Genomic DNA, 57,671 nt, shown 5'->3' with positions numbered 1-57,671 from the left:
GGATTCCCGTGTGGATGACAGGCGAAGGACCTACAAGGTGAAGATAGCAGAGGCAATCGGCGCGGCGTTCGGAACGTTCTCGCGCATCCCCGTCCCGAAATCGGCCTGGACCGATTTCGGGTCAACCCATGCGCTTGCCGCGTTTCCCCTGGTGGGCCTTGCGGAAGGCTTCCTCATGACGGCGTGGGGACACGTTGCGAACCTGCTCGGCGTGCCCGCGACCATCGTCGCGGCCGTGCTCGTGGCGCTGCCTGTGGCGGTGACGGGAGGCATCCACCTAGACGGGCTCTGCGACACCTCCGATGCGCTTGCAAGTTGGGCCCCGCGCGAGCGAAAGCTCGAGATCATGCACGACCCGCGGGCGGGCGCCTTTGGGGTCATCGGTGTTGTTGTGTACCTTATTCTGCAGTTTTCCCTGTTCACCGCGCTGCCGCTTACGGCGGGGGCGTTCCTCGCGCTTCTGTGCTCGCTCGTGTTCTCCCGCGCGCTTTCGGGGCTCGCCGTAGAATGCTGGCCTGCCGCGCGGGCGGACGGCATGGCCGCGGGGCTCTCGCCTGCGAAGAAGCGCGCGGAGATCGTCGTGCCGCTTTGCGCTTTCGCTGCTGCTTCGGCTGCAGGGATGGTCGTGTGCGCTCAGGCCGTCGGCGCCCTTATAGCGGTGGCGGGGCTTTTGGTGCTCGCGTGGTACCGCCATGTTGCCCTGTCCCGCTTCGGCGGGGTGACGGGTGATTTGGCCGGATGGTTTCTGCAATGGGCCGAGCTCGCGATGCTTGCCATGCTGGTGGCGGGGGGCATGCTCCTATGATTCTCGTGGTAGGTGGCGCGCATTCGGGGAAGAGGACCTTCGTGCGCGAAAAGCTCGGGTTCGCGGCGGACGATTTCGTCGACGCGGCGCAGCTTGCGGAGGGCGGCGTGCCCGCGGCTTTTGCCGGCCGTGTCGCGTACCGTGCTGAGGAACTCGTACGCGCGCTCGACGCTGACCGGGCGCTCGAGCGGCTGATCGGCTTCGACGTAGTGATTTTGCCCTTGGTCGGCTCGGGGGTCGTCCCCATGCGCGCGGAAGACGCCCAATGGCGCGAGCGCGCGGGGCGCCTGGGATGCGCGCTCGCTGCGCGCGCCGACGTCGTCGTGCGCATGACGTGCGGGATACCCCAGGTCATCAAAGGAAACCTTGACGATGCGCCTCGAGGGACGCAGGGCGCGGGCGCGCCTTTGGAAGTCGTCTTCGTGCGCCATGGTGCCACGGCGGGCACGGAAGACCATCGCTACAGCGGGGCGGGCACCGACGAGCCCCTGTCGATCGCGGGCGAGCGCGCTTTGCGCGACCTCGTGTGCGATCGTGACGTGTTCCGTGTTATCACGAGCGGCATGGCCCGCACCGACCAGACGGCGCGCATCCTCTTCCCGAACGCGGAGCTTATGCCGTGCCCCGGTCTGCGCGAGATGGATTTCGGTGACTTCGAGGGGCGAAGCGCTGCCGAGCTTAAAGAGGATGTGCGCTACCGCGCCTGGGTAGACTCCTGGTGCGAGACGCGCTGCCCGCATGGCGAGGGCAAGAGCGATTTCACCCGCCGCGTCGTCGCGGCGTTTCGGGAGGCGTGCGAATCTGAGCGCGCCCAGGGGAGTGGGCGCGCCGTCTTCGTCGTTCACGCGGGTACCGTGAAAGCGCTGCTCTCCGAGCTAGCTGTCCCGAAAATGGGATATTTCGACGTGCATACCGAGCCGGGCGGCGCATGGGCCGCCACCTGGGATGGGCGCTGCCTTCGCGACGTTCGCCCCGCTTCGGGGGGCGATGCCCGGTGATGACGATTCTTGCCGTCGCCGCCGGGTTCGCGGCCGACCTTGCCTTCGGCGACCCGCGCTGGCTTCCCCATCCCGTCGTCGCCATGGGGCGCGCGATCACGCGGGCCGAATGCCGCCTGCGGCGCGCATTCCCGCAAACGTCTGCGGGCACGCGCGTCGCAGGGCTTGTGCTCGCCGTGGCGCTTCCGCTTGCGTGTGGGCTATTGACCTGGGGAATCCTGCATCTTTGCGGCATGGTTCACCCCGGCTTGCGCTTTGTGGCCGAGGCATGGGCGAGCTATCAGATTCTCGCGGCATGCGAGCTGCGCCGCCAGAGCCTGGCCGTGGCCCGCGCGTTCTCGAAGGGCGGCCTTGTCGCGGCGCGCGAAGCCGTCGGACTCATCGTGGGACGCGACACGTCTGTTCTCGACGAGCAGGGCGTTGCGCGCGCCGCCGTGGAAACGGTGGCGGAGAACGCGAGCGACGGCGTCATCGCGCCGCTTTTCTACCTTATGATCGGGGGTGCGCCCTTGGGCATGGCGTACAAGGCGGTGAACACGCTCGACAGCATGGTGGGCTACAAAAACGAGCGCTACATCGACTTCGGCTGCGCCTCGGCGCGCCTCGACGATGCGGTTAACTGGATTCCCTCGCGCTTATCGGCCCTGCTCATGATCGCCGTGTGCCCGATCGTCGGGCTCGACGCGCGCGGGGCGGCGCGCATCTGGCGCCGCGACAGGCGTCGCCATGCGAGCCCGAACGCGGCGCAGACCGAGTCAGCGTGTGCAGGCGCGCTCGGGCTGCGCCTGGCAGGACCCGCGGTGTATTTCGGCAAGCTCGTTGAGAAACCGACGATAGGCGACGCGTCCCGCGAAATCGAGTGGGGCGACATCGCCCGGGCGACAAGGCTCATGCTCGCCGCGTCCGTATGCGCGCTCGTCGTCTTCGGCGCCGCACGCGCGGCGGTCGTGCTCGCCGTGGGGGCGATGGCATGAGGGAAGACCACACTGCGTCCCGGACTGCCGTGGGAATCCTTCGCGCCCGTACGCATGGGGGCAGCGCGCAATCGCTCGGCATCGCTTGCGAAGGGGGCGCCTCCGACCTCATTGACTTCTCGGTGAACGTGAATCCGGCAGGCCCCTCGCCGCGCGCCGTCGCCGCAGCTTGCAAGGCGCTTTCTCGAATCGACGCCTACCCCGATAGGGAAAGCCTCGCCCTCGTTCGCGCCCTAGCGCGCGCCCAGGGCATTCCCGAAGATACTATCGTCTGCGGCGCGGGCGCGTCCGACATCATCTGGCGGCTCGCCGCGGCGGTGCGCCCGAAACGCATCGTCGTGTGTGCGCCGACGTTCTCTGAATATGCGGAGGCGGCATCGTACTACGGCGCATGCGTGCAGGAGTTCCCGCTCTCCGAAGCGGACGACTTCGACGTGCCCGCCTCCTTCGCCCGCGCGATCGAGGGGCCGGGAGACGTGGCATACCTCTGCAATCCGAACAACCCGACGGGGCGCCTCGTCGACCCCCGCGTGATCGATGCCGCGGCATGCCGCTGCGAGCAGGTGGGCGCGCTGCTCGTCCTGGACGAGTGCTTCCTCGGATTTGCGCCCGACGCCCGCGAAAGGAGCGTGGCCGCACGCGCCGCGTGTTCGCGCCATGCGGCCGTGCTCTCCGCGTTTACCAAGCTCTACGGAATGGCGGGGTTGCGGTTGGGATATCTGATCAGCGGAAACGCCCAACTCATCGAGGGGATTCGCCGGGCGGGGCAGGCGTGGCCCGTCTCCTCGGTCGCGGAGGCCGCGGGCATCGCCGCCCTGGAAGACGTCGAATACGTCTCGCGCACGCGCGATGTATTGGCGGACGAGCGAGCGTGGCTTTCCCACGAGCTCTCCTCACTCGGGCTATCCGTCGTGCCGTCGGATGCGAACTTCCTTTTAGTCCGCACGCCGGCGAAAGACATCCCCGAGCGTCTGTATAAACAGGGGGTTTTGGTCCGCACGTGCGACTCGTTTTCGGTACTGTCCCGTTTCTGGTGCCGCGTCGCGGTGCGCACGCGCAAGGAGAACGCCCGGCTTGCGATGGCGTTCAGCCGCGCGCTTCGGGCGGAAGGCGCATCGGGCGAAGACGTACCCGACGAACGGGGCGGCGCTTCTTGCAGCGGCGCTATGGCGGGCGCGGATGGCCGAGGCTCGGCGAAGGAGGTCGATACCCGTGGATAGGGCGAAGCCCATCATGATCCAGGGCACCATGTCGAACGCGGGGAAGAGCCTGCTTGCGGCGGGGCTGTGCCGTGTGCTTTCGCAGGACGGCCTGCGCGTGGCTCCCTTCAAGAGCCAGAATATGGCGCTCAACAGCGGTGTCACGGCCGACGGGCTCGAGATGGGGCGCGCCCAGATCATGCAGGCCGAGGCGTGCGGCATCGCGCCCGACGTGCGCATGAACCCCATCCTGCTCAAGCCCGAAAGCGATCACCGAAGCCAGCTCATCGTGGCCGGCGAGGCGCAGGGAGCCTTCGCCGCGAGGGACTACTTCGCGCGAAAGAAGGCGCTCATGCCGCAGATTTTGGAGGCGTTCGATTCGCTCGCGGAGGAAAACGACGTCATCGTCATCGAGGGCGCCGGCAGCCCCGTCGAAATCAACCTTGCCGAAAACGACATCGTCAACATGGGGCTCGCGCGCGCCGTGTCCTCCCCCGTGCTGCTCGCGGGCGACATCGACCCAGGCGGGGTGTTTGCCCAGCTCTACGGCACGGTCGCGCTCCTTGCGCCCGAGGATCGCGCGCTTTTGCGGGGGCTTGTGGTAAACAAGTTCCGCGGCGATGTGGAAATCCTGCGCCCGGGTTTGGCTCCGCTCGAGAAGATGTGCGGGGTTCCCGTCGTGGGGGTCGTGCCGTATCTTACGCTCGACCTGGACGACGAGGACTCGCTCGCGCCGCGCCTAACTGCCCGCGAGGCGCGCGGCGTCATCGACGTCGCCGTCGTGCGCCTTCCGCATCTGTCGAACTTCACCGACTTCGACCCGCTTTCGCGCGTGCCCGGCGTGGGCGTGCGCTACGTTTTCTCTACGACCGATCTGGGCCGACCCGACCTGGTGGTGCTCCCCGGCTCGAAGGCCACGCTCGACGACGCGCGCTGGCTTGCGGCTAGCGGCATCGGAGCCTGTGTACGCGCGCTTTCGGGCGCGGGCACGCCGGTGCTCGGCATATGCGGAGGCTACCAGCTTTTGGGAGACGAGCTTTCCGACCCGCATGGCAGGGAAGGCGCTGGCACCGCGCGCGGGCTCGGGCTCATCCCTGCAAGTACGGTGTTCAAGGAGGAAAAGCGCCTCGCCCAGTCGGAGCTGCGCATCACGGGCGCCCAAGGCGCGTTCTCGGTGTGGAACGGCATGACGGCGCGCGGGTACGAGATTCACGACGGCGTAACGACCGTCTTCTGCGCCCCTGCGGGCACGATTGGCGGCAAACCAGAAGGCGCGGCCTGCGGAAACGTGTTCGGAACCTATCTCCACGGCCTGTTCGACGAACCGGGGGTGGCGCTCGCCCTCGCACGCTCGCTCGCGCGCATGCGCGGCCTGCCCGAGAGCGTCGTGGGTGCTGAGGGCGCGGTGTCCGCGGCCGATCACCGTGCGCGCGAGTTCGACCGCCTGGCCGACTCCGTGCGCGGGGCGCTCGACATGGAGTATGTCTACCGCATTATCGAGGAGGGCGTATGATCCACGTGTATCATGGCGACGGCAAAGGCAAGACCACGGCGGCGATGGGCCTCGCCCTTCGCATGCTCGCCGCAGGCCGCCGCGTCGTCGTCGTGCAGTTCCTGAAAGACGGCGAAAGCGGGGAGGTGCGCCTGCTCGCCGAGCATTTCGGCGTGCCCGTGTTCGCGGGGAAGGCGTCGGACAAGTTTACCTGGTCCATGACGTCGGAAGAACTTGCCGCGACGCGCGAGCTGCACGATGGGAACCTCGCTTCCGCGCTCGCCGAGCTCGAGGGCGCGCAGGAGGGGCTGCTCGTGCTCGACGAGGCGCTCGACGCGCTTTCGAAGGGGCTTGTCGACGAGGCGCTCGTGGACCGCGCGCTCGATATGTCCGCGCGCGGCGTCGAAGTAGCGCTCACCGGGCGCGCGCCTTCCCGCAAGATCGTGGAGAAGGCCGACTACATAACCGAGATGCGGTGCGAGAAACACCCCTACGAGCAGGGGATATGTGCAAGGGAAGGAGTGGAGTACTAGATGGATTCCAAGGAGATGGCGCCCGGCGACATCGAGCGGCGCAGCTTCGAGATCATCACCGAAGAGCTCGGCGGCCGCACGTTCCCGCCGCTCGAAGAGCCCGTCGTGAAGCGCGTCATCCACACCACTGCTGACTTCTCGTACGCCGATTCCCTCGTGTTCACCCATGACGCCGCGCACTGTGCGCTCGACGCACTGCGCGCAGGGGCCACGGTGCTCACCGACACGAACATGGCGCTCGCAGGCATAAGCAAGCCCGCGCTCGCTAAGATCGGCTGCCAGGCCGTGTGCTACATGGCCGACCCTGATGTCGCCGCGGCTGCGCGCGCCGCGGGCACGACTCGCGCCGTTGCGAGCATGGACAAAGCTTGCGGCATCGAGGGTCCGCTCATCGTGGCCGTCGGCAACGCCCCCACGGCACTTCTGCGCCTCGCCGAGCTCATGGACGCGGGGAAGATCGCGCCCGCGCTCGTCATTGGGGTGCCGGTCGGGTTTGTGAACGTGGTCGAGGCGAAAGAGGAGCTACTCGCGCGACGCGTGCCGGCCATCGTCGCGAGGGGTCGCAAGGGCGGCTCGACCGTGGCGGCCGCCATTATGAACGCGCTGCTCTACCAGATCACGCGCCCAGGCGGTCCGAAGTGACGGCGCCCGTATCCGCGCCGGCGCTGCGCATCTTCGCCGGCACCACCGAGGGCCGCCTTCTGTGCGAATGGGCGAGCGAGGCGGGCATCCCCGCCCGTGCCTACGCGGCAACCGAGTACGGAGGTGAGCTTTTGGGCGAGCTTCCGGGCATCGAGGTGCATGCGAGCAGGCTCGACGAGGCCGACATGGAGCGCGAGCTTTCCGGCGCGCACATCGTCGTCGACGCCACGCACCCCTTCGCTACGCTCGCAAGCGGCAACATCCGGGCCGCTTCGCTCGCCGTGGGTGCACGATGCCTGCGCCTTGCGCGCCCGGCTGAGGCGATACCCAAAGGCGTCGTGTCGGTCGCGTCGATCGCCTGCGCGGCGCGCTTTCTCTCCGAGAACCCGGGTCGCGCGCTTCTCACGACGGGGAGCAAGGAGCTTGCTCCCTACACGCGCGTCGCCGATTTCGCGGAGCGCTTCTTCGTGCGTGTGCTCCCGCTGCCCGGTGCTATAACGAAGTGCATCGACGCGGGGTTTTCGCCGTCGCACGTCATCGGCATGCAGGGGCCCTTCACCCGCGAGCTCAACGAGGCGATGCTTCGGCAGGTGGGCGCCCAGTGGCTTGTGACCAAGGACTCGGGAACCGTAGGCGGCACGGCCGAGAAGCTCGCCGCCGCGCGCGACGTGGGAGCGCGCTGCATCGTGGTCACCCGTCCCGCCGAGGGAGGCGGGGCCCTTTCGCTTCGGGAAGTGGAAGACGCGCTCTTACGGGAGTTCGCGCGCTAGGCGCTCACCGCCCCTGCGCGCCCTTCCGCCCGCGAGGAGGATCGCCTTGAGCAAGCTCGACCCGTACAAGCCCGTCATCCGCCAATAGCTCGAGGACGAAGCCCGGAACTGGCGCAAGCAGCCCTTCAATAAGTTGCGGTGAAATAGTGTCTGTTTTTGCTGCTTGATAGCATATTCAGTCCCTAATTCACCGCAACTTGTTGGTGGTGGCTTACTGGTAGCGTAGGCACTCCACCGGGTCGAGTTTTGCCGCGCGGCGAGCGGGGTAGAAGCCAAAGATTACTCCGATGCCGACGGAGACGGCGAAGGCCAGCAGCACCGTGGCGATTGAAAAGCTCGGTGTGATTTGCCCGCTGGCACCGAGCTCGCCGAGAACCCCTGATCCTGCGGCAAACATCGCAAGAGCCCAGGCCAGCAGATAGCCAATCAGGACACCCAGCAGACCGCCGGTGATGCACAATGCCGAAGACTCGGCTAAAAACTGCGCGGTGATATCGCGACGACTGGCGCCCAGGGCACGGCGAATACCGATCTCGCGGATGCGCTCAGTCACGTTGGTGAGCATCATATTCATAATGCCGATACCGCCGACAAGCAGCGAGATGCTGGCGACAGCGCCCATGATGAGTGAGAACGCGCCCATAAAGGAGTTGAGTGCATCGATGGCGCTTTTCATGGATGTCGCCGATACACTGTCGTACCCATCCTCCTCCTCGATGCCCTTCATCGCGCGCACCTTGGACTCGATGGTTTTGCAGAGCTCATCCATGTCCGTGCCCTCGGCGGCAAGTGCCGTCACGCTGGGGAATGAAGGATTCTCGTCGCCAAACAGTCCGGAGATAGTTTCGCGTGGCATATACAGCGTGAGCGAGCCCATGGAGTCGCTGCCGCCATCAATCACGCCTACAATCTGCACCTCGCCGTTGGACACCTTGATGGTTTTCCCCAGCGCATCCTGTTCGTTGCCGTAAAGCTGATCGGCGCCGCCGCGGCTGATGAGCGCCACGCGCGAGCCTGATTGGGATTCGGCCTGGGAATAGGTGCGCCCCGCAACGAGCTTGCTGGCCCCCACGGCGTCGAGCATGTTGCTATCGACACCCTGTGCCATGACGGTATGGCTTTTATCGCCGGTCTTGTACTCGGTATACGCGCTGTCGACAATGCCGATCTGCTCAATCTGCGGCACCAGTTTTTGAAGCTTCTCGATGTCCGACTCGGTGAGTTCTTGCGACGAATAGATTTGCACCATGCGTGCCGCATTGAGGCCCAGACTGTTGACCAGGCTGTTTTGGATGCCGCCGATGAGCGAAGTCATGGCGATAACCGAGGCGATGCCGATGACAATGCCCAGGATGGTGAGCAGGCTTCGCCCCTTGTTGGCCTCGAGCGAGTGAAGGGCTTCCTGGATGAGATCGCGGGCGCTCATGCCACCACTCCTTTCGGCGGGTTGGCGGAGGCGGAAAGTATGGGCAGGCTATCTACGGCGCTGCGCAGGGTCCGCGGTGCATGTGGAATATACGCGCCGTCGTGAATGCGACCGTCGCGGATGGTCACGGCACGGTCGGCCTCGGCGGCGATTCCGGGGTCGTGTGTGATAAGAACGATGGTTTTGCCGCGCTTCTGGAGCTTATGGAAGGTCTCCATTACAAGCGCTCCAGTGGCGGAGTCCAGGTTTCCCGTCGGTTCGTCAGCCAAAATGATGGGCGGGTCATTAACGAGGGCGCGCGCGATGGCGACACGCTGCATCTGGCCGCCCGAGAGCTCGGATATGCGGTGGTCCCAGTGGTCGACCGGTAGCGTGACGGCCTGCAGCGCGTGGACGGCGCGCATCTCGCGCTGGCTACGGGGCACATTGGTGTAGGCCAGCGGCAGCATCACGTTTTCGATGACCGTTAGGCGCGGCAGCAGGTTGAAGCTCTGAAAGACAAAGCCAATGCTCAGGGCGCGAACTTCGGTGAGCTCGTCATCATCGAGCTCGGCCACGTTGAGCCCTTGCAGGTAATAGTCGCCCGCCGTCGGCTTATCCAGGCAGCCCAGGATGTTCATGAGCGTTGATTTGCCCGAGCCCGAGGGGCCAGTGATAGCGACGAATTCGCCGGGATTTACCGCCAGGCTCACGTTGTGCAGGATGTGGGCGCAACCTGCCTCGCTCTCAAAGATGCGGTGCACGTTGCGAATGTCGATGACGGGGCGCATTACATACCCTCGTCGGCAGACATGCTGCCCGAATCCGTGCTATAGCCGCCGTCAGCCGTTGCGTCCGCTCCGGTGTCCATGACGAGGGTGTCGCCATCGCGCAGCTTGGTAACCGGCACGTTGGGGTTAATCTCGTTGCCCTGGTCGTCGCGCTTGACCTGTGTCTTGCCGACTACGGCTTCGTTGTCGTTTTGCGTCACGACGGTCACCTTCACGCGGCGGGTCTGCTTGCCCTCGTCATCGGTTGCCACGTTGACATAATAGTGTTCGCCGTCTTCGGTCATGAGCGCCATCGTCGGCACCATCACCACATCGTCGAGCTGCTCGGTCACCACCGAGACCTCGGCCGTCATGCCCGGCTTCAGGCGCGCGTCGGGCGCCTCGATGAGGATGTCGACGTTAAAGGTTACGCTGCTGCTGCCATAGTTGGAGTCGGAGTTTGCCACCGAGGCGATGGCCGTGACCGTTCCCTGGCTCACGATATCCGGAAACGCGGGATACGTGACGTTGGCGTTCTGCCCAACGGCGATCTTGGCGATGTCCTTTTCGCCCACCTGCACGGTCACCTTCATCTTGGATAGGTCGGCGATCTGCATGCACTGCTTGCCGCCGCTCGTATCGCTTTCGCCCATGATCATGCCGCCTGTTACCGTGGCGCCTACCTTGGCGTTGAGCTCCACGATGCTGCCCGAGCTTGGGGCCGTGACCGTACGGCTGGCGGCCTTGGCGTTCGCCTGATCGAGGTTTGCCTGGGCTGATGCGAGGCTACGCTGCGCGGCCGATACGGCGTTCGTGTCCGCTGATGCTGCGGGGGAGCCAGCCGCTGCGGAAGCTCCATCGACGTCCGTCGTTGGGGTGGCCTGCGCGGCGGCTGCGGCTTTCTGCGCGTTGGCGAGGTCTTCTTGAGCGGCTGTAACTGCACGCTGCGCCTCGGCAACGTTGCGATCGAGCTCGTCGTTTTTAATGGTCATAAGCACGTCGCCCTCGTTGACGGATTGGCCTGCCTGCACGTTGATTGAATCGACCGTGCCGTCGACAGAAGGGGAGACCACTGAGGACGAAATGGGTTTGAGCTGGCCTTTCGCCTCGACCGTTGTGGTAAATGTGCCCTCGGTCACCATGTCGGTCACAGGCCCGCTAGCGCCCTGTGGCTGCGCATTGATAACAAGGGTTGCGACAATGGCAATGAGCGCGATGGCGCCCACGACGCCGGCGGCAATACCGCGTCGAATCAGCTTTTTGCGTCGACGTTCGGCACGTTTTGCCTTGAGCTTGGCATATGCCTCTTCATCGGAAATCTCGGCCGCATCGTTCGTGCGTCCGTTCTGCTTGTCGGCATGTACGTGTGTAATCAGAGGAATCGTTTCGGTGGCACCTTCGGGCGTGTTCTCGGTATCATCCGGGCCCGGTGTGATCGTGGGGACATTCGGCATAGCGTCTCCTTTATAGAAAGAACCTCGTTAAGTATATACGCCCACCGGTTGGGGCGGGCGCATGGGACGGTTTCTTTCGGAACTGTTAGATTGGTCGCAGCGGTTCCACGTTGTAGGAATGCGCGCGTTGCACTACGAGTGGACAACCACGCACAGGCCGACTTTGATGCAGTCGTGAAGTGCCTTGGCGTCTGCCAGGCGCAGGTTGATGCAACCGTGGCTGCCGCACCACTTGTACGACTCGGCATTATCGAAGCTCTTGTCGTTTTGCCAGGTGGCGTCGTGGAAGCCGATCATGTTGCCCTCAAACGGCATCCAGTAGCTCACCGGGCTCTCGTATTTGGGCTTACCGGTCTCGGGGTCCTTGGCTCCGATCAGGGTGCTGCCGCCGTCGTTGCTGTTGATCTGCCACACGCCTTCGGGGGTGGCGTCTTCGCCCGGTTTGCCGGAAATAAAGTTGGCCTCCCAAACGATATTACCGTTCTCGTCGTAGTAGCGCGCGTGCTGCTCGGACAGATCGACATCGATGTATGCCTTCCAGTCGGGCTCTCCCTTTGCGGTAAAGGTGTCGGCCTTCTGGGAGTACTTGATCTCGATCTCGCAGGTCTGCTTGTTGTTAATGGCGTCCTCGACCTGCTTGGCGAGCGAGCTGCTGTCGATGGACCAACCAAAGTCGCCGCCTTCGACGGCGCACTGCTTGCCATCGGCGCGCGTCCACCAGCGAGTGGAGCCAACGGTATTAAAGCCATTGGCGAGCTCGGCTGCCCAGCTGCTGATCTGCGACGTATCGAGCGTGGGGTTGGCCGGATCGGCAAAGCTGATCCACTGCAGCACGGAGCTGCCGTCGACCTTTCCGGCATCCTCGCCGTTGAGCTTGAGGGTCACGTTGACGCCCAAGAAGTTGTTGGCGGCATCGCATGCGGCCTGAATCTGATCATCGGTCAGCGTTCCATTGAGCGGCTCATAGGCATCGTTGCCGAGCTTGGAAAGATCTACGGTCTCGGCCAGCGAGGCGAGCTCGAGCTCGGCATATTTAATGACATGCTCGCGGTTGAGTTTTTCGTTGGAGCGCGCCTTCTCGACGGTAAACTTGCCGGCCTGCTCGTCATAGGAGCTATTGGCCTCGAACGTGCTCGAACGTCCTTCGTTAAACTCGTCGATGGCGGCGCCCAGATCCTTCTCAAACTTCTTTTGGTCAAAGGTATCGGAGAGCATGGACAGGTCGACGTCTTGATCAAGATCGACTTCTTTGGTGATAGCGGTTGTTTTGGTCTTGCCGCTTAAGGATTCCACAAGGCGGACCGGCCATACAAAGGCTTCGTTGTGGCTGATGATCTCTTTTGCGGCAGCTTCACCGTCGACGATGGGTTCATCGGACTCGGGCTGATAGGACCAGCTAAAGTCATCGCCTGTCACGGTGAGCTTATAGTGCTTCCATGCCGAGTTGACCTTGGTGGCGGCAGACGAAGCGTTGGAGAACGAGACGTCGACGCCGGCAATGGTGGTGTTGGGGTATGCTAGCTGCGAAAACGCTACGATGCCTACGATATAGACAATGACGATTAGACCCAGGACGACAAAGAGCGTCGTCTTTTTGCCCGACTTATTGTTGCCGGCGGACTTGCGCGCGGGGCCACGATCGCCTCGAGCGTTCGTCGGGGGCTGCTTGGGCGCATTGCCGTTTGCCTGGCGCTGCTGACGTTGTTGACGCTGCTGTCGCTGTTGGTTCGGGCGTTGGGAAGCGTTTGCTGCACTACGCTGCTGACCGTGGCTCGGCGCGATAGGACGCGGCGACTGAACGCCGCCGGTGTGCCTGCTCGGCTGCTGCGGATCGGGAATCAGTTGAGTTCGATCGTTTTGCGACATCGTATGCATATCCTTCGATTTTCGCCTTGCGGTTCATCGTGTTTTTACTGGGCTTGCATTATAGCGATTGCCCTGCTGTTTGTGGTACGGAAACGGTGGCATTCAAAAGAGGTGGGACATTTGTCCCACCTTTGAGTCGTTCTTTGCCGCTATCCGCACACACCGCATTTTGCACAGGCCGAAAGTGCGGCCGGAGCCTGCGCGATGCCGCCCTTTGCCGTCTCGCGCAGCGTGGCCGGCAACGCGTGGCCCACCGAAAGCATGACATGTGCCATCTGGTCAAACGGCACCAAGCTCTTAATGCCTGCGAGGGCGAGTTGTGCCGAGCTAAAGGCCGCTGCCACGCCGATGGCGTTGCGGTTTTGGCAGGGCACCTCCACGAGGCCACCGACGGGGTCACAAACGAGGCCCAGCAGGTTACTCAGCGCGATGGAACTGGCGTCGAGCGCCTGCTCGGGCGTGCCGCCGAGCATCTGCACCAGCGCGGCGGCTGCCATGGCAGCGGCGCTTCCCACCTCGGCTTGGCAGCCGCCCTCGGCGCCGGCAACGCAGGCGCTTGTGGTGAGGTTGAGGCCGATGGCGGCTGCGCAGTAGAGCGCGTCCATGACCTGCTCGTCGTCGAGCTGCAGGCGATCGGCGAGCGCCAGCACGCAGCCGGGCACAACACCCGCGGAGCCTGCCGTGGGGGCGGCGACAATCACGCCCATGGTAGCGGAGCGCTCGAGCACGGCCATGGCGCGGGCAACGGCGTCGGTCTGGACGGCGCCCATCAGGCTTGCACTCAAATCGTTGCGGCTGGTGGCATCGACGAGTTTGGCCTCGCCGCCGATAAGACCGCCGAGCGAACGCTGCGGATTGGCGATGGGGGCCGTGGTCTCCTCGCGCATGACGTCGAGCACGCGGCGCATGGCGGCGACGGCGTGGGCCTCGCCGGTCAGACGCGCCTCGCGAACGGCCATGACGGCGCCGATGCTGAGCCCCAGTTCCTCGCACGCATCGAGCAGCTGCTCGCCGTCGTCGAAGATTTCCTTGGCCGAGACGCCGGGGGAGAGCGACGAGGCAGAACCGGGGAGCTCGATAAACGTTGCGTAATCGACATTGTCGAGCTTGCGCAGCATGGGGACGACGGTGTCGTCGGGCGCGCCGTCGGTCTCAAAGACGGAGTAGGCCTGGCCGCCCACTTCGGTTCGGTAGGTGCGGCAGAAGGCGATGTTCACGTGGGCGTAGGCGAGCAGGTTGGTGAGCGCGGCGAGTACACCGGGGACGTCCTTGTGTGCCACGAAGAGCGTGGAGTACATGCCCGAGATGTCGACGCCGACGCCGTTAATGCGGCTAATGCGCATCTTGCCGCCGCCCAGGCTCTCGCCGCGGACCTGTGCCGTGGCGCCCGTGTCGTCGACCATGTCGATATCGACGGTATTGGGGTGGATGGAGGCGTCGTCGCCCTTGATGTCAAAGTGATATTCGAGGCCCTGCTCGCGTGCGAGGTTGAAGGCCTGCTTGATATTCTCGTCATCGGTGTCGAGGCCCAGGATGCCCGCGACGAGCGCACGGTCGGTGCCGTGGCCGCGGTAGGTGTGGGCGAAGGAGTTCCACAGGCCAAAGGTGACCTTGGTAATGCGGCCTTCTAGCAGGCTGGCGGCAACTTGGGCGCAGCGCAGGGCGCCGGCGGTGTGCGATGAGCTGGGGCCGACCATGACGGGGCCCAAGATCTCGAATGCCGAGGTCGTAGCTAGTGTTTGCGGCTTGCCTGCCATATGCGCTCCTGTTCTATCCCGTCGTCCCGAGGGGCGGGGCATAAGGTCGCCTGCTCGGACAGTCCTGCTCGCACGGAGGCCACATTAAGTGGCCTCCGGCTCGTGCGGAACTCGCGATCGACCTTATGCCCCGCCCCTCGGGACTAAGGATACATGGTTGGAGTTGCTAGATGGCAAAATTCATTAGCTGGGAACTTGTCTTACCATGCTCATCGAGACATCTTAACCACCGTTTATATAAAAAAGAAGTACCGGTTGGGGCCGGTACTTCTTTTGGTGCGTTGTTTTTGGCTGTAGCTATTCGAGTTAGCTTACAGGCCGCAGGCTGATTTGAGTTCTTCGACTCGGTCGGTTTTCTCCCAGGTGAAGTCGGCGTCTTCGCGGCCGAAGTGGCCGTAGGCTGCCGTCTTTTCGTAGATGGGGCGACGCAGGTCTAGGTCGCGGATGATTGCACCCGGGCGCAGGTCGAAGGTCTTCTCTACGGCTTCAACGATCTTATGCTCAGCAACATGTGCGGTACCGAAGGTGTCGACCATGATTGAGAGGGGCTTGGAAACGCCGATGGCGTAGGCAAGTTCGACTTCGCAGCGGTCGGCCAGGCCGGCGGCGACCACGTTCTTGGCGACCCAGCGCGCGGCATACGCGGCGGAGCGGTCGACCTTGGTGCAGTCCTTGCCGCTAAAGGCACCGCCGCCGTGACGGCCGTAGCCACCGTAGGTGTCGACGATAATCTTGCGGCCGGTCAGACCCGTGTCGCCCATGGGGCCGCCCACGACAAAGCGACCGGTGGGGTTCACGTAGATGTCTGCGTTGTCCCACGGCATGTTCTCGGCGGCCATGACCGGGGTGATGACGTGCTCGATCAGATCGGCCTTGATCTTGCCCATGTCCTCGATCTCGGCGGCGTGCTGCGTGGAGATGACGATGGTCGTGACCTCGACGGGCTTGCCTTCCTCGTAGCGCACGGTGACCTGTGTCTTGCCGTCGGGACGCAGATAGGCGAGGGTACCGTCGTGACGTACGGCGGCCAGGCGCTCGGCTAGGCGGCTCGCCAGGTAGTGCGGCATGGGCATGAGGGTCTTGGTCTCGTTGGAGGCATAACCGAACATCATGCCCTGGTCGCCGGCACCGATCAGGTCGATCGGGTCGGTGGTAGCGCCGGTCTGGGTCTCGAAGGACTCGTCGACGCCCTGGGCGATATCGGGCGACTGCTCGTGGATGAGGCTCATAACGCCGCAGGTGTCGCAGTCAAAACCGAATTTGGCACGGTTGTAGCCAATGCGGCGGATAACGCCGCGGGCGATTTCCTGCACGTCGACGTAGGCCTGGGTGCGGATCTCGCCGGCGACGATGACGGTGCCGGTGGTCACGAGGGTCTCGCAAGCGCAGCGGACGTTCTCCACGTTGGCAGGCACGCCGTTGGGGGCGATGTAGCCCTGCTCCTGGAGCTCTATTTCTTTGGCGAGGATTGCGTCGAGGACGGCGTCGCTGATCTGGTCAGCGATCTTATCGGGATGACCTTCGGTCACCGACTCCGACGTAAAAACAAAGGACCCGTGTTGGGGCGGGATGGAACGAAGTTCTTCTGACATGATTGTCCTTTCAAAAACGTGTCCCGGCGACCGTTACCATTCCGCCGGGCTCTCTATGCTAGGGCTCATCATAGCGCGTAAATCAAACATTCACACCCTTTCCGCACCTACTCATTGGGGACAGACTTAAATGACTACCCTTACCTAAATGCCAACAGGTTGCCAAAGACTGGTCATTTAAGTCTGTCCCCAATGAGTGAGTCGGTGCCCTTTGTGCGGAGGTTGCTTTGATGCTTTATACTGGTGCGGTTAGACATCCATCCTGCAATCGAGGAGATTTCCATGGCATCAGACGTTCGCGTCCGCTTTGCACCCTCACCGACGGGCAAGCTGCACATTGGCGGCGCCCGCACCGCTATCTATAACTGGGCTTTCGCCCGTTCTAACGGCGGCACGTTCATCCTGCGCATCGACGACACCGACCCCACCCGCTCTACCGACGAGAACACGCAGATCATCCTGCGCGCCATGCGTTGGCTGGGCCTGGACTGGGACGAGGGTCCCGAGGTGGGCGGCGATTTTGGCCCCTACGCCCAGACCGAGCGCCTGGACCTGTACAAGCAGGCCGCCCAGAAGCTTTGGGACGAGGGCAAGGCCTACCCCTGCTTCTGCACCAAGGAGCAGCTCGACGCCGACCGCAAGGCCGCGCAGGAGCGCAAGGACCCCTTCCAGGGCTATCAGCGCCGTTGCCGCAATCTTGATCCCGAGGAGGTCCGCCGTCGCATCGAGGCCGGCGAGTCCTATGTCCTGCGCATCAAGGTGCCCGAGGACCGCGGAGACGTCGTCATCCACGATGCCGTCCACGGCGAGGTGACCTTTGATGCCAAGGAGCTCGACGACTTTGTCATCTTCCGTTCCGACGGCACGCCCACGTACAACTTCGCGACCGTCGTCGACGACGCCATGATGAAGATCACCCACGTCATCCGCGGCGACGACCACTTGTCCAACACCCCGCGTCAGGTCATGGTCTACGAGGCTCTCGGCGCGCCCGTGCCCACGTTCGCCCACATCTCCATGATCCTGGGCGCCGACGGCAAGAAGCTCTCCAAGCGCCACGGCGCCACCTCGGTGGAGGAGTACCGCGACGCCGGTTACCTGTCCGACGCCTTCGTCAACTACCTGGCTCTGCTCGGCTGGTCGCTCGACGGCGAGACCACGATCATCCCGCGCGATGTCCTGGCCAGCAAGTTCTCGCTCGACCGCATCTCCAAGAACCCCGCGACCTTCGACCCCAAGAAGCTCGATTGGGTCAATGCCGAGTACATCAACGGCATGTCCGATGCTCAGTTTGCCGACGAGATCATGGTCCCCGAGTTGCACGAGGCAGGCCTCATCGAGGGTAATGTCGAGTACGGCGAGGACTGGATCGACGCGCTTGCCGCCATCGTTAAGCCGCGCACCAAGATGCCGTCCGACGCCGTGACCGTCGCCGCTCCCATCTTTGCCACGGCCGAGACGCTCGAGTATGACGAGAAGTCCGTCAACAAGGGCCTGGCCAAGGAGGGCATGGGTGCCATTCTGGACGCCGCCAAGGCCGCGCTCGAGGGTGTTACCGAGTGGACCGCCGCGAACATCGACGCCGCGCTTGAGCCGCTGCCCGAGCAGATGGACCTCAAGAAGCGCGTGGTGTTCCAGGCCGTGCGCGTCGCCGTTTGCGGCAACATGGTGAGCCCTCCGCTGGGCGAGACCATGGCGCTCGTCGGCCGCGACGACTGCCTGGCGCGCATCGACCGCGCCCGCACGATGGCGCTGTAATCGCTGCGCAAACGTATGTATCCGAGCCCCGTTCACCTCGAGCGGGGCTCTTGTTTCTGTAGACGAATGGGATAGGAGGTGCTGGATCCGTGGCCGAGCAACTGTCGCTGTTTGGTTCGCCGGAACCGGAGGAGGTTCCGGTGAAGCCAGTGCCTGCCGCTGCCTCGGCTCAGCCTAAGCCTGCACCTGAGCCCATCGCCGCCTATGCGAGCGTGGTCCTCGACATCCCGACGCGTGCGCTGTCCGAGCCGTTTGCTTATGGCGTTCCGCAGCCACTCGCCAACGATGTCCAGATCGGCTCCACCGTCCTAGTTCATTTTGGCAACCGTGCGGCCGCGGGCTACATCGTCAACATCGCGCCCGAGCTGGCAGACCTGCAAGGTAACGACGCCCTCGACCCCGCGCGCATTAAAGCCATCGAGGCTATCCTCAGCAAACCGCTCTTTACCGCAGAGGCTGCCCGTATCGCACGCTGGATGAGTTACGAGTATGTCGCGACGCTTTCCGAGTGCCTGCGCCTGTTCTTGCCACCGGGCGGAAGCCCGCGCGTGGTCAAGGGCGACGACGGCGTGTGGACCGTAGAGCGCCCCGCCGTCAAGCCCATCCAAAACCGCTGGGTCATGCTCACGCCCGAGGGTTTCGACTACACGCCGCCCAAGACCGCGGTCCGTCAGCGTCAGCTCATCGAGGCACTCCAATGCGGCCCGGTCACGACGCGCGACCTCAACCTGCTCTACAACAGTATGTCGGCGACCATCAAAGCGCTTGAAAAACGCGGCGTCGTGGTGGTGGAGGAGCGCCGTACGTGGCGTGGCTGCAGCGAGCAGACCACGCTGTCCTCGGCAAGCGGTAAGGCGCCGGTCTCCCTTACCAACGGTCAGCAACAGGCACTCGCGCAGATTGAGCGCGCCCGTCTGGACGCCCATGGCGACGTGGTCCTTGTCGACGGCGTCACCGGATCTGGTAAAACCGAGGTCTACCTCTCAGCTATCGAGCGCGTGCTCGCGGCCGGTCGCTCGGCCTGCGTGCTCGTACCCGAGATCTCGTTGACGGCCCAGACCGTCGGCCGCTTCCGCTCGCGCTTTGGCGAGACGGTCGCCGTGTTCCACTCGCGGCTTTCGGCCGGCGAGCGTCTAGACCAGTGGGATATGGTCGCCAGTGGTGCGGCGCGCGTGGTCGTCGGTGCCCGCTCGGCGCTCTTTTGCCCGCTCGGCGATCTAGGCCTCATCATCATCGACGAGGAGCACGAGACCAGCTATAAGCAGGGCTCTAGTCCGCGCTACCACGCGCGCGAGGTTGCGGCCGAGATGGCGCGTCGCTATCGCTGCCCGCTCGTGCTGGGCTCGGCCACGCCTTCTGCTGAGGCCCTCGACCGCTGCCGTCGCGGCACGTATAACGGTGCCACCTGGACGCGCGTCGAGATGCCCGAGCGCCCGGGACACGCCGTGCTGCCTACGGTTCGCATTGCCGACCTGCGCCGCGAGTTCGCACACGGCAGTCGCTCCATGTTCTCTAAACCGCTGATGGAAGGCCTGGAGCGTGTAGTCGAGCGCCGCGAAAAGGCCGTGTTGCTGCACAACCGTCGCGGCTTTGCGCCGTTTCTTATGTGCCGCGAATGCGGCTGCGTGCCCACCTGCAACCACTGCTCCACCGCGCTTACGTATCACGAGCGCACGCACACGCTGCAGTGCCACACCTGCGGATCGTCCTGGCGCGTGCAGCCTTATCCGGCGCCTACCAGCCGTTGCCCAAAATGTGGCAGTCGCTACCTGGCAAAAATGGGTCTGGGCACGCAGCAGATCGAGGACGCACTGCACCAGATGCTGCCCGACGATGTCGCCATCATTCGTATGGACGCCGATTCCACGCGCGGCAAGGACGCACACAAAAAGCTGCTCGAGCAGTTCGATGCCGCCGATTGCGCCGTGTTGCTGGGCACCCAGATGATCGCCAAGGGCCTCGACTTTCCCGAGGTCACGCTCGTGGGCGTGGTCAATGCCGACTTCGCCCTCAAGCTGCCCGATTTTAGAGCAGGGGAGCGCGCCTACGATCTGCTGGAGCAGGTTGCGGGCCGCGCCGGTCGCGGCGATCGCCCCGGCGAGGTCATCATCCAGACCTACCTGCCCGAGGACCCGGTCATTCGCGCCGTCGCCGAGCACGACCGCTCGATCTTTACCGACTACGACCTGGACCAGCGCCGCGACGCGCTGTATCCGCCGTTCGTGCGCCTGGTCAACATCTTGGTATGGTCGACGAACGCGGGTGACGCGCGGGACTACATCGGTCGCATCGCGAAGCTCCTCAAGCGTCGCTGGCATGCCGCCGCTCCCGACTTTTTGCGGGCGGGGAGCGCCGCGCCCCAGGTGCTTGGTCCGGCTTCGTGTGTAATCGAGAGAGCCAAGGACCGTTACCGCTTCCATCTGCTTGTAAAGTCGCCGGTAGGGTACCATGTCTCTGATGATATCGACGCCTGTCTCAAAGAGGCGGGCTCCGTGCGCGGCGTGAGCGTGAGCGTTGACGTCGACGCCTATGATTTGATGTAACAACCCGAAAGGATGGCCATGGAAGCCAACGGAATCGTACTGTCGCCCGACCCTCGTCTGCGCCAGGAGTGCGCCGTCATCGAGGAGATCACCCCGGCGATCGAGGCACTTGCCGAGAAGATGAAGAAGATGATGTTCGACAACGGCGGTTGCGGCTTGGCTGCCCCACAGATTGGCGAGCTCATTCAGCTCGTCACTATCGACTGCGATTACAGCGACAAAAATGATTATGACCCGTACGTGCTCATCAACCCTGTCATTGTTGAGCAGAGCGACCATCTGGTGCCTTTTAGCGAGGGCTGCCTTTCTATCCCTGGCATTAGCTGCGAGATCGAGCGTCCCGATCACGTTGTCGTCGAGGCGTATGACCTGGACGCCAACCTGATTCGCTATGAGGCCACGGGCGATCTGTTCTGCGTGTGTCTGCAGCACGAGATCGATCACCTGCACGGCAACACCATGTTCGAGCGACTGAAGCCGATGCAGAGGATCAAGGCAGTCAAGGAGTACCAGGACGCCCTGGCCCGCGGCGCTCGACCGGGCGAGACGGAGTAGGTCCCACCGTCCCCGGTGCTGAGCGCCCACATATCATCCCGTGCTCAAACATTCTCGCTGCGCTGCGAAACTGCGCGCGGGACGATATGTGGGCGCTCAGCACCGGGGACTGCGTTTTCTTGGCTCGGTTCGCCCGGGTGCCGTTAGGCCAGGGAGGGGCGTCTTCGCTGATAATTGCTTTGCTGGAAGAGCTGCTTTTATTGCGGCTCTTTCTTTGGTTTTGGGTATATTTGTTCTTGTTGAATTGTTATTGCGGATGGGCTGGGTACTTGGCTTTCCGCTGTTATTTGTAGCCGTCTCGGCTTTGGTTGAGGGGAGACGTTCTTTATGCGTATTGTGTTTATGGGTACGCCTGATTTTGCTGTGCCTTCGCTGACTTCGCTTGTTGAGGCTGGGAACGAGATTGCGCTTGTTATTACTCGTCCCGATGCTGTACGTGGGCGTGGTAAGAAGCTTGAGCCTTCTCCTGTTAAGGCCAAGGCGTTGGAGCTGGGACTTCCCGTTATCGAGGCCAATCGTATGACGCCGGAGGTTGTTGAGGCGCTTCAGGCTGCGCAGGCTGATATTTTCTGTGTGGCTGCGTACGGCTGCATTTTGCCTGATGAGGTGCTGCATATGGCGCCGCTTGGCATTGTGAATGTTCATGCTTCGCTGTTGCCTCGTTGGCGTGGCGCTGCTCCCATTCAGCGTGCCATTCTTGCTGGTGATGAGGTTGCCGGCGTTTCCATTATGCGCATTGGGCATGGCGTGGATACGGGCGCTTATTGTGCTCAGGCATCCACGTCTGTTGCCGGTAAGCATGCTGAGGCGCTGACCATGGAGCTTGCTGAGCTTGGTGGTAAGTTGCTTGCCGATACGCTTCCCTCGCTTGCCGATGGCTCGGCTGTTTGGACTGAGCAGGATGAATCGCTCGTCACGCATGCTGCCAAGATTTCCAAGCAGGAGATGCGTCTGGATCCGCAGATGGCGGCGCTCGACTGCGTGCGTCATGTGCTCGCTTCGTCCGATACCGCGCCTGCCCGTTGCGTGATCGCTGGCAAGACGGTTCGCGTGCTCGATGCCGCGCCGGCTGATGTGTCGCTTGGCGAGGGTACTGTTGCCGTCAAGAGCAAGCGTGTTTACCTGGGCCTTTCCGATGGCGCGGTTGAACTGCTTGAGGTTAAGCCCGATGGCAAGCGTGCCATGACTGCTTCTGCCTGGGCTGCCGGCCTGCAGGGTGCCGATCTGACGTGGGGTGTTTTGTCATGAGCAAGCTTTCTCCCGCGCGCAAGCTTGCGCTCGATGTGTTGATGGAGGCCGATCGCCGCGGTATGTATGCGCGCGACGTGCTCTCGTCCCGCGCTTCCGCCAAGGCCATTGACCAGCGCGATTCCGCTTTTGCCGCTCGTTTGGCGCTCGGTGTTGCCGCCACGCAGGGTATTTTGGATGAGTTGCTCGATCAGTTTTTGGATAAGCCCAATAAGGTCGCGCCGCGCGTGCGCATGGCGCTTCGTATCTCGGCCTTCGAGATGCTCTACCTGCATACGCCGGGCCGCGTTGCCGTGAGCCAGGGTGTTGAGCTGGTGCGCAGCGGTGCTAAGTCTGCCGCGGGCCTGGCTAACGCGGTGCTGCACAAGGTTGCGGACAACGTTGAGGACTTTGCCACGGCATCCGACGTGGATGAGTCCGCGCGCCGCCTGGTTCGCTTGTCTCGTTTGATGGGTCTTCCTCGCTGGCTGTGCGCTAGTATTATGGCCTCGTTCGATACGCCCGAGGGCGCGCTCAACTTTGCCGGTAATCTGGCGCCTGCGCCGCTTGCTCTGCACGAGAATGCGTTTGCGACCAAGGCCGACCCGTATATCTCGCAGCTCGTTGCGCCTGTCTTCCCGGGCTGCCATGCTCCGGTCGATGCGCAGGTCACGGTTGCGTCGGGCGTGTTTGAGCGTGCTGCCGCGGTTGCCTCGGACCTCAACGCTCAGCTTATCGCTACTGCGGCGACACGTCCCGGTCGTTGCCTGGAGATTGGCGCCGGTCGCGGTACCAAGACCTATGTGATGATGTGCCAGGCCAAACGTGCCGGGTACGAGCATCAGCATACCGCGCTCGATCTGCACGATCGTAAATGTGACCAGAATCTCGCGCGCCTGCATAAGGCGGGTATAACGGGTGTTCGTACGGTGTCGGGCAATGCCTGCGAGCTCAATGAGGTGCTTACGTCGTTTGATGCCATGCTTGGCGAGCCTGCCCTGTTCGACACGGTGTTTATCGATGCGCCGTGCTCTGGCACCGGCACCATGCGCCGTCATCCCGAGATACCGTGGCGTCTGACCGAAAAGGATGTGACGGTTGAGCTGCCCAAACTGCAGCTGTCGATGCTCAAGGAAGCCGCCGCGCGCGTGGCTGCCGGCGGCGAGCTCATCTATGCGACGTGCTCGGTCTTCGACGAGGAGAACACGCAGGTGGTGGATGCTTTCCTTGCTTCTCCTGAGGGCGCCGGCTTTAGCGTGGCACCGCTTTCCGAGGCACAGATTCTGCAACTCCCTGAGTTCGATCAGGCCAAGAAGCTCGTTTCCGTACGCCAGAACGATCGGGGCCTCTTCCAAAGCGTGCCGGTAAACGCCGATTCCTACGACGGCCACTTCTGCGCCAGACTGGTCCACAAGTAACGACTAAGTTGCGGTGAAATAAGGATTGAATAGCGGCTTCCACCCACCAAAAAGTCCTTATTTCACCGCAACTCACAAGGAAACCTGGGTAGCTTGATTAGCTACCCATAGAGCAAAGAAACAGCCCCGCGATCGGCGTTGATCGCGGGGCTGTTTGGTTTCTAGTGGCTGTGCGGGCAGTTGGCGCAGCAGCCGCTCGTGGCGCTGGTGCTGGAGCCGCCGCTTCGCTGGTCGGTGTTGTAGAAGCCGCTGCCCTCAAACTTGATGCCGCTGGCCGAGAACGTCTTGGCCGCCGGGGCACCGCAGCTCGGACACACGACCTCGGGGTTCTCGGACATGGGATGCTCAACCTCAAACACGTTGCCGCAGCTCGAGCACTTGTAATCGTAGCGCGCCATAATACTTCCTTTTCAGCACAAAGCGGGCAGATCGCTCTGCCCGCATAAATTCAAACAGCTGTAACTGTACCCTATATCGGGGGTTTTATCACGCTTCGCCCCAGAATCTATGGGTGTTGCGCAGGAGCTGTGCAGTTTTGCCCTCGGCGGCTGCAACGTCAGCCTCATCGGCCTGCCAAGTCCAGTTGCCCGTTGCGACACCTGGCACGTTCATGCGCGCATCGTCGCCCAGCCCCAGGATATCCTGCAGCGGCATCATCACCAGGGGGGCGTCGCTTGCCAGCGCGTCGCTCATCAGCTTGGCCGCCACCTCAACACCGCTCGGCTCGTCGCCGCCCGCAAAGGAGCGCGTGCACCAACCGGCGAGCGTCGACGTGTCGTGCGTCGAGGTGTACAGAATCTTGCCCGGCGTGGGATGCACGCCGCAGCGGACGTCGTAATCGCTAAACTCCAGCACGTCCATGCCGGGGAAGCCGCAGGTCGAAGCCATCGCGCGAACGCCGGGCGTCAGGTAGCCCAGGTCCTCGGCGATAAAGTTGAGCGGCCCCAGCTCGTCATAGGCAGTCTGGAACAGATCCTTGCCCGGACCTGCCAGCCAGCGGCCGTCGGCGCAGGCCTTGCCTGCGGGAATGCTAAAGTAGCTGTGGAATCCCAGGAAGTGGTCCAGGCGCACGCGGTCGTAGAGCGAGAACGCGCGACGCAGACGGTCCATCCACCAGCGGTAGCCGTTCTCCTTCATGTGATCCCAGCGGAAGGTGGGGTTGCCCCACACCTGGCCCTCGGGCGCAAAATTGTCGGGCGGCGCGCCAGAAATCTCAATCGCCTTGCCGGTATCGGACAGCCAGAAGTTCTCGGGTTCGCTCCACGCATCTGCCGAATCGTCCGAGACATACATGGGGATATCGCCGATGACCTCGATGCCCTTCTTGTGTGCATAGTTCATGAGCTCGCACCAAGCCAGGTCAAATCGGTACTGCATGTACGCCTGCAGTTCTGCCTCGTCGTGGAAACGCTTGTCATCGATCAGATGCTCGTTGTAGCGCGCGACATCGGCCGGCCAATCGTGACGCGATTCGCCTTCAAAGTACTTCTTGACGGCCATGTAGACGCAGTACTTCTCGAGCCAATCGGCGTTGCGATGCTTAAACGCCGTGTAGAGCGGGTCTGCATCTTCGCCGCCACGGGCCTTCCAAGCCTCAAAGTCGTCCGCAAGTTCCTCTTGGCTCTCGGGCAGCAGGTCAATATTGCCCGCAAAGGCTGAAGGCCCCGCGTAAGGGGAGCGGAAGTAGTCTGTCGGGTTGACAGGCAGGACCTGCCAGTAGCGCATACCCATAGCGGCCAGATGGTCGATAAAGCGACGCGTGGGTGCGCCGATTGTTCCGGGCTTGCCGTCGTCGGTGGGCACCGAGGTGATATGGCACACGACGCCCGCGCCGTGATCGAGCGGTTCCTGCAGGCGCTGCTCGGCATGGTGATAGATGATCGACGAGCCCAGCGGATACAGATCGAGCGTTACCGTACCGTTGTGGATCTCGCACTCGTGACCGCTGATCACGTCGCTTGCACATTCGCCGAGCGCCGGAATCGTCACGCGGTGCGAATTGCGCAGGCTGCGGTTGATGATAACCGTCGCGGACTCGCCATTCTTGCCCGTGCGGTTGTAGGCCAGCACCTCGTCGTTGAGCGCAAAGGCCTTGATCTCGCCGTCGATCATAAATGGCAGTGCACGGCGTACGGCGGAGGCGTTCTTGACAATAGCCAGCGTGTCGAAGTCGTGCAGTTGGTCCTTGGTCGGCAGGGTGCGGCGGTTGCCCGGATCGGTAAGGCCCTCCAGGCCGTATTCGTCGCCGTAGTAGATCGAAGGCACGCCTGGGAAGGTCATCTGCATGAGCGTGGCGAGCCAAAAGCGGCTCTTGGCCAGGCCCATCGAGTTCTCGTCCAGGCGCCACTTGCTGCGCTCGCACTCGGGCAGCTGTGACTCGTCGGGGCCGCCCCCGAGCACCGAGATGATGCGCGGGCGGTCGTGGCTCGATAGCAGGTTGAGCGCGCAGGACAGGGCTTCGCGCGGATAATTCTCGCGCAGGGTCTCGATATCCTCGGCTGCCTCGTAGGCGTTCTTGTAGCCCATCAAAAAGCCGATGACCATGTCGCGGAAGGGGTAATCCATAGCAGAGTCCAGCTCGGAGCCCTGCAGGTAGCGGCGCAGATGTCCATAGCTAATCTTGTTGGAGGCGTCTTCCCAGACTTCGCCGAGCAACAGTGCGTCGGGCTTTTCGGCGAGCACAGCCTTCTTGATCTTGGCCAGGAAGTCGTCGGAAAGCTCGTCGGCGACGTCCAGGCGCCAGCCATGAGCGCCGGCGCGCAGCCATTTGCGGATCACGCCGTCCTTGCCCAGGAGCCTCTCGCGCACCAGCTCGGACTTCTCGTTGATGGCTGGCATGTTGCCCACGCCCCACCAGCAGTCATACGAGCCGTCTTCGTGGAAGGTAAACGCATCGCGCCACGGCGAATCCTCGCTCTGCCAGGCACCCAAACCGGGGTAGTTGCCGTAGCGGTTGAAATAGATCGAGTCGTCGCCCGTGTGGTTGAAGACGCCGTCCAGGATGATGGAGATGCCCAGCTTTTCGGCTGCCTGGCAAAGTTCGGTAAAGTCCTGCTCGGTGCCCAGGATCGGGTCGATCTTGGTGTAGTCGGCCGTGTCGTAGCGGTGGTTGCTCGCAGCTTCAAAGATGGGGTTGAGATAGATGGTCGTAAAGCCCAGCTCGGCGATGCGGGGCAGGTCTTCCTGAATGCCCTTGAGCGAGCCGCCGTAGAAGTCCCAGGTCTTGATGGAGCCGTCTTCGGCGCGGTCGTACACGGGCGGCTCGTTCCAGTCCTCGACCATCCGGCGCTGAATGCCCTTGCGCGGTTTTTCGAGTTGGGCCATTGTGCGCTCGCGCCAATGCTCGTCACGGGCGTAGCGGTCGGGGAAGATCTGGTAGACCATGCCACGCTCGTACCAGGTGGGGCGGTTCTCGCGGTGCTTGTAGACGGTAATCTGGAAGGACGGCACCTCGGCGTAGCTGTAGGTTACGCCCTCGCCGCCGGTGCGTCCTTGCGGCGCACCCAGGCGGACCTCGGGCTGGCCCTCGATATTGCAGATAAAGCTGTACCACACAAGACACGGTTCATCGCATTTGAGCTCGCCGGTAAAAATGCCATCGCCCTCGTGTTCCATCGGGATAAGGGTCTCGCCGACTTCATCGACCCAGGTACGCAGGGTGAGTGTTGCCTGGTTGGGATCGGCATCCTCCAAAATTACCGAGAGTGCAACGGAAGTTCCAGTGGTCACAGCGCCAAACGGAGTGCGAAACTGCGGTAGGCGGCTGTTGTGAATCAATCTCATAGTACGGTCCAGTTCTATACAGTCATGGCTATCAGGCCATGGGCTTAACGCCCAGTATTTAAGTATATCGTTGTACTTTAGTTGTATAAACTACAGCCGCTCACTATCGGCGAACGGTTGTCCTAGAAAATCGTTTTACCTCATCTATAGAACAAGGGGTGTCGCACTGAACGACACCCCTTGTTTATTGAGGATTAGATTGTGGATCGTCCGGACTAGCGGCGTTTGCGGGTGGCCGTTGCCTTGCGGACGGAGGTCTTCTTGGTCGGGGCCTTTTCCTCGGCCGGAGCGGCAGGGGAGACCGGGGCCTCCTTGGCGGGCTCGGTCTTTGCCGTAGCCTTCGGAGCGGTCTTGACCTCAGCGGCCTTCGGTGCCGGCTTGACCTTTACCTCGGCCTTGGGCTCCTCTTTGGCAGCAGCGGGCTTAGTCTCCGCCTTGGGAGTTGCGGCCTTTGCCGTGGTCTTCTTAGCTGTCGTCGTGCGCTTTCGCGTGGTCGTCTTCGCGGTGGGCTTGGCCTCGACGGTTGCCTCCGCCTTGGACTCGGCAGGCGTCTCCTCGACCTTGGCGGCCGGCTTTGCGGCAGCCTTGGGGGCGGCCTTCTTTGCAGTGGCCTTGGTTGCCGCCGCCTTCGTAGCTGTAGCCTTCTTGGCGGTCGTGCTCTTGGTCGCGGTCGTCTTCTTGGCAGTGGTCTTGGCCGGTGCCTTGACGGCGGGCTTGGCCTCGACGGCGGCTTCAGCCTTTACCTCGGGAGCGGCCTCGGCCTCGGCGGCCTTCTTTGCAGCGGCGGTCGTGCGCTTGCGCGTCGTCGTTGTCTTGGTAGCGGTGGTCTTGGTTGTCGTCGCCTTGGTCGTAGTGGCCTTCTTAGACGTCGTCTTACGAGTCGTGGTCTTCTTGGCGGCAGACTTTGCAGCCGGCTTAGCCTCAGTCTCGAGAGCTGCCTCAATCTTCACCTTAGATTCAGCTTTAACCGGCTTCTCCTCAGCCTTGGGTTCCTCAACAACCGGCTCGGCCTTGGGCTCAGGCTCGGCCACAACCACAGGCTCGTCAACGACCGCCGTCGGCCTCTCAATCTCCGGATGCATAAAGAAATACAGGTCCAGATACTTATCGGCCGAGCGCGTCCAGCTAAAGTCTTGGCTCATGGCCTGCGTGACCAGCTGGTTCCAGGCATCGCGGTTGTCCCAGAACAGGCGAGCCGCGCGGAACACGGCGTCGCCCATCTCGTCGCCGTTAAAGTTACTAAACGAGAAGCCCGTGCCCTCGCCGGTAAACTCGTTATACGGGATCACGGTGTCCTTCAGACCACCGGTCTCGCGAACGATGGGCAGGGTGCCGTAGCGCATAGCGATGATCTGCGACAGGCCACAGGGCTCAAACTTCGAGGGCATCAGGAACATATCGGCGGCGGCATACATACGCTGCGACAGCGCAGGATCGAACTCGATGCGTGCGGCCATGGTGCCGGGGTACTTGTCCTGGAAGTAGCGCAGTCCGTCCTCGTAGTCGCGGTCGCCGGTGCCTAGCACCGCTACCTGCACGCCGCCGGCAAGAATGCGGTCGAGCGCGTACATGACCAGGTCCATGCCCTTCTGACGCGTCAGGCGCGTGACCATCACCATGAGCGGGCGGTCGTCGCGAACCTCGAGCCCCAGCTCTTCCTGCAGCTTGGCCTTGCACACGGCCTTGCCGGAACGGTCCTCGACCGTGTAATTTGCGGCAATGCGCTTGTCGGTCGCCGGGTCAAAGCCCGCCACGTCAATGCCGTTCAAAATGCCCTGCAGCGCATAGGAGCGCTCGCGCAGCACGCCGTCCAGGCCCTCGCCAAACTCGGGCGTCTGGATCTCGTTGGCATAGGTGGGGCTCACCGTGGTAATAGCGTCGGCATAGCGCAGCGCGCCCAGCATGTAGTTGATGCTGCAGGCGTCGCAACGCAGCTGCGAGGCTGCCGCCGGAATGTGCGCCACACCCAGGATATCCTCCATCACGGTGTCGCTAAACTGGCCCTGGAACGCCACGTTGTGGATCGAGAACACGGTCTTGACGCGGTCGTACAGCGGTAGGCCCTGGTAGAACTCGCGCAAGAACACGGGCGCCAGTGCCGTCTGCCAGTCGTTGCAGTGCAGGATGTCGCACTCAAAGCCGGCCGGCAGGTGCTGCAGGCTCTCGGTGATGGCCTTGGAGAAGAACGCAAAGCGCTCGCCGTCGTCAAAGAAGCCGTACGGATAGTCGCGCGCAAAGTAGCGCTCGTTGTCGATGAACATATACGTGACGCCGTCGTGCTCGAGCTTTTCGAGCCCGCAGTACTCGTTGCGCCAGCCCAGGCTCACGTAAAAGTCGGAGAAGTGCTCCATCTGCGCCTTGTACTCGTCCTTGATGGTGGCGTACTTGGGCACCATCACGATGACCTCGGCGCCGGCGCGCACAAGCGCCGCAGGCAGCGAGCCTGCCACGTCGCCCAGGCCACCGGTCTTTACAAACGGTGCGCACTCGGCCGAGGCAAACACTATCTGCATCTTTTTGCTGGAATCTGCCATATTGTCTCCCTGTTGCAATTCGAGAATAGCCGCCTGGCGCAAACCGGGCGGCTATTCTGCATGTTACGAGCGATGTTGCGGTGCCTACGTTAATGCACGATGGTGGTATCGGGAGTTAACGGAGCCTTGCCCAGCACCAGGATGTTCTCGGGCGTGCCGCGGAGCTCGGTGTTGGTGGGAACCACGTTGTTCTTGTCCAGGATGGCATTCTCAACGCGGGCGCCGCTCTTGATGATGCAGCTCTGGTTGATGATCGAGTTGGTCACCGAAGCGCCTTCCTCGACCACAACGCCGCGCGACAGGATCGAGTTGCGCACGGTGCCCTTGATGATGCAGCCGGCCGAGATGATCGAGTTGCACGCGTGGCTGCCGGTCGCATAGCGCGAAGGCGGCACGTCGTGAGCCTTGGTCAGGATCGGGCGCTCGGGATCGAAGAGCTGATCGGCCACGGTCTGGTCGAGCAGGTCCATGCTGCGGCGGTACAGCGACTTCTCGCTAAACACGCCCACGACCTCGCCCTTGTACTCGTAGCTGCACACGTCGATGTTGCCAAAGTCGCCCTGGAGCGCCTCGAGCAGGTCCAGATAGTCGGCGGCCTGGTAGTGGTCGATAATCTCGAGCAGCGTCTCGCGGTTGACGATGCAGCAGTCCATGGAGGCGTTGTCGCCGTACACGACGCCGGCGCTCACGCCCGTCAGGCGGCCGTTCTCGTTAATCTCGAGCTTGGTCTCGTCATCGACGTTGCGCGTGGCCTTGCAGTACACCACGGTCATCTGGGCGCCGGAGTTCTCGTGCGCGTCGATGATGGTGTTGAGGTCCATGTTAAAGATGATGTTGGTGCCCATCATCACAACATAGGGCTTGTCCGATCGCTGGAACAGCGTCTTGTTGGAGATGATGTCGCGCAGCAAGAAGCGCATGCCGCCCTTGGTGGTGCCATACGCGTTGCCGGGCACCATGAACAGGCCGCCCTTCTTGCGGTCCAGGCCCCAGTCCTTTCCAGAGCCCACGTGGTCGATCAACGAGCGGTAGTTGCCCGGCATGACGACGCCGACGGTCTTAATGCCGGCATTCATCATGTTGGACAGCGGGAAGTCGATCAGGCGGTAGCGGCCCAAAAACGGAACGGACGCAATGGGGCGGTCCTTGAGCAGCACGCTGCCGTAGGTCGAAGAGTAGTTAGCGGTGATATAACCGATGGCCTTGCGATTGATCATCGGATCATTCCCCCTTCCCGATAACGACGTCATTTCCAACGACGGCCGTATCCTTGGTGGTATCGACAGAGCCGAGCTTCACGCCCTCTTCGACCGTGGAGTTCTCGCCCAAAATAGCGCGGCAGATGTGCGCGCCGCTCTTAACGTGCGCACCCGGCAGCAGCACGGAGTCCTCGACCACGGCGCGCTCCTCGATGATGACATCGGTCGAAAGGATCGAGTGGCGAGCGGTGCCGTAGATCTTGCAGCCGTTGGAGACCAGGCAGTCGTCCAGGCGGCCGTCCGGGCCAATGTAGTGCGGCGGACGCGTGGTGATGTTGGACATGATGGGGAAGTTCTTGTCAAACAGGTCGAACTCGGGGTTGTTGCCCAGCAGGTCCATCGAGGTCTCGTGGAAGCTGGCGATGGTGCCGACATCCTTCCAAAAGCCGTGGAACTCGTAGCTGTACAGGCGCTTGTTCTCGCCGAGCAGCTTGGGGATGATGTCTTTGCCAAAGTCGTGGCTCGAGCGCTGGTCCAGAGCGTCCTGCTCGAGCGCCTCGATCAGGACGTCGGCCGAGAAGATATAGATGCCCATGGACGCGAGGTTCGAATCGGGCTTCTCGGGCTTCTCGGTAAACTTGGTGATGCGGCCGTCCTCGGGGTCGGTGGTCAGGATGCCAAAGCGGCTGGCCTCCTCCCACGGCACGGGCATAACGCTCACCGTGAGGTCGGCGTTATTCTCAATGTGCGTCTTGAGCATCTTGCGGTAGTCCATGCGATACAGGTGATCGCCCGAAAGAATCAGGACGTACTTGGGGTCGTTGGCCTTGATGTAGTCGAGGTTCTGCGTAATGGCGTCGGCCGTGCCCGCATACCAGGCGCCGCCGGTCTGCGTTTCGTACGGCGGCAGGATCGACACGCCGCCGTTGCGGCTGTCCAGATCCCAGGCCTCGCCGGAGCCCACATAGGCATGCAGCAGGTAGGGGCGATACTGCGTCAGAACGCCCACCGTGTCGATGCCCGAGTTGGAGCAGTTGGACAGAGAAAAGTCGATAATGCGGAACTTGCCACCAAAGCTAACCGCCGGCTTAGCGATCTTTTGGGTGAGTGCCCCCAATCGGCTGCCCTGTCCTCCTGCGAGGAGCATCGCGATGCATTCTTTCTTACTCATCGATTTCTCCTTCTGTCATCGATGTTCTTAAACCCATTAGCGACGGGCGCAGCGCAACGTTGCGCCCGTCGAGTAATGCCGTGCTGGCATAGGGGAGCTCGCGCGCCTTTACGCGTGCCAGATCTCGTCGCGGTACTCGCGAATGGTGCGGTCGCTCGAGAACCAGCCGGAGGAGGCGGTGTTGAGCAGCGCCTTGCGGTTCCATGTCTCCTGGTCACCGTAGCTGCCGGTGAGCTTTTCCCACGCATCCACGTAGCTGCGGAAGTCCGCCATGACCAGGTCGGGGTCGTTGTTGTTCATGAGCTCGTTGTAGATGCTCTCGAAGTTGCCCGAAAGACCCGCAAAGGTGTTGTCCTTGAGCTCGTCCATCACGCGGCCCAGACGCTCGCGGTCGTTGTTGAGCGTATCCCACGCAAAGTAGCTGTTGGATGCCCAGAGCTGCTCGACCTCGGGAGCGGTCAGGCCAAAGATGGCCTCGTTCTCGCGGCCGGCCAGGTCGGCGATCTCGATGTTAGCGCCGTCGAGGGTGCCCAGCGTAATGGCGCCGTTCATCATAAGCTTCATGTTGGACGTGCCCGAGGCCTCCTTACCGGCCGTGGAGATCTGCTCCGAGATCTCGGCGGCGGGGTAGATGAGCTGGGCGTTGCTCACGCGGAAGTTGGGGATAAAGCAGACCTTCATGACCTCGTTGACGCGGGCGTCGTTATTGATGACCTCGGCAACGGAGTTAATGAGACGGATGGTCTCCTTGGCAAAGGTGTAGCTCGAGGCAGCCTTGCCGCTAAAGATGAAGGTCGTCGGCGTCACGTGGAAGTTGGGATCGGCGATGCGACGGTTGTAGATGTCCATCACCTTCATGATGTTCATGAGCTGGCGCTTGTAGGCATGGAAGCGCTTAACCTGAACATCAAAGACGGTGTTGGGGTCAATGACTAGACCGGTCTCGGCCTTAACGTAGGCGGCCAGGCGCTCCTTGTTGGCGCGCTTGGAGGCACCCACGGCCTTCAGGAACTCGGTGTCGTTCTGAAACTCTTTGAGCTTTTCCAGCTCAAAGGCGTCCTTGAGCCAGCCATCGCCAATGGCCTCGGTCACGAGCTTGGCGTAGGTTGGGTTGGACTCGGCAAAGAAGCGACGGTGCGAGATACCGTTGGTCTTGTTGTTGAACTTCTCGGGCGTTAAGGCATAGAAGTCCTTGAGCACGATGTTCTTGATGATATCGGAGTGGATCTTGGCCACGCCGTTGACGCTGTGGCTGCAAATCACAGACAGGTTGGCCATGCGAATCTCGCCGTCCCACAGAATGGCGGTCTGGCGCAGACGCTCCTGCCAGCCCTCCTGCGTGGTGTCGAACGACTCGTGCCAACGACGGCTGATCTCGTCGATGATCTGGTACACGCGGGGGAGGAGCTTGGAGAACGTGCCGATGGGCCACTTCTCCAGAGCCTCGGGCAGGATGGTGTGGTTGGTGTAACTCACGACCTGCGTCACGATGTTCCAAGCGTCGTCCCACTCGAGCTTCTTCTCGTCGATCAGGATACGCATGAGCTCGGGGCCGCACATGGCGGGGTGGGTGTCGTTGGTGTGGATGGCCACAAACTGCGGCAGCAGCTCCCAGTTCTCGCCGTGCTCCTTCTCAAAGGTGTCGAGCAGGCTGTAGATGCCGGCCGAGACAAACAGGTACTCCTGCTTCAGGCGCAGCAGACGGCCGTGCTCGCCGGCGTCGTTGGGGTAGAGGATGGCGCTGATGGCCTCGGCCTCGGCGCGCTCGGCGTCGGCCAGGGCATAGTCGCCGCGATTGAAGGCCTCCAGGTCAAAGTGCTCCTCGACCGGCTCGGCAGCCCAGACGCGCAGCTTGTTGACGGTCTCGCCGGCATAGCCCACGACGGGGATGTCATAGGGGACGGCCAGGATGTCCTGCGTGTCAACCGTGCGGTAGAACGTGCGGCCGTTCTCCTCAAAGCCCTCAACATGGCCACCAAACTTGATGGTCACGGCCTTGTCCTGACGGCGAACCTCCCAGGGATAGCCGTGGGTGAGCCACTCGTCGGTGGCCTCGACCTGGCTGCCGTTAACGATCTCCTGCTTAAACAGGCCGTAGCGGTAGCGCATGCCGTTGCCGTAGCCGGCAATGCCCTCGGCTGCCATGGAATCCAGGAAGCATGCGGCAAGACGGCCAAGGCCACCGTTGCCCAGGGCCGGATCGGGCTCCTGGTTCTCGATGACGGACAGGTCGAAGCCCATGTCGTTGAGCGCCTCGGCGACCATGTCGCGCACGCCAAAGTTGAGCAGGTAGTTGTCGAGCAGGCGGCCGATCAAAAACTCGATCGAGAAGTAGTACACGCGCTTCTTGCCTTCGGCGGTCACACGCGCGTCACTCTTGGTGGCAACGGTGCGCGCCTTCTCGGCCACGAGCTTGGCCAGGGCGTTAAAGCGGTCCAGATCGCTGGCGGCCTCGACGCTCTTGCCGCTGATGCTCATGACGGCATCGCGATAGAGCTCGGTAAACTCCTGCTTGTTGTCGAAGATCTTATTCATACGTTCCTTTCCCCCGGGGATGTTTCTCCCGGAACGGTTATGTCTTGTATCCTACGCCTCGGCGAGGCGGGTAATTACAGCTGTAACGGCTTTGTTACGCACCCTTGGCAGACGACTCAACAGAAGCAGACTTGGCCTTGGCAGCGGCCTTTTTGGCAGACGGCTTCTTGGCTGCAGCCTTAGCAGCGGGCTTTGCGGCGGTCTTGGCCTTGGCCTTGGTCGTCGTAGCCTTTGCCTTGACAGGAGCCTTCTTGGCAGCCGCAGGCTTGGGCTTCACCGAGGACGCGCGCTTGCGCGTAGCCTTCTTGGGCTCCTCGACCACGGGCGGCTTGTAGCTGCTGGGACCGCGGCGCTTAAGCACCACGCCTGCCAGGCCGGGCACCTTAATCTCGATGGAGTCCATTTGCCCGTTCCAGGGATAGGGCTCGCTCGAGCAGGTGTAGGGCTCATCGCCGGCATAGCCGCTGCCGCCAAACTCGGGACGGTCGGAGTCAAAGATGACCTCCCAGTCACCCTCGCGCGGCACGCCCACGCGGAAGCTCTCGTAGCTCGCCGGGTCAAAGTTGATCAGGATCACCAGGTCGTCGTCGATGTCCTCGCCCTGGCGCACAAAGCTCACGATGGACTGCTTGGAGTTGTCCGCATCGATCCAGGTAAAGCCGTCGTCGGTGTAGCCGCGCTCGTACAGGGCGGGCTCGGCGGTGTACAGGTGGTTGAGCGCCTTGATAAACGCCTGATGATGACGGTGGGTCTCGTACTCTTCGGTCAGGAACCACTGGATGGACTCGTAGTAGCGCCACTCGATAAACTGGCCGATCTCGTTGCCCATAAAGTTGAGCTTGGCACCGGGGTGCGTCATCTGGTAGAAAGCCAGCGTGCGCAGGCCGGCAAACTGGCGCCACCAGTCGCCCGGCATGCGGCCGATCAGCGAGCACTTGCCGTGCACGACCTCGTCGTGGCTCAACGGGCAAATGAAGTTCTCAGTAAAGGCGTACATAATGGAGAACGTGAGCAGGCCGTGGTTGCCGGGGCGCCACGGAAAATCGGTCTGCATGTAGTGCAGGGTGTCGTTCATCCAGCCCATGTCCCACTTGTAGTGGAAGCCCAGGCCGCCGTCCTGCGGCGGATAGGTCACGAGCGGCCACGCGGTGGACTCCTCGGCCATCATCATCACGTCGGGGTAGTGCGCCTCTACAGCGCAGTTGACCTGGCGGATAAACGCGCTGGCGTCCAGGTCCTCCTCGGTACCGTACTTGTTGAACTTCTTTTGGCCGGGATCGTCGATGCCAAAGTTGAGGTACAGCATGCTGGACACGCCGTCCATGCGGATGCCGTCCACATGGAAGTTCTCGAGCCAGTACAGCACGTTGGAGACCAGGAAGGAGCGGACCTCGCCGCGGGCGAAGTCGAACTTATGCGTGCCCCAGTTGGGGTGAATCTCGTGCTCAAACAGCATGTGGCCGTTAAAGGTGGCAAGGCCGTGGGAGTCGGCGCAAAAACCGCCGGGCACCCAGTCCATGATCACGCCGATGCCCGCCTCATGGCACGCATCGATAAAGTGCATGAGCTGCTGCGGGTTACCGTAGCGCGACGTGGCGGCGTAATAGCCGGTCGTCTGGTAGCCCCAGGAGCCATCGAAGGGATGCTCCATGAGCGGCATGACCTCGATGTGCGTGTAGCCCATGTCGCGCACGTAGTCCACGAGCTCAACCGACAGTTCGTCGTAGGTGTAGAACTCGCCGCGCTGCGCGGGGAAGGGGTCCATGGGGCCGGGGTAGTTGCCGTATTCGTCCGGCTCGCCCTGCGGCGCGTCGCCGTGGCGCTTCCACGAGCCAATATGCACCTCGTAGATGTTGAGCGGCTGCGACATGTGGTTGTGGCCGGCACGGCGCTTGAGCCACGCGGCGTCGTTCCACTGGTAGCCATCGAGGGTCCACAGCACGCTGGCGGTACCCGGAGGGCACTCGGCCTTAAAGGCGTACGGATCGGCCTTGTAGAGCTTTTTGCCCTCGTTGGTCTCGATAAGGTACTTATACAGCTGGCCCTGCTCGGCGCCAGGAATAAAGCCTTCCCAAATAGCGCTCGTATGCACGGGCACCAGCGGGTTGGCTTCCTCATCCCAGTCGTTAAATTCGCCAATGACATGGACGCTTTTTACATCGGGCGCCCAAACGCAAAAGCGCCAGCCGCGCGTACGGTTCTGCGTGTCGGGGTGCGCGCCCATCTTTTCCCAGCTGCGCTCCCACATGCCAATGCCAAACAGGTAGACATCGTCCTTGGAGAGCTCCGGTGCGTGCGGGGCGGCTTTGCGGGTAGCAGGCTTTTTGGTTGCTGGCTTTAGCTTTGTATCGCTCACGTTTGATCCCATCATGACGCGGCAGCGTGTTGCCTTGGTGACTAGATGCGAAAGGTCCAAGGCTGCACGAATCGAAGGGACGGCGATAGTTCTATGATTCGTTCCACCTCGCGTGCTCGGTGGAACTTTCGGCAGAAACTACGATAACACCTGTACGTTAGTTTTATGGACGAAAGCGGATTTGCGAGGGCGTTTAATCGGTAAGCGACATGTTTATACCACTGGCAGAATTGCCGTGGTAAAACCCTTGACAGTTTTACCAATTAGGGTTTCAAAACTGATAGGCTTACGTTTGGTAAAACGTTTTTAGCAGGTTGTTTACCATTTGACATCGAAAGGTTCGTTTATGTCCCACATCGCTGCTCCAAGTGTTGCTTTTATTTTCGATTGCGACGGAACACTGGTTAATAGCACCCCCGTCTGGGCCTATGCCCAGCCCGAGTTATTGCACCGCCATGGGATAGATGTGACCGTGGACGATTTTGCCCAATTTGAGCATCTTTCGCTCGAGGACGAGTGCCAGGCCTACCACGACACGTGGGGTATTGGCACGGATGGCGAGGAGCTGTATCGCGAGCTGAGTGAAATCCTTATCGACGGTTATTCCAAGGTGCCGCCGCGCGATGGGCTGCTGGCATTTTTGGAGCAGGCGAAGGCGGCCGGCATCGCCATGTGTGTGGCTACTTCTACGCCGGCCGAGCTGGTCGGGTCTGCGCTTGCCGGCGCCGGACTCGATCGCTACATGGAGTTTGTTACGACGACGGGTGAGGCCGGACGGTCCAAGCAGTTCCCCGATGTGTACGAGCTGGCGCTGAGCCGTCTGGAGGAGCGCCATGGGCATGCGTTTGAGCGCGCCTGGGTATTTGAGGACGCTGTTTTTGGCCTTAAGAGCTCAGGCGCCGCTGGCTTTAAGCGCGTGGGTATCTATGACCCGCATGGGCGCATGGAGCGCGACGAGGTTCGTGCCAACTGCGAGATCTTTATCGATAGCCACGAGGAGCTGGATCTGGCCCGCGTGTTGGAGTTTGAGGGGTAGGCGAGGGCTGTGTCGGACAAGGTATTAGTGGTCTGCGGCTCGCCCGTGGTGGCGAGTGCGGATCTGCTGCGCCAGCTGGCGGGAGAGTGCGAACGCGTTGTGGCCGTGGACCGCGGGCTCGATGCGCTGCTGAGCGCCGGGCTGGGCTGCGACGTCTACGTAGGCGACGCCGATACCGTGAGCGATGCCGGCCGCGCGCTGGTGGATGCTGCCGAGGACTTTGAAGTAGAGCGCCATGACCCCTACAAGGACTATACCGACCTGGCGCTGTCGCTCGATTCCGTTCGTCGTCGCTGGCCGGGTGCCGAGGTGATTGCGACCTGTGCCTCCGGCGGCCGCCCCGACATGGCACTGAGCGTGTTGGGTTTGCTTGCCGGTTACGAGGATGCTCCCGTCTGGGTCGAGGAAGACAAGGTTGTCGCCCGTATTCTTCACGCAGGTGAATCGTGGACCATCGAGGGCTCCGAGGGCAAAACCTTCTCCATTATCGCTATAGCCCCCAACACCGTAGTCAGCGAGCATGGCCTAGAGTGGGAACTAGACCACGCCTTCTTGGGTTTACTAGCCGACACCGGCATCAGCAACGTCGTAAGAAGGACAGCAACAATAACCGTCCACCAGGGAGTAGCAATCGGTTATTTATACCGTGCGTGAGGAAAAGGTGCGTGAGGAAAACCCCTAAGCAGAGCAACAAACTCAAAATTCCCTCTTGCAACACCTGCGACTTTCCCCTATAGTATCACTCCGTCACGGGGGCGTAGCTCAGCTGGGAGAGCGCTTGACTGGCAGTCAAGAGGTCAGGGGTTCGATCCCCCTCGTCTCCACCATCGTGAATTTAAAGTCACTCGATTGAGTGGCTTTTTTATTTTCAAGCTCCCCAACAAGCTGCACCCAAAAAAGTTGCGCAATAACCCGCTATTTTTGTAAATAGATATGTTGTCCAGTACTACCTAAATTGGTTCCTATAAACCCTTGTGCTAGGATACTTCAAGTCACATGAGTTCAACTGTGCCGCAGGTTCCACTAAACCACAAAGCGCAGGGTCGATCAGCATCCGGCCGTAAAGGCGGTGCCAGAAAAGCCACGAGCTCCAATAATATGCTAAACGCAGCAGTCCTCAGCTGTTTGCGTGCGGTTCAGTTTTTTACTTGCTTGACTGGTTCGCACGCAGCCAGCTGAGGTTGTAGGTTAATTTGTTATACACGCCTGCAATCTCAGCGCTGCTTTTATACATACCGTTCACGGTGGGGCAGAGCCACGTGCTTGTCTAACTGGGCTCAGGGTTTGAATATGGAGCGCCTTCGCGCACAAGCGCCCTGGCGTAGCCATACCCAAACCCCGTGAGCCATACGTAAGACAGCAAGGGGTGGTGCTCGTGTGGTATGTGATCCAAGTCACTAACGGTCGCGAAGACGTTATGCGCGAGCGCATCGAGCGCATGGTGCCGGCTGGCGTCATGCAGGAGCTCTTTTATCCCCAATATCAAACCGAGATCAAGCTACACCGCGAATGGGTCAGCACGACCAAGCCGCTCTTTCCCGGTTATCTCATTTGCGATACGGCGGATCCGCGCACCGTGCAACAGTATTTGCTGCGCATGGACGACTTTGCCCGGGTGCTTTCCCAGGACGGTCGGTTTGTGCCGCTGGCAAAAGAAGAGACCCAGCTCATTGGCAGTTTTACCAATAGGGGAGACCGCGTGGTGCCCATGAGCGAGGCTCTAAAGGATGGAGATCAGGTCGTAGTAACGGCAGGCCCGCTGCTGGGGCACGAGGCCCTTATCAAAACCATTAACAGACGCAAGAGCACTGCCTTTTTGGAGCTCGACTTGTGCGGCCGACGCGTAACCACCCGCGTTGGCCTTGCGGTGCTTTCAAAAGAGCAGCGCGTTATGCGCAATCACAGAAGAGCGATCGCCTAGCTGCAAGCTCGCAAGCGGACGACCGAAGGCAAAAAGTATCGGGGGAGGGGCTCTTGGAGCCTACGATGATGACCATGGCACAGGGCGCGCGGGAGACGCGCACGGCCGCCACGGCGAATTCCGTCACTGCCGCAGCCGGTGCTGCGGGGGATTACCTTACAAACGAAGAAGCGTACAAGATGCTGCGCGGTGCCAACTCCGGCGTGAAGCCCGAGCTTGGGCACAGGCTCTACCGCGTTGTTAAGCGTACGGTGGACATTGTCGCCGCCGGCGGAGCCCTGGTGTTGCTCTTTATTCCCGGGGTAATTCTGAGCGTGGTCATTTGCATAAAGAGCCCGGGTGCCAGCCCCCTATATTCACAGTGGCGCGTGGGCCGCGTGCGCAAAGACGGCACGTTCTACCTGTTTAAGATCTACAAGTTCCGCAGCATGGTTCCCAACGCAGACCAAATGCTCAAGGACTTGCAGGCCCAAAACGAGGCCACTGGCCCCATGTTTAAAATGAAGCACGACCCGCGCATTATTCCCGGTGTGGGTAACTTCATTCGCAAGCACAGCATCGACGAGCTGCCCCAGCTCATCAACGTGTTCTTGGGCCAAATGAACCTCATTGGCCCGCGCCCCGGCCTGCCGCGCGAGGTTGCCCTGTACAGCGAGCACGACATGAAGCGCCTGGCGGTAAAACCCGGCTGCAGCGGTCCTTGGCAGGTAATGGGCCGCAGCTACCTGGGCTTCAACGAAATGGTTGAGCTGGATCTTCGCTATATAGAGAATCGCAGCCTGCGCCAGGACCTGCGGTTGATATTCGGCACGCTGAAGACGATGTTCTCTGGGGAAGGTGCCGTGTAGCATGCGCATCGCCATGATAGGCCAAAAGAGAACGGGTTCGCGCGAGGGCGGCGTAGAAGTGGTGGTAGGCGAGCTTGCTCGCCGTATGGCAGACCTTGGTCACCAAGTAACCTGCTACGACCGTATGGGCGAAGGAGCTCCTTCCGAGCCCTACGAGAAGGATGGCTACCGCATCGTTCCCGTAAAGGCTCTGGACATCAAGGGGCTCTCTGCGCTCACGAGCAGCTTTGCCGCAACAAGGGCCGCCATCAAAGACGGGGCAGACGTAATTCACTATCACGCAGAGGGGCCGTGTGTCCCCCTTCGTTTTGCGCGTTCCGCGGACATCAGGACCGTGGCAACGATCCACGGCCTGGACTGGCAGCGTGCAAAATGGGGCGGCTTGGCTTCCAAGTACATCAAGTTCGGCGAGGCGACGGCGGCCAAGTGCGCGGATGCGCTCATCGTGCTTTCCCGGGGCAATCAGGAGTACTTCAAGGAGGCTTACGGCCGCGAGGCTACGCTCATTCCCAACGGCATCACTCCCGAGGCGGATCTTCCCGCGAAGGAGATCTCCGAGCGCTTGGGGCTCACCCAGGGCTCCTATGTCCTCTACCTCGGTCGCATTACGCCCGAGAAGCGACCGGAACTGTTGGTGGAGGCGTACAAGCAGGTAAAGACGGATAAGCGCCTGGTTATCGCGGGCGACTCCTCCGATACGGACGACTACGCCGTGGCGCTCAAAGAGGCTGCCGCGTCCGACCCCCGCGCGCTCTTTACCGGCCACGTTGAGGGCAACCTGCTCTCCGAGCTGTACTCCAACGCGTATTGCTACGCGCTCCCCTCCGACGTTGAGGGCCTGCCCATGAGCTTGCTGGAGGCCATGTCTCACGGTGCGGCATGCGTTACCTCGGATATTCCCGAGTGCGCGGATGTTCTGCAGGGTTGCGGGCTCACGTTCCCACACGGAGACGCGGGGGCGCTGCGCGACGTGCTTGAAGGCCTGATAGCGGATTCTGCCCAAGCGGAGAGGCTGGGCGCCATGGCACGTGACCGCGCGATTAATGGCTATGACTGGAACAGCGTCGTCCAAAGGACGCTTGCTTTGTATGAGGGTGTTGCGTAATGAAGATCCTTCTTGTAAATAAGTTTCATTGGCGCAAGGGTGGAAGCGAGACGTACTACTTTGCTCTTGCCGATGGTCTTCGCGCTCTTGGGCATGAAGTTGCCTTCTTCAGCATGGAGGATGAGCGTAATGAGCCGACTGAGTGGTCGCGTTACTTTGTAACGAATCGCGACTATAACGGACCGAGCTCTATTGTCGATAAGGCGAAGGCCGCGCAGGCACTTGTGTATTCCAAAGAGGCGCGCGAGAAGTTCGATGCGCTGTGCCGTGAATTCCAGCCCGATGTAATCCATCTCAATCTCACTCATAGGCAGATTACGTTTTCCATCTTGGACGCTCCTTGGCTAAAGCAGCATCCAACGCCGGTTGTGTATACCTCGCACGACTTGATTCTTGCTTGCCCGAGCTATCTTATGCTTGATTCCGAGGGCAACGTTTGCGATTCGTGTCTCGGGGGTCATTTTGGCAATTGCCTTAAGAAGAAGTGCGTAAAGGGTTCGATCGCAAAAAGCGCGTTAGCGGTGGCTGAGGCGGAGTGGCTTAAACGGCACAAAACCTATTCACGTCTCGATCGCATCATCTGCCCGAGTGAGTTCATGCGGAACAAGTTTATTGAAGCGGGGCTTCCCGAGCGTCAGCTTGTCCTCATGCGGAATTTCCTGAATCCCGATTCGATGTCACGGGAAGTTGCCAACCAAAATAATGAAGATCCCTACATGCTGTATCTGGGACGCCTTTCTCGCGAGAAAGGCGTGTTAACGCTCGTGCATGCTTTTGAGAAGGCGGCACCGGTGATCCCTGATTGGCGTCTTGTTATTGCAGGCGATGGCCCTGAATGTGATGCTGTGAAGGTCAAAGTTTCCGCAATGCCAAACGAAATAAGCTCGAGGATTGAGCTGGTTGGATATAAAACCGGTGACGCCCTGCGCGGACTTGTGAATCGAGCCACTCTGGCGGCTGCGCCGTCAGAGTGGCTCGAGAACGCGCCATATGCGGTTCTCGAGGCACTCGCCGCGGGCAAGCCCGTTATCGGTACGAACATGGGCGGAATACCCGAGCTGGTACGTGAGGGTGAAACGGGCTTCCTGGCTGAAGCCCACGATGAGGCAGGACTCGCAGATGCAATCCGTAGGGGTGCGGCGGTGGCCGCCGATCCTGCGGCTTACGCCGCGATGAGCGCGCATTGCCGTTCATTCGTGGCAGAGAACTGTAATCAAGAGAAATACATCCGGAATCTCGTCTCCCTGTATCAAGAACTAATTGACCGGAAGGTGGTGGCCTAACCCATGGCCGAGAAGAAACTCAACGGAACCGTAATCGTAACGTACCGCTGCAACGCGCGCTGCACCATGTGCAACCGCTACAAGGCTCCCAGCCGTCCGGAGGAGGAGCTCTCCCTCGACGTGATCAAGAAGCTCCCGCGCATGTACTTCACCAACATCACCGGTGGCGAGCCCTTCATCAGGACCGACCTTGCGGATATCGTGCGCGAGCTGTACAAGAAGTCCGACCGCATCGTCATCTCCACCAACGGCTTCTTCACCGACCGCATCATCGCCCTTGCCGAGGAATTCCCCCAGGTGGGAATCCGCATCTCCATCGAGGGTCTGCAGCAGACCAACGATGAGATCCGCGGTCTCCAGAACGGCTTCAACCGCGGCTACGAGACGCTCAAGAAGCTCGTGGAAATGAAGCACCCGGACGTGGGCTTTGGCATGACGGTGCAGGATCGCAACGCTGCGGACTTGGTGCCGCTGTACAAGCTTTCCGACGAGCTCGGCATGGAGTTCGCCACCGCCAGCCTGCACAACAGCTTCTACTTTGTCGAGGCGAAGAACATCATCAAGGACCGTCCCATGGTGGCCCAGAACTTCGAGGACCTGGTAAACGAGCTCCTCAAGTCCAACGAGCCCAAGAAGTGGTTCCGCGCGTACTTCAACATGGGCCTCATCAACTACATCTATGGGCAGAAGCGCCTGCTCCCGTGCGATATGGCGTTCGACACGTTCTTCATCGACCCCTACGGCGACGTCATGCCCTGCAACGGCACCAAGGAGAAGCTCGTTATGGGCAACCTTAACGACGAGTCTTGGGATGAGCTGTGGGAGAGCGCCCAGGCCGAGAAAGTGCGCGGCTGCGTGCGCCACTGCGACCGCAACTGCTGGATGATCGGCTCCGTGTCTCCTGCCATGCACAAGTACATCTGGAAACCCGCGTCGTGGGTGCTGGCGCACAAGCTCAAGCCCGACAAGAAGTTCGACATGCACGAGCTCCCCATCGTGCGCGACTACGAGTCGGGCAAGGTGACGAAGGAGGAGCTGGACGCTCTTTCCACCTGCGACATGCACGCCGCGATCAACGACGGCCTCTCCGACGCAAGCCGAGCCGACGCGCACGTGTACGAGACTGAGGAGGCGCTGTAGTGCAGCCGGGTGGAAAAATCGAATGCAAAAATTCAGAAATAGCGGTTGCTCGATATCAATCGGAGGAAACACGTGAAAGTATCCTGCATAACCAGGCACGCAATCTCTAATTATGGCTCCCTGCTCCAGGCATATGCGACACAACGAGCGGTAGAGAGCTTGGGGCATGAGTTCGAGATTATGGACTATGTACCTGCTTGTGAGGACGTATCCCAGCAGGTGAGGACGCTTCTTTCGACAAAGCCGTCCTGGAACGGGAACCCGTTGAAGAAGTCTGTCTACAGACTTCTGATGGAGCCTGAGACAAGGGTGGCGGGCAAGCGGTTTGCGCGTGAGCGTTCCCAGCTGCTTAAGATGAGCCCTCACTATGCATCCCTGGAGGAGCTGAAGGCTAATCCGCCCAAGGCCGATGTCTATATGACTGGAAGCGATCAGGTGTGGGGTCCCATCAGCTCGGGCGCATACGACCTGTCATACGCGCTTGAGTTTGCTCCCGAGGGCGCAAGGCGCATCTCATATGCGGCAAGCTTTGGTAAGAAGAATATCCCGGATAGCGTGCGCCCCAGGTTTCTCGAGGACCTTCGAGCATATGAGGCCGTGTTCGTACGCGAGGATGCCGCGCGCGAGCAGCTTGCCTCGTGGGGCATAGAGGCCGGACAGGTTGTCGATCCCACGCTGCTGCTTGATGGCGAGGCGTGGAGAAGGATGGCGGCACCTGCCCCGAAGGGCGAATACATCCTCGTCTACCAGATTCACAGCGACCCGACGGTGGGGCAGTACGCCGTGAAGGTTGCCAAAAAGCTTGGCTTGCCCCTGATACGGATCTCCGCAAGCCTGCACCAGGCCTCACGCGAGGGCAAGTTCAAGTGGCTGCCGACGCTTGCTGAGTTTCTCTCGTATGTCGACAACGCAGCATGCCTAGTCACGGACTCGTTCCACGGTACGGCTTTTGCCATAAATCTCAATACGCCGCTGGTAGAAGTGCTGCCCAAGAACGGAACCTCGAGCAGGAACGTGAGTATTCTGCGACTCACGGACCTCACGGACAGAGTGCTTCAGAATCTAGATGATGTCGAGTTAGCATCCAAGCAGATTGACTTTGGTCGGGTCAACGATGTGATGGGTGCGGAGAGGGAGAAGTCCCTAGCGCAGCTCAAGAGCATGATTGAGGAGTAGGGCATTGTCAAACGTTGGCACTAGGACGGTATGCAAGAAGGATATGTGCGCTGGCTGTATGGCCTGCGTCGATTCATGCCGACATGGAGCGATTGCCATTGAGGATACGATTGAGGCGTATAACGCCCGTATTGATCCTACAAGGTGCGTGGGATGTGGACTGTGCGAGAAAACGTGTCCCCAGATGGTATCCCCATCTTCGTTGCGTCCTCTCGAGTGGCTACAGGGGTGGGCGAAAGATACATCGCTCAGAATGTCATCTTCGTCCGGGGGTCTGGCTACGGCCATCTCGGAGGCGTTTGTGGCGTCAAATGGATTAGTGTGTTCATGTGCACAGGAGGGCGGTGAGTTCCGGTTCCACCTCACTTCTGATGCGGATTACTTGAGGAGGGCCCAAGGCTCCAAATACGTCAAAAGCAATCCGCTTGGTGCGTACCGCGAGGTTAGGGAGGCCCTGCAAGGTGGTCAAAGGGTTCTCTTTATCGGTCTTCCTTGTCAGGTTGCTGCGATGCGTAACTTCGTTGGAAGCCGTTTAGCCGATTCCCTTTACACCATCGACCTTATCTGTCATGGTTCACCGTCCCCCAAGGTCCTGAGCCGATTCTTGGAAGAGACAGGTAACAACCTGTCTAATGAGCTGATACTGGACTTTCGAAAGAAAGTCCAGTTTCAGCTCCGCTATCGCGGAGCTGAAACTGTGGGTAGGACGGGTGTCCGCGATCGCTACTCGATTGCTTTCCTCTCGGGTTTACCGTATACGGAAGGCTGCTACTCCTGCCGCTACGCCAAGGGTGATCGTGTCTCCGATATTACGCTTGGCGATTCATGGGGTAGCGAGCTTTCTGATGAGGTCGCGAACGGGATATCCCTCGCACTTGTGCAGACAGACAAGGGTCGAGAACTGTTAGAAATGACGGACCTTGAGCTTTTGCCGGTTGATCCTGGTCTAGCTGTGGCCAACAATGAACAGCTTCAACGTCCTTCGACGAAGCCTATAGAAAGAAATACCTTTATGGACGGCTTTCGTAACGGGGTACGGGTTAACCGACTCGTTCTCAGGGCGAGGCCAAAAGACTGCGCCAAGTACTTGGTCAAGGATATACTGCTTGCACTGGGTTTGCTCAGGGGTTAACACATCGAGAGCGTTTGCTTTAGGCATTAATGATAAGGTAATCCATATGTTGAGTAATTCCAAGGTGCCAAAGTGCGTCGTATTAATGGCGTCATACAACGGCATCCCATTTATTTCAGAACAAATTGACAGCATTCTCTCGCAGGCTGAAGTTGACGTACGTCTTTTTGTCCGTGATGACGGGTCATCTGATGGTACTCGTGATCTTCTGCAGCGCTATGCAGATGAGGGCAGTCTGACTTTGTTAACAGGAGAAAACCTAGGACCTGCTTTAGGGTTTTTGACGTTGTTGCGGAATGCTCCCGAAGCTGATTACTATGCGTTTTCCGACCAAGATGATATTTGGGATAGCGATAAACTGATAACTGCGATTAAACAGCTTAAGAAGCAGGAGAATTTGGCTCTTTATCATTGCAATTCAAGACTTGTAGATTCAGCTGGTAATGAGATGGGCCGGTTAACCTATGGGCAACAAAGGTGCATATCTTATCGAGATAACGACCCTCTCAACCAGCTTTGCATTGGGTCACCTATGGGATGTACGCAAGTATTTGATAGGCGTATTTGGGAAGTTGTTTGCTTGCATGAGCTGCCCCATCCCGTCATCATGCATGATAAGCTGATAGCTAATCTATGCGTGCTGCTGGGTTATCGGATTGTTTTCGATGCTTCTCCTCATATGGGATATCGCCAGCATGGTCGTAATGTGGTCGGTGTGAGTACTGATTTACCATCTAAAGTGATTGAGAAAATCAATAGTTTTTGTCATCCGCGAGAGATTACTCTTGCAAAGCAAGTTACTGGACTTCTTTCAACTTATTCCGACTGCATTCTTCCTCCAGAGCGTGCTCTTGGAGAGTTGGTATCGAAAATGGACGCTTCTTTCATGGCTAGGTGCAGGGTTTCTTTCTCTTCGAGGCTGAATTTCGGCAGTCTACAGGAGGGCCTTTTCAATAGATCTCTCCTCTTGTTTGGGAAGCGATGATATGAGTAAAAGCATCCCCAAACCGCACAATAGTGGGTACGTCCTAGCGCTTGCCTTTTGCGACTATCTCAAGGACAAGACCGGCACCCCAAAGGCTATTATGGCGAGTCAGCAGGTCATGGCGTCGCACGGCATAAGTTACGTCTATCTCCACTCGGTTAAGAAGACCCTGTTCAGGGACGACCAGATGCTATTTTGCGAATTCGGGGTTACGGTCGACGGGGTGGAGGCTGGTGTTTTCAGTATTGCCCAGGTGTGCGAGGCCCTTTGCAGCTGGCAAAAAAGCGGCTTCAGCCTTCTTGAGCTTCATATCCACCACCTTCTGTACGTGAGCCTTGAGAAAGTCTCCGAACTGCTAAAAGTTACAGGCAAAACACCGGTCAGGGCCTTTCTCCACGACTATTACCTGTGTTGTACAAGCTATAACCTCCAAAATAGGAGCGGCTTTTGTGACAGCTCAAGGCTCGGCGACGCTCCCTGTGAGAAATGCCCCCACTTCAGTAACAGCCTTCGTGTGGAGTCGAAGATCCAAGGGCTGTTTGACTCCATCAAAAATCTCCGTTTTGTTGCACCTTCGACCTATACGAAGAATCGGTTTCTCTCATTCAGGCCCCAATACGAGGGCCTTGTTGATGTAATACCGCACCAAAAGCTGCTTGGAGAGTATCTGGGCAACAGACGTCCTCTGAACGCAGGGGAGCGCATCAGGGTTGCCTTTCTGGGGATGCCGAGGAAGACAAAGGGCTGGGAGACCTGGCTTCGCCTCGTATCTGCGGTCGATGAACAAGAGTACGAGTTCTTCGTCTTCAACAGCTCGAACGATATGTATCCAGGGATGAACAAGCGGTTTGTCGAATTTGATGAGAAGCACCCAAATGCCATGACCGACTCTCTCAGGGAGTGCGAGATTGCCATCGTTGTCATGTGGCCATCTTGTCCAGAGACCTATAGCTACACCTGTATGGAATCTTACTCCGCAAACGCTTATACGATTTCGAGTGCATGTGCAGGCAATGTCGCCGACTTTGTCGTTGAGCATGGGTCCGGTTTGGTGCTGAATAACGAGGAGGAGCTAATCGGGCTGTTTAGGGATAAGAGCCGGCTTATCAGGGAGGTCAATCGTTTCAGGAGCGGAAAGCCTGGTCCGCTCGATCTTGTCGATTCAGATGAGATCGTAGACCTGCTTCCATGCTCCTCGGTAGGTCTCAACACGGGAGTTCACATGCACACGAGGCTGATTGAACGTGTGCTGCTGGAGGTACTCAATGCAAGATCATAGGCATGCGAGGCTCGTTATAAATAAAGCGGAGGAGCGGGCTGGTCGAAGAGGTCGTTGGTATCTCCCTAATAAGCAAGGCGTTCTAACCGTTTGCATGGGTGACCTGGCGGATGCGACGATCGTTATAGGTATCTTGGCGCAGGTTTTCTTCCTTGAGTACTATGGTCTGGGGCGATACCTCAACTGGGTAATTACCGGCATGATTTGCGTGAGGGCGCTCTTCTCCGGATGGAAATATAGCGGTAGAGCGCTACTACTTGGGCTGATTACCGTTGCAGGGTGGCTGTCTGGTGCCCTCTTGGGTGGCAATATGGAAACGTTTAGGGCGAATATTTTGCTGCTCCTCTACCCGTTTGTCTATACGCTTTACTTCTTTCTTTTGGTCACTAACAAGAGGGATTTTCTTCTTGGACTCTTTGATGCAGGTTTTCCGGTCTTCAACGCCATATTGCTTCTCAATATGGCGATCATGTTTATCCAGTACTCTACCCATGGGATGATCGCTGCGACAACGAACGACATCAGTTACTTCGAGGACAATATCTCCGGCCTGTTCTCTTATGCGTCCGTCCATGCGGTGGCCCTTTACACTTCATTCGTCGTGCTCTACAACTTCGTCTGGATTAGGAGGCTTCGGGGTCCTCTCTGGCCATCCCTTGCCATCGCTTACAACGTCTGCCTTATCGTCCTGTCCTTCTATCTTGCGACACTCAACGATAATAAGGCGCTCTTCATAATCCTTCCTCTCGTTTTAGTGATGTTCTGGCTTATTTCAGTCATGAGAGGAGAAGCGGATGTTTCGGGTCCCTTCTTTTGGCTTGTCGCCTTGTATTTTATCCTGACAATTGCATACGCCTTGGTGCCTGCGTTCCAGATCCTCGTGGATACGCAAGTGTTTGGTCTGTTCGATATGGTTGGCAGTTCAGCTTCCGTCGGTACTGCTGCCGACGGCAGTAACGAGAGGATTGCTATCATCGGCTTCGCTCTCTTGAGACCGGCTACATGGAGTCTCGGAGAGGGTCTTGGAGCCTCAAGCTTCTACGCGTCCGGGTTCATGTCGTTTAACCACTTTGGTCAAGCGGATATGGGGTCTTTCTTGATTCTCATGGGGGTTTGGGAGACGGCAGCGTATGTAGCGTTTTTCCACTCCGTGGTTAGTGAGTTTATGGAGCAGGAAAAAGGATCTAATGGCCGGATTGTTCGTTTGCTCCTTTTGCTAACAATTCTTATTACCTTTCTGTATACGCAGTGCTTTACAAGGGTGAACTGCTGCTTGTGCCTACTGCTGCTCTGTGGAGCGCTGGCTTGGTCGTGGAATTCCTCGGCTGCAGACTATTTGATTATTGATAGAGACGAAGAACAGGTTTGAACATGAAAATAGGCATTTCCACATTTACGCATGGGGACAACTATGGGCAGAGGCTCCAGAACCTTGCTGTCCAAGAAACTCTCAAACTCTCGGGTGCAGATGTCCTTACGTTCAGACAGAAGGACTCGAGATCTGCCAAATACAAGCTCAAGTCTTTGGCTTCGCTCATTCCAAAGGGGCTTGCCGTTGCCCACATCCAGAGGCATCGTTCGTTTGAGGATTTCAATTCCCGTAACATTTCCTTTAGCCGGGAGGTTATATCTGATTCCAACCCTCCACGTGACATTAAATCCTATGACTTTTTCGTTGCTGGGAGCGACCAAGTTTGGTCTCCGTATTCCCCTGACGCTAACTCCACTATGTTTCTCACGTTTTCGCCAAGAGAAAAGCGCATTGCTTTTTCGCCAAGCTTGGCAGCTCCGACGATTCCCGAGGAGAAGCGTGAGCTGTTCCACGGCTATTTCGACGGGTTTGATAGGCTGTCCGTTCGTGAGCAGAAGAGCGCCGAGCTTATAAACAGTCTGTACGGCTTAAAGGCCGAGGTGTTGATTGACCCAACACTGATGTTTGACGGCTCCTGGTGGGAAAGGTATGAAAAAGAGCCGCACTGCGGGCTTCCAAATGATTATGTATTGACGTACTTCCTCGGGAGTGCAGCTTACGAAGAGAGGGTTGCCGAAATCTGTGATTCACTTAGCTGCAAGAGGGTCGATTTACTAGGGGATGCGCGCTACTACGCCCTCGGGCCTTCAGAGTTCCTCTATGCCGTCCGTCACGCAAAGCTTGTAGCGACAGATTCATATCACGGATCAATTTTCTCGATCTTGTTCGGGAAGCCGCTGATATATTGCCCTCGTGAGTCCACTGGTCCAGACATGAGCAGCCGATTCGACACGCTAGCCAGCGAGCTGGGTGTTTCTTTCGTTGAGCGGTCAATTCTTTCCGTATGTAATTCGGAACTGCTCGAGAGTGACTATTCAAAGGCGTATGACAGGTTGGCAGCTCAGAGGAAGATCGTTGTTGAATTCCTCGATAGATGTGGATTGAGCATTCCCTCGGAGGCCGCCCGTGGCTAGCCAGCGTAAGGCGGGCGCCCTCCTCGGCTACGCCAACATCCTCGCAAAGAACCTCGTCAACCTCGTCTACACGCCGATGCTACTGTCCTACGTGGGGCAGGCGGACTACGGCGTCTTCCAGAGCTCGAACTCCTTTGTCTTCTCGCTGACGCTCCTGTCCTTCGGCTTCTCCGAGGCCTACGTGCGCTTCTACACGCAGACGGTGGCGCACGGCGGCGAGCGCGACATCCGGCACCTGAACGGCATGTACCTCACGCTTTACGTCGCCGTCACAGCCGCGGCGGTCGCCCTCGGCATGGGCTTCTCCGCAAACGCCGGCGCGGTGTTCTCGGCCGGGTTCACCGAGGCGCAGGTCTCGCTCGCCCGGGAGCTGCTCGCCATCATGACGCTCAACGTCGCCTCGACGTTGTTCACCGTCGTGTTCAATTCCTACATCACGGCGCACGAGCGCTTCGTCTACCAGCAGACCAGGCAGCTCGTCACCACGCTTGCGACGCCGCTGTGCGCCTGGGCCCTGCTGGCCGCCGGTATGGGGCCCGTGGGCGTTGCCCTAGCACAGCTCGCGGTGAACCTCGTCCTGCTCGCCCTCAACGCGCGCTACGCCATCGTCGTGCTGGGCATGCGCTTCGAGCTCAGGGGTGCCGACTGGGGCGTCATGCGCGGCATCGCCGCCTTCAGTGCCTGGATCTTCGGTAACCAGGTCTGCGAGATGGTCAATCAGAGCGTGCCCAACATCATGCTGGGGGCCATCTCGGGCGCGACTGCGGTATCTCTGTTCGCGGTGGCCGTGAACATCCGCCAAGTCTTCTACTCGCTCTCCACCACGATGTCGAACGTCTTCATTCCGAAGGTCAACCGCATCGTCGCCACCTCGGACGACAACGCCGAGCTCACTCGCCTTATGACGCGCGTGGGCCGCTACCAGATGGTACTGTTTTGCTGGGTGTACGGAGGTTTCGCTATTCTCGGGAAGTTTTTCGTGACGAGGTGGGCGGGCCCGGGCTTCGCCGAGGCCTACTGGCTCGTGCTCGCCATGACGCTACCCGTCATGGTGCCCCTCTGTCAGAACGTCGGCATCGAGATCCAGAGGGCCAAGAACATGCACCACGCCAGGAGTCTCGTCTACCTTGCGATGGCGGTCGGGAACGTTGCCTTCACCGCCGCGGCCGCCCCGGCGCTGGGGCCGTGGGCCCCCGCGATCGCCTATGTCGTCAGCATCGTGCTCGGCAACGGACTGTGGATGAACTGGTACTACCAGAAGCGGGTCGGTCTCGACATGCTCTTTTTCTGGAAGCGGAACCTGCCGGTGCTGCTCGCCTGGGCTGCCGTCACCGTCGCCTGCCTCGCTGGCACGGCGGTCCTGCCCGTCAACGGATGGCCCGCGTTCCTCGAGTGGGGCGCCGTTTACAGCGCGCTTTTCGCCATAGCCCTTTGGCTCGCCGTCCTAACGAAGGACGAACGTATCGCGGTCGTCTCTCGTCTCCCGTTCCTTAGATAGGGTCCATCATGAATGATTCCGAGAAATCCCCGAGGGTCGTCTCGCTTGGCGACCGTTGCTGCGGCTGCGGCGCGTGCGCTGCCCGCTGCCCCAAGTCATGCATCTCCATGGAACCCGATGATTGTGGCTTCCTACACCCCACCGTCGACGCCTCCGGGTGCGTAGGCTGCGGGGCGTGCGACGCCGTATGCCCGGCGCTCAACGCCCCTGGGGAGGACGGGTGCGAGTTCGCCCTCTGGGCGAAGGCTCATGACGTCGGCTTGCTCGATAGATCGTCGTCGGGCGGCGTGTTCGGTCTACTCGCCGGTGACGCTCTCTCGCGCGGCGGTGTTGTGGCGGGCGCCGCGTGGACGGACGGTTGCCGCGAGCTTCGTCACGTGCTCGTGGAGGACAGGCCGGCGCTCGGCGCCGTTATGCGCTCGAAATACGTTCAGAGCGCGGTTGGCCGCGGCGTCTTCGAGGGCGTCCGCGCTGCCCTGCGTGAAGGCAGGCCGGCGCTCTTTGCCGGTACTGCATGCCAGGTGGCTGGCATGCGCTCATACCTGGGGAAACTCGCCGACTCTGACCTCTTCCTCGGCGTCGACGTCATCTGCCACGGTGTTCCGTCTCCAGAGCTCTGGTCGCGCTGGGTCGACTACCGTGGTGAGGCCTTCGGGTCGGACGTCTGCGACGTCAATATGCGGAGTAAGACAACCGGATGGTTGTCTTACTCCGCTATGTACAAGCACATAGCGGAGAAAGACAACACCGGGGACACCGAGTCCCAGATATTCGGCAAAGACTGGTACATGAAAGCGTTTCTGGCCAATGCGAGCCTTCGTTCGTCCTGTCTGGCATGTCCAGCAAAGCGCTCCAGCGGCGCCGATATCACGCTCGGTGATTTCTGGGGGTTCCAGAATACCCATCCCGAGGTCGACAACTCCAAGGGCGTATCTGCCGTCCTATGCAATACCGAGAAGGGCGTGCGGGCATTCGAGGCTATTTCTGGGCTTACTGCAAACGGTCCGGCGACGCTTGATGGGGTAATCGCGGGCAACCCTAGCCTCGTCCATTCTGTCACGCCTTATCCAAAGCGCGACGAGTTCTTGAACGACGTGTCTGCCGGGCTTTCCATCCCAGATCTCATGGACAAGTGGGATTTCCGTCCCACTCTCTGGCAGCGTGTCCGCGGCAAGCTTGGTGGTATTAAACGACGACTAAAGAGACTCGTTGGAAGGAGAGCCTAGATGGCCAAGGATCGCTACCTTCAAGCTCTTCGTGGGCTTGCGATTTCCGCAGTGGTGCTTATCCACTGTCTTCCTCAATGTGCCGCGTCGGTCGCCATTCGCCCATTCCTCAACTTTTCTGTTGCGTTGTTCTTGTTTTTATCCGGTGTTCTTACCGACGAGCGCAAATTTAATGCGGGGGGGGTCTTCGACGCCGCATTAGCAAGGTTGCCGGACCTTATGCGTTCTGGAGCGTTATCTATCTTGCGGCGTTTCCCGCCCTTCATGGGCGTCTGGGTTTCTGGCGTTCGCCGTGGGCTCCGTATCGGCTCAGATGTACTATCTATTGGTCTATTCACAGCTTGTGCTGCTTACTCCGGTACTGTTCAGGCTCCTTTCACGGTATAGGTTCTTTGTCTATTGTGTGACACCGGCTTGCTTGCTTCTAAGGGAGCTCGCTGCCGTTGCCGGTATCGCATTGCCTCTAATACAGGTTTTCTGCCCCATGTGGCTCATCTTTTATGTTTTCGGTCTCGACTGGAGGCGTTGGGCTGCGCTCATTGAAGGACGAACCACTCAGCTTGTTGCAGTGCTCTTTATATTTTTAATAATTCAGGAGGTCGCAGACTTCTGGTGGTATTTGACTGGCGATTTCAATATGGCCACAACTCAGCTTAAGCTCGGTTCTGCCGCGACCTTTTTAGCTGTGATCGCGCTTCTTATGGCGGTTCCGGGATCATTCAAGTCGCGATTATCTTCTACTTTGCTTGTTGACCTTGGGAACGCCTCTTTTGGAATCTACCTCTGCCATATACTTGTTCTCAAGGCCGTTTGGAAACTGCTTGGATTATTCGTCATTCCACTTGGTGTTTCGACATTTGCTGTTTGGGCGCTAACTCTTGCCGGATCTTATTCGCTTGTATCACTTTGCGGTCGTTATTTGCCCGAACGAATTCACATCATTGTGGGATTATTAATTGATTTTCGATACTGGCGCTTTTCATAGCGTTGAAGCAAAGTGAGTCCATTACCAACATTTGGCACGCGATCATCGGTGAAGATACCGGACTTCCTGTTTTCGAACGAGAAGATGACTTTTTACTCAAAATGGCTGATTGGATTAACCAACCTGAAATAACCGGAATCAATCTCCCTTGGTCGAGCATTGAAAAATGGAAGGGGCAATTCAGGTAGCCATATTCCGCAGTCATTACCTTGCCTATTTCGTTAAGAATGAGGGGGTTTAGCAAAATAGGATACCCAAGTCTTATTTATCACTCGACCTAAAGCGCATTTCGATTGTAGAGGACAGATTAAATGAAAGGCATCATCCTCGCGGGCGGGTCCGGCACGCGACTGTACCCGCTCACTCTCGTGACCTCCAAGCAGCTGCTGCCGGTCTACGACAAGCCCATGATCTACTACCCGCTGTCCACGCTCATGCTGGCGGGCATCAAGGACATCCTGGTCATCTCCACGCCGACCGACCTGCCCAACTTCGAGCGCCTGCTGGGCGACGGCTCGCGCTTCGGCGTGGACCTCTCCTACGCCGAGCAGCCCTCGCCGGACGGCCTGGCGCAGGCCTTCACCATCGGCGAGGAGTTCATCGCCGGCGAGCCGTGTGCCCTGGTGCTCGGCGACAACATCTTCTACGGCAACGGCCTGTCGCGCCACCTGACGCGCGCCGTCCAGAACGCAGAGTCGGGCCGCGCCACGGTCTTCGGCTACCACGTGGACGACCCCGAGCGCTTCGGCGTCGTGGAGTTCGACGGCGAGGGGAGGGCCGTCTCCATCGAGGAGAAGCCAGCCGAGCCCAAGAGCTCCTACGCCGTCACCGGCCTGTACTTCTACCCGGGCGACGTGGCCGCCAAGGCGCATAGGGTGGAGCCCTCCGCCCGAGGCGAGCTGGAGATCACCACGCTCAACCAGATGTACCTGGAGGAGGGGACGCTGTCCGTCGTGACGCTGGGCCGCGGGTACGCGTGGCTGGACACCGGCACCATGGAGAGCCTGCACGAGGCCGCGGAGTTCGTCCGCGCCGTGGAGCACTCCCAGGACCTGCCGGTCTCGGTCCCCGAGGAGATCGCCTGGGAGAACGGCTGGATCACCACCGAGGGGCTCAAGCAGGCCGCCAAGGCCTACGGCAAGTCGGTCTACGGGCGGCACCTGAAGAAGGTCGCCGCCGGCGAGATCGTCAACAGCCCGCGCGAGTACTAATCCGATCCAATGGGAGATACAGATATGTCTGAAGAGCTCTTCGAGCCCAGGAACATCATCGTCACGGGCGGCTGCGGCTTCATCGGCAGCAACTTCGTGCACCACGTCGTGAACAACCACCCGGGCGTCCACGTGACCGTCCTGGACAAGCTGACCTACGCCGGCAACCCCGAGAACATCGCCGGGCTGCCCTCGGACCGCGTGGAGCTCGTCGTGGGCGACATCTGCGACGCGGAGCTGCTGGACCGCATCGTCCCCGGCCACGACGCCATCGTGCACTACGCCGCCGAGAGCCACAACGACAACTCCATCGCCGACCCGGAGCCCTTCCTGCGCACCAACGTCGAGGGCACCTTCCGCCTGCTGGAGGCCGTGAGGAAATACGGCGTCCGCTACCACCACGTCTCCACCGACGAGGTCTACGGCGACCTGGCGCTCGACGATCCCGCCAAGTTCACCGAGGAGACGCCGTACCGCCCGTCCTCGCCGTACAGCTCCACCAAGGCGTCCTCCGACATGCTCGTGCGCGCCTGGACCCGCACCTACGGGCTGCGAACCACCATCTCCAACTGCTCCAACAACTACGGCCCCTACCAGCACGTGGAGAAGTTCATCCCCAGGCAGATCACCAACATCATCGACGGCGTGCGCCCCAAGCTCTACGGCCGCGGCGAGAACGTCCGCGACTGGATCCACACCGAGGACCACTCCTCTGCCGTCTGGGACATCCTCACCAAGGGCCGGATGGGGGAGACCTACCTCATCGGCGCAAATGGGGAGAAGAACAACATCACGGTCCTGCGCATGATCCTTGCGGCCATGGGACGCGACCCCGAGGACTTCGACTGGGTCGCCGACCGCCCCGGCCACGATCGCCGCTACGCCATCGACTCCACCAAGCTGCAGACCGAGCTCGGCTGGCGCCCGACGCACACCGACTTCGCCGAGGGCCTCAGGGCCACCATCGACTGGTACGTCGCCAACGAGGCCTGGTGGCGCCCGGCCAAGGAGGCCACCGAGGCCCGCTACCGCGCGCAGGGGCAGTAGGGAGAGGAGAGACATGGC

46 protein-coding genes, 1 tRNA gene and 1 pseudogene (1 of these 48 running past the window's edge) are annotated in these 57,671 nt (G+C 60.4%); 35 read left to right on the top strand and 13 right to left on the bottom strand.

What is annotated here, in order from left to right; all coding sequences use genetic code 11:
• The 9 genes in view from ABHR75_RS03780 to cobK are tightly spaced (each overlapping or abutting the next) and all read left to right on the top strand, a layout consistent with a single transcriptional unit that may run on beyond the window.
• Positions 1-41, top strand: the final stretch of a protein-coding gene (locus tag ABHR75_RS03780) for a bifunctional adenosylcobinamide kinase/adenosylcobinamide-phosphate guanylyltransferase (protein WP_346963674.1). Its footprint begins 508 nt before the window's first position; the window shows 41 of its 549 coding nt (coding positions 509-549); its start codon lies beyond the left edge, outside the window; the stop codon is at positions 39-41.
• On the top strand, positions 38-805 hold the full coding sequence (gene cobS, locus ABHR75_RS03775; RefSeq protein ID WP_346963673.1) for an adenosylcobinamide-GDP ribazoletransferase: 768 nt from the start codon (positions 38-40) through the stop codon (positions 803-805). Before ABHR75_RS03780 ends, cobS begins: the two co-directional genes overlap by 4 nt.
• Complete coding sequence (locus tag ABHR75_RS03770; RefSeq protein ID WP_346963672.1) at positions 802-1,803, top strand: histidine phosphatase family protein; 1,002 nt, start codon at positions 802-804, stop codon at positions 1,801-1,803. Before cobS ends, ABHR75_RS03770 begins: the two co-directional genes overlap by 4 nt.
• Positions 1,803-2,777 carry an adenosylcobinamide-phosphate synthase CbiB gene (gene cbiB, locus ABHR75_RS03765; RefSeq protein WP_346963681.1) on the top strand — a complete coding sequence of 325 codons (975 nt, stop codon included), beginning with the start codon at positions 1,803-1,805 and terminating at the stop codon, positions 2,775-2,777. Before ABHR75_RS03770 ends, cbiB begins: the two co-directional genes overlap by 1 nt.
• Positions 2,774-3,997: a pyridoxal phosphate-dependent aminotransferase gene (locus ABHR75_RS03760; RefSeq protein ID WP_346963671.1), complete on the top strand. Its 1,224-nt coding sequence runs from the start codon at positions 2,774-2,776 to the stop codon at positions 3,995-3,997. The genes cbiB and ABHR75_RS03760 overlap by 4 nt, the downstream gene beginning before the upstream one ends.
• Positions 3,990-5,489, top strand: coding sequence for a cobyric acid synthase (locus ABHR75_RS03755; protein ID WP_346963670.1), 1,500 nt, complete (start codon positions 3,990-3,992; stop codon positions 5,487-5,489). The genes ABHR75_RS03760 and ABHR75_RS03755 overlap by 8 nt, the downstream gene beginning before the upstream one ends.
• Complete coding sequence (locus tag ABHR75_RS03750) at positions 5,486-6,001, top strand: cob(I)yrinic acid a,c-diamide adenosyltransferase (protein WP_117839768.1); 516 nt, start codon at positions 5,486-5,488, stop codon at positions 5,999-6,001. Before ABHR75_RS03755 ends, ABHR75_RS03750 begins: the two co-directional genes overlap by 4 nt.
• Complete coding sequence (locus tag ABHR75_RS03745) at positions 6,002-6,643, top strand: precorrin-8X methylmutase (protein ID WP_346963669.1); 642 nt, start codon at positions 6,002-6,004, stop codon at positions 6,641-6,643. It abuts the gene before it with no gap.
• Positions 6,640-7,413 (top strand): precorrin-6A reductase, encoded by a 774-nt coding sequence (cobK, locus tag ABHR75_RS03740; protein WP_346963668.1) that lies wholly within the window; start codon positions 6,640-6,642, stop codon positions 7,411-7,413. The genes ABHR75_RS03745 and cobK overlap by 4 nt, the downstream gene beginning before the upstream one ends.
• 211 nt (positions 7,414-7,624) lie before the next feature.
• Here the strand turns inward: cobK and ABHR75_RS03735 are convergent, their stop codons facing one another.
• The 6 genes from ABHR75_RS03735 to metK form a co-directional block, all read right to left on the bottom strand.
• Positions 7,625-8,839, bottom strand: coding sequence for an ABC transporter permease (locus ABHR75_RS03735; protein ID WP_346963667.1), 1,215 nt, complete (start codon positions 8,837-8,839; stop codon positions 7,625-7,627).
• Positions 8,836-9,609, bottom strand: a complete 774-nt coding sequence (locus ABHR75_RS03730; protein WP_346963666.1) for an ABC transporter ATP-binding protein — start codon at positions 9,607-9,609, stop codon at positions 8,836-8,838. The genes ABHR75_RS03735 and ABHR75_RS03730 overlap by 4 nt, the downstream gene beginning before the upstream one ends.
• Entirely contained in the window at positions 9,609-11,042 is a 1,434-nt protein-coding gene (locus tag ABHR75_RS03725) for an efflux RND transporter periplasmic adaptor subunit (RefSeq protein WP_346963665.1), read from the bottom strand. Before ABHR75_RS03725 ends, ABHR75_RS03730 begins: the two co-directional genes overlap by 1 nt.
• Before the next feature lie 132 nt (positions 11,043-11,174).
• The gene (locus tag ABHR75_RS03720) at positions 11,175-12,908 is read right to left on the bottom strand and encodes a L,D-transpeptidase (protein ID WP_346963664.1); all 1,734 of its coding nucleotides are present in this window, start codon (positions 12,906-12,908) and stop codon (positions 11,175-11,177) included.
• 149 nt (positions 12,909-13,057) lie between these two features.
• Positions 13,058-14,665 carry an L-serine ammonia-lyase, iron-sulfur-dependent, subunit alpha gene (sdaAA, locus tag ABHR75_RS03715; RefSeq protein WP_271747115.1) on the bottom strand — a complete coding sequence of 536 codons (1,608 nt, stop codon included), beginning with the start codon at positions 14,663-14,665 and terminating at the stop codon, positions 13,058-13,060.
• 311 nt (positions 14,666-14,976) lie between these two features.
• The gene (gene metK / locus ABHR75_RS03710) at positions 14,977-16,257 is read right to left on the bottom strand and encodes a methionine adenosyltransferase (RefSeq protein WP_346963663.1); all 1,281 of its coding nucleotides are present in this window, start codon (positions 16,255-16,257) and stop codon (positions 14,977-14,979) included.
• Positions 16,258-16,539: 282 nt separating this feature from the next.
• On the opposite strand from metK, the gene gltX reads away from it, so the two are divergent.
• The 5 genes from gltX to ABHR75_RS03685 all read left to right on the top strand — a co-directional run bounded on the left by gltX (position 16,540) and on the right by ABHR75_RS03685 (position 23,758).
• Positions 16,540-18,015 (top strand): glutamate--tRNA ligase, encoded by a 1,476-nt coding sequence (gltX, locus tag ABHR75_RS03705; protein ID WP_346963662.1) that lies wholly within the window; start codon positions 16,540-16,542, stop codon positions 18,013-18,015.
• Between the two features lie 149 nt (positions 18,016-18,164).
• Positions 18,165-20,558, top strand: a complete 2,394-nt coding sequence (priA, locus tag ABHR75_RS03700) for a replication restart helicase PriA (RefSeq protein ID WP_346963680.1) — start codon at positions 18,165-18,167, stop codon at positions 20,556-20,558.
• Between the two features lie 18 nt (positions 20,559-20,576).
• Positions 20,577-21,113 carry a peptide deformylase gene (gene def, locus ABHR75_RS03695; protein ID WP_055250379.1) on the top strand — a complete coding sequence of 179 codons (537 nt, stop codon included), beginning with the start codon at positions 20,577-20,579 and terminating at the stop codon, positions 21,111-21,113.
• Between the two features lie 327 nt (positions 21,114-21,440).
• Positions 21,441-22,361, top strand: a complete 921-nt coding sequence (gene fmt, locus ABHR75_RS03690) for a methionyl-tRNA formyltransferase (RefSeq protein ID WP_346963661.1) — start codon at positions 21,441-21,443, stop codon at positions 22,359-22,361.
• A complete protein-coding gene (locus tag ABHR75_RS03685) occupies positions 22,358-23,758 on the top strand; it encodes an RsmB/NOP family class I SAM-dependent RNA methyltransferase (protein ID WP_346963660.1) in 1,401 nt (466 codons plus the stop codon). Before fmt ends, ABHR75_RS03685 begins: the two co-directional genes overlap by 4 nt.
• 161 nt (positions 23,759-23,919) lie before the next feature.
• On the opposite strand, the gene ABHR75_RS03680 is transcribed toward ABHR75_RS03685, so the two are convergent.
• The 7 genes from ABHR75_RS03680 to glgB form a co-directional block, all read right to left on the bottom strand.
• Complete coding sequence (locus tag ABHR75_RS03680; protein ID WP_346963659.1) at positions 23,920-24,156, bottom strand: FmdB family zinc ribbon protein; 237 nt, start codon at positions 24,154-24,156, stop codon at positions 23,920-23,922.
• 88 nt (positions 24,157-24,244) lie between these two features.
• Entirely contained in the window at positions 24,245-27,541 is a 3,297-nt protein-coding gene (locus tag ABHR75_RS03675; RefSeq protein WP_346963658.1) for a 4-alpha-glucanotransferase, read from the bottom strand.
• A gap of 215 nt (positions 27,542-27,756) precedes the next feature.
• On the bottom strand, positions 27,757-30,075 hold the full coding sequence (gene glgA, locus ABHR75_RS03670; RefSeq protein WP_346963657.1) for a glycogen synthase GlgA: 2,319 nt from the start codon (positions 30,073-30,075) through the stop codon (positions 27,757-27,759).
• 89 nt (positions 30,076-30,164) lie between these two features.
• Complete coding sequence (gene glgD / locus ABHR75_RS03665; protein ID WP_161161389.1) at positions 30,165-31,292, bottom strand: glucose-1-phosphate adenylyltransferase subunit GlgD; 1,128 nt, start codon at positions 31,290-31,292, stop codon at positions 30,165-30,167.
• Between the two features lie 4 nt (positions 31,293-31,296).
• A complete protein-coding gene (locus tag ABHR75_RS03660) occupies positions 31,297-32,445 on the bottom strand; it encodes a glucose-1-phosphate adenylyltransferase (RefSeq protein ID WP_346963656.1) in 1,149 nt (382 codons plus the stop codon).
• Between the two features lie 108 nt (positions 32,446-32,553).
• Entirely contained in the window at positions 32,554-34,980 is a 2,427-nt protein-coding gene (locus ABHR75_RS03655) for a glycogen/starch/alpha-glucan phosphorylase (protein WP_346963655.1), read from the bottom strand.
• Between the two features lie 94 nt (positions 34,981-35,074).
• Positions 35,075-37,351 (bottom strand): 1,4-alpha-glucan branching protein GlgB, encoded by a 2,277-nt coding sequence (glgB, locus tag ABHR75_RS03650; RefSeq protein ID WP_346963654.1) that lies wholly within the window; start codon positions 37,349-37,351, stop codon positions 35,075-35,077.
• A gap of 331 nt (positions 37,352-37,682) precedes the next feature.
• On the opposite strand from glgB, the gene ABHR75_RS03645 reads away from it, so the two are divergent.
• The 21 genes and pseudogenes from ABHR75_RS03645 to rfbB all read left to right on the top strand — a co-directional run bounded on the left by ABHR75_RS03645 (position 37,683) and on the right by rfbB (position 57,653).
• Positions 37,683-38,372: an HAD family hydrolase gene (locus tag ABHR75_RS03645; RefSeq protein WP_346963653.1), complete on the top strand. Its 690-nt coding sequence runs from the start codon at positions 37,683-37,685 to the stop codon at positions 38,370-38,372.
• Positions 38,373-38,381: 9 nt separating this feature from the next.
• A complete protein-coding gene (locus ABHR75_RS03640; protein ID WP_346963652.1) occupies positions 38,382-39,026 on the top strand; it encodes a thiamine diphosphokinase in 645 nt (214 codons plus the stop codon).
• A 97-nt stretch (positions 39,027-39,123) separates the two neighbouring features.
• A tRNA-Ala gene (locus ABHR75_RS03635) sits at positions 39,124-39,199 on the top strand.
• Positions 39,200-39,747: 548 nt separating this feature from the next.
• Entirely contained in the window at positions 39,748-40,293 is a 546-nt protein-coding gene (gene loaP, locus ABHR75_RS03630) for an antiterminator LoaP (RefSeq protein ID WP_346963651.1), read from the top strand.
• A gap of 53 nt (positions 40,294-40,346) precedes the next feature.
• Entirely contained in the window at positions 40,347-41,141 is a 795-nt protein-coding gene (locus ABHR75_RS03625; RefSeq protein WP_199576402.1) for a sugar transferase, read from the top strand.
• A gap of 1 nt (position 41,142) precedes the next feature.
• Positions 41,143-42,246 (top strand): glycosyltransferase family 4 protein, encoded by a 1,104-nt coding sequence (locus ABHR75_RS03620; protein ID WP_346963650.1) that lies wholly within the window; start codon positions 41,143-41,145, stop codon positions 42,244-42,246.
• Complete coding sequence (locus tag ABHR75_RS03615) at positions 42,246-43,529, top strand: glycosyltransferase family 4 protein (protein WP_117797925.1); 1,284 nt, start codon at positions 42,246-42,248, stop codon at positions 43,527-43,529. The genes ABHR75_RS03620 and ABHR75_RS03615 overlap by 1 nt, the downstream gene beginning before the upstream one ends.
• Before the next feature lie 3 nt (positions 43,530-43,532).
• The gene (locus tag ABHR75_RS03610; RefSeq protein ID WP_346963649.1) at positions 43,533-44,669 is read left to right on the top strand and encodes a radical SAM protein; all 1,137 of its coding nucleotides are present in this window, start codon (positions 43,533-43,535) and stop codon (positions 44,667-44,669) included.
• 72 nt (positions 44,670-44,741) lie between these two features.
• Complete coding sequence (locus ABHR75_RS03605; protein ID WP_035138275.1) at positions 44,742-45,845, top strand: polysaccharide pyruvyl transferase family protein; 1,104 nt, start codon at positions 44,742-44,744, stop codon at positions 45,843-45,845.
• A 43-nt stretch (positions 45,846-45,888) separates the two neighbouring features.
• A pseudogene (locus ABHR75_RS09965) lies at positions 45,889-46,029 on the top strand (4Fe-4S dicluster domain-containing protein); the annotation flags it as partial.
• A gap of 117 nt (positions 46,030-46,146) precedes the next feature.
• Complete coding sequence (locus ABHR75_RS03600) at positions 46,147-46,977, top strand: Coenzyme F420 hydrogenase/dehydrogenase, beta subunit C-terminal domain (RefSeq protein ID WP_233540610.1); 831 nt, start codon at positions 46,147-46,149, stop codon at positions 46,975-46,977.
• A gap of 46 nt (positions 46,978-47,023) precedes the next feature.
• Positions 47,024-47,962, top strand: coding sequence for a glycosyltransferase (locus ABHR75_RS03595; protein WP_082421944.1), 939 nt, complete (start codon positions 47,024-47,026; stop codon positions 47,960-47,962).
• Between the two features lies 1 nt (position 47,963).
• Positions 47,964-49,241, top strand: coding sequence for a glycosyltransferase family protein (locus ABHR75_RS03590; RefSeq protein ID WP_346963648.1), 1,278 nt, complete (start codon positions 47,964-47,966; stop codon positions 49,239-49,241).
• Between the two features lie 94 nt (positions 49,242-49,335).
• Positions 49,336-50,610: a hypothetical protein gene (locus tag ABHR75_RS03585; RefSeq protein ID WP_117786263.1), complete on the top strand. Its 1,275-nt coding sequence runs from the start codon at positions 49,336-49,338 to the stop codon at positions 50,608-50,610.
• A gap of 2 nt (positions 50,611-50,612) precedes the next feature.
• Entirely contained in the window at positions 50,613-51,686 is a 1,074-nt protein-coding gene (locus ABHR75_RS03580; protein WP_117774364.1) for a polysaccharide pyruvyl transferase family protein, read from the top strand.
• Positions 51,679-53,184 carry a lipopolysaccharide biosynthesis protein gene (locus ABHR75_RS03575; RefSeq protein ID WP_052044164.1) on the top strand — a complete coding sequence of 502 codons (1,506 nt, stop codon included), beginning with the start codon at positions 51,679-51,681 and terminating at the stop codon, positions 53,182-53,184. Before ABHR75_RS03580 ends, ABHR75_RS03575 begins: the two co-directional genes overlap by 8 nt.
• A gap of 8 nt (positions 53,185-53,192) precedes the next feature.
• Positions 53,193-54,410, top strand: a complete 1,218-nt coding sequence (locus ABHR75_RS03570) for a Coenzyme F420 hydrogenase/dehydrogenase, beta subunit C-terminal domain (RefSeq protein ID WP_052044165.1) — start codon at positions 53,193-53,195, stop codon at positions 54,408-54,410.
• The gene (locus ABHR75_RS03565) at positions 54,411-54,797 is read left to right on the top strand and encodes a hypothetical protein (protein WP_195503353.1); all 387 of its coding nucleotides are present in this window, start codon (positions 54,411-54,413) and stop codon (positions 54,795-54,797) included.
• Entirely contained in the window at positions 54,724-55,395 is a 672-nt protein-coding gene (locus ABHR75_RS03560; protein ID WP_271740314.1) for an acyltransferase family protein, read from the top strand. Before ABHR75_RS03565 ends, ABHR75_RS03560 begins: the two co-directional genes overlap by 74 nt.
• 311 nt (positions 55,396-55,706) lie before the next feature.
• Complete coding sequence (gene rfbA / locus ABHR75_RS03555) at positions 55,707-56,606, top strand: glucose-1-phosphate thymidylyltransferase RfbA (protein ID WP_346963647.1); 900 nt, start codon at positions 55,707-55,709, stop codon at positions 56,604-56,606.
• A gap of 24 nt (positions 56,607-56,630) precedes the next feature.
• Positions 56,631-57,653, top strand: a complete 1,023-nt coding sequence (rfbB, locus tag ABHR75_RS03550; RefSeq protein WP_346963646.1) for a dTDP-glucose 4,6-dehydratase — start codon at positions 56,631-56,633, stop codon at positions 57,651-57,653.
• The last annotated feature ends 18 nt before the right edge of the window (positions 57,654-57,671 follow it).

The sequence above is a fragment of the Collinsella aerofaciens genome (assembly GCF_039752955.1).
In the GTDB taxonomy this organism is placed as follows: Bacteria; Actinomycetota; Coriobacteriia; order Coriobacteriales; family Coriobacteriaceae; genus Collinsella; species Collinsella aerofaciens_BI.
This window is presented reverse-complemented; position numbering and strand designations above follow the sequence as displayed.

Coding starts and splice junctions, on each gene's coding strand:
- ABHR75_RS03770 (WP_346963672.1), top strand. CDS start 802: ATGATTCTCGTGGTAGGTGGCGCGCATTCGGGGAAGAGGACCTTCGTG.
- cbiB (WP_346963681.1), top strand. CDS start 1,803: ATGACGATTCTTGCCGTCGCCGCCGGGTTCGCGGCCGACCTTGCCTTC.
- ABHR75_RS03760 (WP_346963671.1), top strand. CDS start 2,774: ATGAGGGAAGACCACACTGCGTCCCGGACTGCCGTGGGAATCCTTCGC.
- ABHR75_RS03750 (WP_117839768.1), top strand. CDS start 5,486: ATGATCCACGTGTATCATGGCGACGGCAAAGGCAAGACCACGGCGGCG.
- ABHR75_RS03745 (WP_346963669.1), top strand. CDS start 6,002: ATGGATTCCAAGGAGATGGCGCCCGGCGACATCGAGCGGCGCAGCTTC.
- ABHR75_RS03735 (WP_346963667.1), bottom strand. CDS start 8,839: ATGAGCGCCCGCGATCTCATCCAGGAAGCCCTTCACTCGCTCGAGGCC.
- ABHR75_RS03730 (WP_346963666.1), bottom strand. CDS start 9,609: ATGCGCCCCGTCATCGACATTCGCAACGTGCACCGCATCTTTGAGAGC.
- ABHR75_RS03725 (WP_346963665.1), bottom strand. CDS start 11,042: ATGCCGAATGTCCCCACGATCACACCGGGCCCGGATGATACCGAGAAC.
- ABHR75_RS03720 (WP_346963664.1), bottom strand. CDS start 12,908: ATGTCGCAAAACGATCGAACTCAACTGATTCCCGATCCGCAGCAGCCG.
- sdaAA (WP_271747115.1), bottom strand. CDS start 14,665: ATGGCAGGCAAGCCGCAAACACTAGCTACGACCTCGGCATTCGAGATC.
- metK (WP_346963663.1), bottom strand. CDS start 16,257: ATGTCAGAAGAACTTCGTTCCATCCCGCCCCAACACGGGTCCTTTGTT.
- gltX (WP_346963662.1), top strand. CDS start 16,540: ATGGCATCAGACGTTCGCGTCCGCTTTGCACCCTCACCGACGGGCAAG.
- def (WP_055250379.1), top strand. CDS start 20,577: ATGGAAGCCAACGGAATCGTACTGTCGCCCGACCCTCGTCTGCGCCAG.
- fmt (WP_346963661.1), top strand. CDS start 21,441: ATGCGTATTGTGTTTATGGGTACGCCTGATTTTGCTGTGCCTTCGCTG.
- ABHR75_RS03685 (WP_346963660.1), top strand. CDS start 22,358: ATGAGCAAGCTTTCTCCCGCGCGCAAGCTTGCGCTCGATGTGTTGATG.
- ABHR75_RS03680 (WP_346963659.1), bottom strand. CDS start 24,156: ATGGCGCGCTACGATTACAAGTGCTCGAGCTGCGGCAACGTGTTTGAG.
- ABHR75_RS03675 (WP_346963658.1), bottom strand. CDS start 27,541: ATGAGATTGATTCACAACAGCCGCCTACCGCAGTTTCGCACTCCGTTT.
- glgA (WP_346963657.1), bottom strand. CDS start 30,075: ATGGCAGATTCCAGCAAAAAGATGCAGATAGTGTTTGCCTCGGCCGAG.
- glgD (WP_161161389.1), bottom strand. CDS start 31,292: ATGATCAATCGCAAGGCCATCGGTTATATCACCGCTAACTACTCTTCG.
- ABHR75_RS03660 (WP_346963656.1), bottom strand. CDS start 32,445: ATGAGTAAGAAAGAATGCATCGCGATGCTCCTCGCAGGAGGACAGGGC.
- ABHR75_RS03655 (WP_346963655.1), bottom strand. CDS start 34,980: ATGAATAAGATCTTCGACAACAAGCAGGAGTTTACCGAGCTCTATCGC.
- glgB (WP_346963654.1), bottom strand. CDS start 37,351: ATGATGGGATCAAACGTGAGCGATACAAAGCTAAAGCCAGCAACCAAA.
- ABHR75_RS03645 (WP_346963653.1), top strand. CDS start 37,683: ATGTCCCACATCGCTGCTCCAAGTGTTGCTTTTATTTTCGATTGCGAC.
- ABHR75_RS03620 (WP_346963650.1), top strand. CDS start 41,143: ATGCGCATCGCCATGATAGGCCAAAAGAGAACGGGTTCGCGCGAGGGC.
- ABHR75_RS03615 (WP_117797925.1), top strand. CDS start 42,246: ATGAAGATCCTTCTTGTAAATAAGTTTCATTGGCGCAAGGGTGGAAGC.
- ABHR75_RS03610 (WP_346963649.1), top strand. CDS start 43,533: ATGGCCGAGAAGAAACTCAACGGAACCGTAATCGTAACGTACCGCTGC.
- ABHR75_RS03595 (WP_082421944.1), top strand. CDS start 47,024: ATGTTGAGTAATTCCAAGGTGCCAAAGTGCGTCGTATTAATGGCGTCA.
- ABHR75_RS03590 (WP_346963648.1), top strand. CDS start 47,964: ATGAGTAAAAGCATCCCCAAACCGCACAATAGTGGGTACGTCCTAGCG.
- ABHR75_RS03585 (WP_117786263.1), top strand. CDS start 49,336: ATGGGTGACCTGGCGGATGCGACGATCGTTATAGGTATCTTGGCGCAG.
- ABHR75_RS03580 (WP_117774364.1), top strand. CDS start 50,613: ATGAAAATAGGCATTTCCACATTTACGCATGGGGACAACTATGGGCAG.
- ABHR75_RS03570 (WP_052044165.1), top strand. CDS start 53,193: ATGAATGATTCCGAGAAATCCCCGAGGGTCGTCTCGCTTGGCGACCGT.
- ABHR75_RS03565 (WP_195503353.1), top strand. CDS start 54,411: ATGGCCAAGGATCGCTACCTTCAAGCTCTTCGTGGGCTTGCGATTTCC.
- ABHR75_RS03560 (WP_271740314.1), top strand. CDS start 54,724: ATGTACTATCTATTGGTCTATTCACAGCTTGTGCTGCTTACTCCGGTA.
- rfbA (WP_346963647.1), top strand. CDS start 55,707: ATGAAAGGCATCATCCTCGCGGGCGGGTCCGGCACGCGACTGTACCCG.
- rfbB (WP_346963646.1), top strand. CDS start 56,631: ATGTCTGAAGAGCTCTTCGAGCCCAGGAACATCATCGTCACGGGCGGC.